This window comes from Halopseudomonas sp. MFKK-1 (assembly GCF_027474385.1).
Lineage (GTDB): Bacteria > Pseudomonadota > Gammaproteobacteria > Pseudomonadales > Pseudomonadaceae > Halopseudomonas > Halopseudomonas aestusnigri.
In genome coordinates, this window is the sequence record NZ_CP114836.1 from 1582501 (window position 1) to 1639273 (window position 56773).

Genomic DNA, 56773 nt, shown 5'->3' on the forward strand with positions numbered 1-56773 from the left:
TAACGGGGCTCAAACCATACACCGAAGCTACGGGTTCATCGTAAGATGAGCGGTAGAGGAGCGTTCTGTAAGCCTGTGAAGGTCAATTGAGAAGTTGGCTGGAGGTATCAGAAGTGCGAATGCTGACATGAGTAACGACAAAGGGAGTGAAAAACTCCCTCGCCGGAAGACCAAGGGTTCCTGCGCAACGTTAATCGACGCAGGGTGAGTCGACCCCTAAGGCGAGGCCGAAAGGCGTAGTCGATGGGAAACGGGTTAATATTCCCGTACTTCTAGTTACTGCGATGGAGGGACGGAGAAGGCTAGGCCAGCACGGCGTTGGTTGTCCGTGTTTAAGGTTGTAGGCTGGTGACTTAGGTAAATCCGGGTCGCTAAGGCCGAGAGCTGATGACGAGTGTTCTTTAGAACGCGAAGTGGTTGATGCCATGCTTCCAGGAAAAGCTTCTAAGCTTCAGGTAACTAGAAATCGTACCCCAAACCGACACAGGTGGTCAGGTAGAGAATACCAAGGCGCTTGAGAGAACTCGGGTGAAGGAACTAGGCAAAATGGCACCGTAACTTCGGGAGAAGGTGCGCCGATGAGGGTGAAGCATTTACTGCGTAAGCCCATGTCGGTCGAAGATACCAGGCCGCTGCAACTGTTTATTAAAAACATAGCACTCTGCAAACACGAAAGTGGACGTATAGGGTGTGACGCCTGCCCGGTGCCGGAAGGTTAATTGATGGGGTTAGCTTCGGCGAAGCTCTTGATCGAAGCCCCGGTAAACGGCGGCCGTAACTATAACGGTCCTAAGGTAGCGAAATTCCTTGTCGGGTAAGTTCCGACCTGCACGAATGGCGTAATGATGGCGGCGCTGTCTCCACCCGAGACTCAGTGAAATTGAAATCGCTGTGAAGATGCAGTGTATCCGCGGCTAGACGGAAAGACCCCGTGAACCTTTACTATAGCTTTGCACTGGACTTTGAATTTGCTTGTGTAGGATAGGTGGGAGGCTTTGAAGCGTGGACGCCAGTCTGCGTGGAGCCAACCTTGAAATACCACCCTGGCAACTTTGAGGTTCTAACTCTGGTCCGTTATCCGGATCGAGGACAGTGTATGGTGGGTAGTTTGACTGGGGCGGTCTCCTCCCAAAGAGTAACGGAGGAGTACGAAGGTGCGCTCAGCACGGTCGGAAATCGTGCGTAGAGTATAAAGGCAAAAGCGCGCTTGACTGCGAGACCAACACGTCGAGCAGGTACGAAAGTAGGTCTTAGTGATCCGGTGGTTCTGTATGGAAGGGCCATCGCTCAACGGATAAAAGGTACTCCGGGGATAACAGGCTGATACCGCCCAAGAGTTCATATCGACGGCGGTGTTTGGCACCTCGATGTCGGCTCATCACATCCTGGGGCTGAAGCCGGTCCCAAGGGTATGGCTGTTCGCCATTTAAAGTGGTACGCGAGCTGGGTTTAGAACGTCGTGAGACAGTTCGGTCCCTATCTGCCGTGGACGTTTGAGATTTGAGAGGGGCTGACCTTAGTACGAGAGGACCGGGTTGGACGAACCCCTGGTGTTCCGGTTGTGTCGCCAGACGCATTGCCGGGTAGCTACGTTCGGAAAAGATAACCGCTGAAAGCATCTAAGCGGGAAACTTGCCTCAAGATGAGATCTCACCGGGAGCTTGACTCCCCTAAAGGGCCGTCGAAGACTACGACGTTGATAGGTTGGGTGTGTAAGCGCTGTGAGGCGTTGAGCTAACCAATACTAATTGCCCGTGTGGCTTGACCATATAACACCCAAGCAATCTGGTGTTATCGAGCCAAACAGAATCAAACAACTTCGCGAACTTGCGAGATTGCAAACACCTTAGCTTCTGTCACGCATCCAAGCTTTTTAAGCTGCACGCCTAGCGGGCAGCAACAAATTGCTTGACGACTATAGAGCATTGGAACCACCTGATCCCATCCCGAACTCAGAAGTGAAACGATGCATCGCCGATGGTAGTGTGGGGCTTCCCCATGTGAGAGTAGGTCATCGTCAAGCACCTATACCGAACACCCCGATCAGTCATGGTCGGGGTGTTCTTCTTTGCGCGGGCGGAAAATTCGCCTAGGTCAGCGCTGCTGCGGGCGGCAGAGTCAGGTCGATATTCTGCATACATACGTACCTGAATTGGGACTATGTCATCGCGTCTTCTGAATATAGTTCCATCAGTAGCAAGTAAGGGGGGTGGCTTTCTGAGATCAATAACCCTTATGATCTGGGATCTCTTGGCAGGAATGCCGAGAGCAAGGACCGCTACCAAGAAGGTGGCATGTTGTCATATGGAGACTTAATAAGATGTTCAAAAAAACACTGTTTGCTGCAACTGTCGTTGCACTTTGCTCGGCCTCAGCCCTCTCTCAAGCGCAGGAGGCTCAGCCCTACCTGTTTGCTAGCCTCGGGCAATCTGATGCTGATCTCAGCACTGGTGATGTTGTTCCGTCAGGGCTAGGCCTTAACTCCTCTATGGACAACAAGGACACAGCCTGGAAAATTGGTGCAGGTCTGAAGCTAAACCAATACTTCGCATTTGAAGCCGAGTACGTTGACTTGGGGGAGGTTTCGTTTCGCGCGACTGACGGGAACAACAATCTGGGCTTTAATGCTGGCACTGAAGGATATGGTTTGAATGGCGTATTAACCATGCCGCTGGATAGCTTTAGCCTGTTTGCGAAATTGGGTTACCACCGCCTTGAAACAGACTTCGATCTGTCTGTGAATGGTTTTGATGTAATCAGCGACTCACAAACTGAATGGGTCACCTCGTTTGGCGTTGGCGGTGGTTACAACCTTGGCGAGCATGTGACGCTGGTAGCTGAGTTTGAGCGTTACCGCGATGTGGGCGACGAATATGATGTGGACCTGTTGTCTGCAGGCATCCGCTACAACTTCTGACCTTGGGTCACGCCTTAGGATATTGCAGGGGATGCATCGGCTCCCCTGTTTCCCCCTAATCTTCAGTCAGTAGTGTCTTTAGCACATCGAGAATACTTCTCGTATCTAGCGGATTGCGCCCAGGCGCTCCGGCGCAATGCCCCCAGTCAGATTCAAGTGGCCGAAAAAATGCGTTTGGTATTTGCTGTGCTTCGCTCAAGGCGTCCTCGCTGGTGAAGTAGAGATCAGTGCTGCCTGGCATTATCAGGCACCTGGCTTTAATCCCCTTCAGGGCGGCGCTGAAATCGTTGTTCCATACAGGGTTGGCGCTGATGTCTCCCTGTTGCCAGGTGTGCAACACTGCAAGCAGATTGTTGGCGTCCTGCTCGACGTGGTCCTCTTCCCAGTACCGTAGCAGCGACTCTATCGAGTCGAAGCCCAGTTCTTTGTATCGTTCTTGACGAAAGAACGCCTGGCTGTAGGCCCACCCGGCGTAAACTCGACCAAAGGCCTTCAGGCCGGCTTTGGGCGGGGATTGGTAGCGCCCTCCATCCCAGTCTTTGTCACACGTCAGTGCTGCCTTGACTCCTTCCAGAAACACCTGGTTGTGTGGCCAGCAACGAGCTGTCGCACAGATACTGGCTACGCGCTTTACCTGGTCCGGATACAGACAGCCCCACTGCAGGGCCTGCATGCCGCCCATTGACCAGCCGGCTACCAGTGCAACTTCAGCGCCTGCAAAGTGCTCCTCAACCAGTCTGTGCTGCAGAGCGACGTTGTCGTACAAGCTAACCATCGGAAAATCCGCGCCGCGTTGACTGTGATGTGCGTTGGACGGCGAGCTGGATTGGCCGTTGCCAAGCAGGTTCGGGATGAGAATGCAGTAGTGTTCCGGATCCAGTGGTCCGTCTGCACCAATCAGGGGCAGATTTCCTTCGTGTGTTCCGCCGTAGTACGTCGGCAGGATGATCAGGTTGTCGCGCGCAGCGTTGAGTTGGCCCAGTTGCAGATAGCAGACATGCGCATCGCGCAGTATGTTGCCGCTCTGAAGTGGCCAGTCTCCAACGCTGAATTGCTTCTTAACTGCTTGATATATCGACATATAGCAATCTCTTGGTTGGTGCCATCGAGGTGATGTTTGGGAGTTGATTGAATCTGCTTATGGATTAAATATGCATGCTGGCATGTATGTTGAATGAAAGATTCGTACCAAGCGCCGCAGCGGTTGCGGACAGAATCAGCGGAGTATCAACATGAGTCAGCATGTGAGCAGTGAACAATTGAAAGAGTCCCTTGCAGAGAAGGGCGTGAAGTACGCTCTGGGTGGCTACGTCGATCTGCACGGGGTGATCAAGGGCAAGTTTGTTCCGCTCAATCATCTGGGGCGGATGATGAAAGGGTCGGAGCTCTACACTGGCGCTGCGCTGGACGGTGTTCCACAGGACATCAGTGACAATGAAGTCGCGACCATGCCCGATCCCGCGACTGCCACCATCTGTCCGTGGAATCGCGAACTGGCCTGGTTCGCCAGTGACCTGTATCTGGACGGCGCACCATTCGAAGCCTGCTCACGTAATATTCTTAAACGCCAGGTAGCCAAGGCCGCTGATATGGGGCTGACCTTTAACCTGGGTATCGAGACCGAGTTCTTCCTGTTTCGTGACTCAGAGGATGGCGGGTTCGAGCCGATCAGTGCTCGCGATACCCTCGCCAAACCCTGTTATGACCCGCGCGGCCTGATGGACAACATGCCGATTGTGGGCGAGCTGGTCGAAGCCATGAATGCCATGGGCTGGGATGTGTACTCCTTCGACCACGAAGACGCCAACGGCCAGTTCGAAACCGACTTCACCTACACCGACGCCCTCGGCATGGCTGACCGCTTGGTTTTCTTCCGTTTGATGGCCAACGAGATTGCCCGCAAGCACGGTGGCTTTGCCAGCTTTATGCCCAAGCCGTCGGCCAACCGCACCGGCAGTGGCGCGCACTACAACATGTCGCTGGCTGATCGCGAGACCGGCCGAAATCTGTTTGATCCTGCCAATGGCGAAGATCCCTACGGCTGCGGGGTGACCCAGATGGCGTATCACTTCATCGCCGGCGTAATGAAGCACGCCAAGGCGATCAGCGCAGTCATCGCGCCGACGGTAAACAGCTATAAGCGTCTGGTGCGCAAGGGCAGCATGTCCGGCTCCACCTGGGCGCCAGTATTCGTTTGCTACGGCAACAACAACCGCACCAACATGCTGCGTATCCCGTCGCAAGGCGGTCGGGTCGAGTGCCGTGCGGCCGATATCGCCTGCAACCCCTATCTTGGTGCCGCGATGATGCTGGCTGCCGGTCTTGAAGGCATTCGCGAAGCCATGGACCCGGGTAATCCCCATCGCGAGAACATGTACAACTACACCGATCAGCAGGTGCGTGAAATGGACATTGAGCTGTTGCCGCAGAACCTTGGCGAAGCAATTGATGCCTTCGAAGCTGACCCGCTGTCGCGCGCGGTGTTTGGCGATGCGATGTTCGACAGCTTCGTCGGCTTCAAGCGCCAGGAATGGACCGAGTATCACACCCACGTCTCCGACTGGGAGCTGCAACGCTACCTGAAGTTCTTTTAAGTCGGTTCCGTGCCGAATACGGCGCGGTTCTTGCTGCTCAGTTACTGCCAAGACTTCACATCATTGCCAACGAGAACCATCTGGAGTTGAACCATGAAAAAGTCCGTTCCATTTGCACGACGTTTCAAACAGGTTGTTTCAGGCGCCATGATTGCACTGGCGGCATCGGTCGCCGTGATTCCCTCAGCTCAAGCCGAAGAGAAAGACAGCTTCAAACTGGCCTGGAGCATTTACGCCGGCTGGATTCCGTGGAAGTACATCGACGAGTCCGGGTTGATGAAAAAGTGGGCCGACAAGTACGGCATCAGCGTCGAGATAGTGCAGATAAACGATTACATCGAGTCGATCAACCAGTACAGTGCCGGTCAGTTTGATGGTGTGGTAGCGACCAGTATGGACGCGCTGTCGATCCCAGCCGCCGGCGGCGTAGATACTACGGCCTTGATCGTTGGGGACTACTCCAACGGTAACGACGGCATGGTGATGAAAGATAGCGCCAGTGTTGCTGATCTCAAGGGGCAGCAGGTCAATCTGGTCGAGCTGTCGGTATCCCACTATTTGCTGGCCCGCGCGCTGGACTCGGTCGGTCTGAGCGAGAGCGATGTTACCGTGGTCAATACCAGCGATGCCGATATGGTCGCCGCCTTCAATACCGACGACGTGCGCAATGTAGTGACCTGGAATCCGCTGCTTGACGAAATTCTCAGCCAGCCGGGCGTCAACCGGGTATTTGATTCCAGCCAGATTCCGGGCCATATCAAGGATCTGACCATCGTTAACACCGAGACACTGCGCGACAACCCGGCGTTGGGCAAGGCGCTGGTCGGTGCCTGGTTTGAGCTGATGGCCGAGATGGGGACCGACAGCGAGGAAGGTCAGAAGGCCAGAGCGTTCCTCGGCGAAGCTTCTGCGACCGATCAGGCCGGGTATGAAGCACAGCTGGCCGGCATGAAGATGTTCTGGCAACCGGCTGACGCCATCGCCTTTATTGGCAGTGATGAGGCCTACGAGGCGATGGACAGCGTTCGCCAGTTCTCGTTCGAGAAGGGGTTGCTCGGCGAAGGCGCAGACTCGCCTGACTTTGTCGGCATCGCGATGCCCGATGGCAAGACCTTGGGTGATACCGCTAACATCAAGCTGCGGTTCGATACCGAGTACATGCAGATGGCTGCCGACGGCGCCCTCTGAGGAGTCTGACTGCAGCGGGAGCAATCTCCCGCTGCACCTGCTGGAACACCCATGCGCAGAACCAAAGAAGACGCGGAAAAAACCCGTCTGAAAATCATAGAGGCGGCGCTGACGTTATTTAGCCGCAACGGCTATTCCAACACCACGCTGGCCATGATCGGCACCGAAGCCGGTTTCAGTCGTGGCCCCATCTACTGGCACTTCAAGAACAAGGACGACCTGTTCGAGGCGGTACTGGCCTATTCGCAGGAACCTCTCGAGCAGTTGGTAGCGCAGGCGCGCAGCGCCGGTCTGTCACCATTGGAGCGAATCGACGGTTTTGTCCGCAGCTGGTTTGCGCTGCTGGTCGAGGACGCCTGGTTTCGCCAGTCCTTCGAGATTCTGCTCAACAAGACCGAGCTGACCGAGGCGATGCTGACAACGCTTGAGCGTGAGCGGCGGCTGACCCAGAGCATGATAGAAACGCTGGAAGCGCTGGTTTGCGCCGCACAGGCACAGGGCCAGATTCCGCAAGGTCAGACGGCGGGGCAATTGGCGTTGATGATTTACACCCAGTTGATGGGCGTGACCCAGACCTGGTTGTTTGCACCGGGCTTGTTTGACCTGAATGAACAGCGGGGATTTTTTGCCGAGCGGTTGCTGCGTTCGCTGCAGCAGTCCTGAAGAAGAAGAGCCCCGTCCGCCAAGGTACGAACGGGGCTAAAAAGGTCAGTTACTGACCGGAGTCACGATCGGGAAGTCACCGGAGGGTACTTCCAGCATTTGCAGCAAGCCGAAGAACGCATTGGGTTCGCCGCTGATTTTGATCAGCCCAGCCTTGACCGCGTCCGGGAAGGTGGTGCGGCGCAGCAGGATCTGGTCCAGCGTGTCGCGGTTCATGCTGACCGTTGCCTGGGCGTTGTCATCCTGAGTATTGGCGCGATAGGTCAGCGTCGAGTGCTCCAGGTTCAGACGGTAGTTCTCATTGGTGTCTGTCAGCTGCCAGTTGATTACCAGATGCTTGCCCTCAGCCTTGGCGGCATCCAGTCGTACCCCCATCAGGTCGAAGAACATGCCGGTGTCCAGCGCCTGCAGTACGTCCGGTGACAGCGAGCCCACGGTTGGCGGTAGCGTGCCGTTACGCAGTTCCTGAGCGCCCATCAGGTAAGCTCCGCGCCAGGTGCCGGCTTCGGCCTGATAACCGAGTTGCTCCAGTGCATTGGCACCCAGCTCGCGGGCGGCCTGATTGCTCGGGTCGGCAAACACCACCTGATTCATTACGCTGGCGACCCAGCGATACTCGCCGTTGTCATAATCCTTGCGTGCCTGCTCGATCACCTTGTCGGCACCGCCCATGTATTCGATGGTTTTGGCTGCGTTCTGTACCGGTGGTAGCGGGTTCAGGTTGGCCGGGTTGGCGTCGTACCAGCCCATGTAGCGCTGGTAAATGGCCTTGGCGTTGTGGCGCAGGGTGCCGTAGTAGCCGCGGGCGTACCATTGCTGGTCAAGGCTGGCTGGCAGTTTCAGCTGCTCGGCGATATCGCCCGGCAGGTAGCCCTTGTTGATCATGCGTACGGACTGATCGTGCAGGTACTTGTACATGTCCCGCTGTACCGACAGGAAGCGCTTGGCATCCTCCTGGGTCCAGATTGGCCAATGGTGCTGTCCCACCACGATGTCGGCGCGATCACCGAAGCGCTCCAGCGCCAGGTCGATGTAGTGGGCCCATGCGCTGGCGTCACGCACGGCAGCGCCGCGAATGGTGTACACGTTGTGCATGTGCTGGCTGGTGATTTCCGCGGTGTTCAGGACCTTGAACGCAGGGAAGTACATCATCATTTCCGATTCTGCTTCGGTGCCGTGGGCCATCTGAAACTCGATCTCTACACCATCGATGGTCAGGTTACCGTTATCCGGCACGGTATCGGTTGGTGCAATCAGGGAGCGATCACCCTTCGACAGCGCCTTGCCCAGGCCCGTATCCACATGGCCGCGTTCACCCGGCGGCAGCATGGCGCCGAACTGGTAAATGGCACGGCGGCTCATGGCGGGACCGGCAATCACGTTCTCGGAGACCGCGTGCTCCATAAAGCCGACTGGCGCATAGATACGCGTCTTGCCGGAGGCCACATCCTCATTGCTGATGACGCCCTTTACGCCGCCCCAGTGGTCGACGTGGTTGTGGGTGTAGAGCACCGCAACAACCGGCTTTTGCGGACGGTTCTGGTAGTACAGCTCCAGGCCGGCCCTGGCGGTGGAGGGAGACAGTAGCGGATCAATGATGATCAGGCCGGTGTCACCTTCAATGATCGTCATGTTGGCCAGATCCATGCCGCGGATCTGGTACATGCCGTCGGTCACCTTGAACAGGCCGTGAATGGCGTTCAGTCGAGCCTGCCGCCAGAGACTGGGGTTAACGGTATCGGGTGCGCTCTCGTCGTTCAGGAACGCATACTCGCTCATGTCCCAGGCAACTGAACCGTCGGCGTTGAGGACTTTGCCATCAGGTAACTGGGCGATAAATCCGCGCTGAGCGTCGGCGAAGGCTTGCTGGTTGGCAAAGGGAAGTTGCTCCAGGATCGCATGGTTGCTGGCGGCGGTGAGTTCGGTCGCCGGGTTGGGGGCAGCGCTGACCGCCAGGCTTATACCGGCGGCAAGGGCTCCAAGACCGAGGATGACAGTGCGTGAGCGCATGGGGTGTCTCCGTGTGTCGTCGCCGTACATGCGGCGCAGTTGTTGTTGGTAACCGGCGACGCCGGCATGCAGACACTATAGGAGTTACTGCGAATATATGGCCAATGCATTTTTATTTTAAATTCGATGCTTTTTTTGCATGTTTTGTTGTGTTGAAGTGAAACTGCAGTAATCGGCGGCTAGGCTTGAGGGGGTGATTTTTCCTATCGACTGTTGGCGCGTTAATTTATAATTTTGCGCTTTTACTTGCCCGGTACCGGGTTCTGACAGCTGGAGGGTATGAACGAATTGATCAAGACGCCGTACTATCTCATCGACAAGAGCAAGCTCGAACGCAACATGGAGAAGATCGCCTATGTGCGTGAGCACTCCGGCGCCAAGGCGCTGCTCGCACTGAAATGCTTTGCTACCTGGTCCGTGTTCGACTTCATGAGTCAGTACATGGACGGCACTACCTCTTCCTCCCTGAATGAAGTGAAACTTGGCAAGCTCAAGTTCCCGGGGGAGACGCATGCCTACAGCGTGGCCTATGCCGATGACGAGATCGACGAAGTCCTGGCTCATTCGGACAAGATCATCTTCAACTCCATCAGTCAGCTGACTCGCTTCAGCGCGGCCTCGGCCGACAAGGTTCGCGGCCTGCGCCTGAACCCCGGCGTCAGCAGCTCGGACTTCCTGATTGCTGATCCGGCCCGCCCGTTCAGCCGTCTGGGCGAGTGGGACGCCGCCAAGATCGAGGCGGTGCTGCCGCTGATTTCCGGCTTCATGATTCACAACAACTGTGAGAACAGCGACTTTGACCTGTTCGACCAGATGCTCGGACAGATTGAAGAGCGTTTCGGCCACCTGCTTGAGCAGGTGAGCTGGGTCAGTCTGGGCGGCGGTATCCACTTTACCGGCGAGGGTTACCCGCTGGATCGTTTCTGTGCCCGCCTCAAGGCATTCTCCGAGCGCTACGGTGTTCAGGTTTACCTGGAGCCCGGCGAGGCCGCCATTACCCTGAGCACTTCCCTCGAAGTGACTGTGCTCGACACCCTCTATAACGGCAAGCAGCTGGCCGTGGTCGACAGCTCGATCGAAGCACACATGCTCGATCTGCTGATCTACCGTCAGGAGGCCAAGATGGAGCCCTGCGATGGCCCGCACCAGTACATGGTGTGTGGCAAGTCGTGTCTGGCTGGCGACATCTTCGGCGAATTCAATTTTGACAGCGAGCTGAAGATTGGCGATCGCCTGTCCTTTATTGATGCGGCCGGTTACACCATGGTCAAGAAGAACTGGTTCAACGGCGTCAACATGCCCGCCATTGCAATCAGGGAGCTTGATGGCTCGGTGAAACTGGTGCGCGAGTTCGGATTCCAGGATTACCTGGACAGCCTCTCCTGAGGCATAACCTACCCAGCCTTTCCAAGGAGGCGTTTCGAGGAAAAGAAATGAAGAAAAACGTTCTGATTATTGGTGCCGGTGGTGTGGCCCAGGTGGTCGCACACAAATGCGCCCAGCACAATGACGTGCTGGGTAACATCCATATCGCGTCGCGTACCGCCGAGAAGTGTCAGGCCATCGTCGACAGCGTGAAGGAAAAGGGCAGCCTCAAGGTTGCCGGTGAATTGCAAGCCCATGCCCTGAATGCCCTCGATATCGAGGCCACCAAGGCGTTGATTGACAAGACACAGTCGCAACTGGTGATCAATGTCGGATCGGCTTTCATCAATATGTCGGTATTGCAGGCCTGCATCGAGACCGGTGCTGCCTACCTGGATACCGCCATTCACGAAGAGCCGGACAAGATCTGTGAAACCCCGCCGTGGTACGCCAACTACGAGTGGAAGCGCAAGGAACTGTGCGCCGAGAAGGGCATCACCGCGATCCTGGGGGTCGGCTTCGACCCGGGCGTGGTTAACGCCTATGCTGCGGTTGCGGTGAACGAATACTTCGATAGCGTCGAGGAAATCGACATCATCGATATCAACGCCGGCAGCCACGGCAAGTACTTCGCGACCAACTTCGACCCGGAAATCAACTTCCGTGAGTTCACCGGGCAGGTGTGGTCCTGGCAGAACAGCCAGTGGACCAGCAACAAGATGTTCGAGGTCAAGCGTACCGACGATCTGCCGGTTGTCGGCTCGCAGACCAGCTACATGACCGGTCACGACGAAGTGCACTCACTGTCGCAGAACCTGGGCGTGCCGAACGTGCGGTTCTGGATGGGCTTTGGCGAGCACTACATCAACGTGTTCACCGTGCTGAAAAACCTCGGTCTGCTGTCCGAACAGCCGGTCACCACTGCCGAAGGCCTGGAAGTGATTCCGCTGAAAGTGGTCAAGGCCGTGCTGCCCGACCCGTCTTCGCTGGCCCCGGACTACGCCGGCAAGACCTGCATCGGTGATGTGGTCAAAGGCAAGAAGGACGGCAAGGACAAGGAAGTGTTCATCTACAACGTAGCGGACCACGCCGAAGCCTACGCCGAAGTCGGCAGCCAGGGTATTTCCTACACTGCCGGTGTGCCGCCGGTTGCCGCAGCCATCCTGATCGCCCAGGGCACCTGGGATGCGGGCAAGATGGTCAACGTCGAAGAGCTGGATCCCAAGCCGTTCATCAACCTGCTGAACGAAATGGGCCTGCCTACCCGGATCAAGGATGAGCAGGGCGATCGCGCTCTGAGCTTCTGATCCGCACCGGCAATACCAGGAAAGGCCAGCGCTTGCGCTGGCCTTTTTGCATTCAGGGCCGGCATGGCGCGCGCGGGCGCTTGAGTGGTGGCGGCTCGGATGGGGTATGATCCGGCATCGCCATGTTGGCTAGATCAAACACAGGTAGTGCTGCATGAACGTCCCCGTATCCCTTGGTTCCCTTGCCGAACGCCTTGCCGGCGTTGGCGACGTCGAGTGTGTCACCCCGGATCTGAACGGTATTCCCCGTGGCAAGGTCATGACCGGCGAGGGCTTTCTGGCGGATCGCCGTTTGCAGTTGGCGCGTGGCGTGCTGCTGCAGTGCGTGATGGGTGGCTACCCGGAGGCGCAGTATTACGGCAGCGACGATGGCGATCTGGTGTTGCGCCCGCTGCTGGATCAGGTGCATGTGCTGCCGTGGATCGAGCGTCCGCGCGCGCTGGCGATCTGCGAGGCGGTGGAGCTGGATGGTCAGCTCTCCGGCCTGTCGACCCGCGCTCTGCTGAGTCGGATTGTTGAGCGTTATGCCGAACGTGGCTGGGCGCCGGTGGTAGCGACCGAGCTGGAATTCTTCCTGTTCGAGCCCAACCGTGACGACACCCAGCCGTTCCAGCCGCCGGTGGGGCTTGATGGCCGCCGCGAAGCCGGTTACGGCGCGTTCAGTGTCAGCACCAGCAGCGGCCTCAAGCCGTTCTTCGACGAGCTGGCCGACACCATGGCCGCGCTGGGCATTCCTCGCGATACCTTTATGCACGAGATGGGCGTCAGCCAGTACGAGATCAATTTTGTCCATGGTGATCCGCTGCTGATTGCCGACCAGACCTTTCTGTTCAAGCATGCTCTGCATGAAGTCGCGCTCAAGCACGGGCTGATTGCCGTGTGCATGGCCAAGCCGCTGGCGCGGGTGCCCGGCTGCTCGATGCACATTCACCAGAGCGTGGTGGAGCAGGGGAGCGACAACAATATCTTTACCGATGCGGCGACCGGCGAGGCCACGGCGCATTTTGGGCACTTCATTGGTGGCCTGCAGCAGTGCATGGGCGAGCTGACGTTGCTGATGGCGCCCTACATCAACTCCTACCAGCGTTTCTGCCACGCGTACGCATCGCCAAACAACCTGTGCTGGTCTTACGACAACCGCTCCGCCGGCCTGCGCATTCCGGCCAGCGGCCCGGAAGCGCGCCGTGTCGAAAACCGGCTGCCCGGCGCCGACGCCAACCCCTATCTGAGCGTGGCCGCTTCGCTCGCGGCGGGACTGTATGGCATCGACAACCAGTGCGAGCCATCTGCTCCGGCACAAGGCGAGTTCGAGGCGCCGGACGAGCTGACCCTGCCCGGCACCTTGCACGACGCGATCCTGCGGCTGGATCGCAGCACGCTGGCGCGTGAGCTGTTCGGCGCCGAGTTTGTTGACGGCTTCCTGGCCAGCAAACGCATGGAGCTGCAGAGCTTTATGGATGAAATTACGCCGTGGGAGCGGCGGTTTCTGGGCAGCCAGGTCTAGCAAGTCGCCGAGAAGCTACCTGCGTTGCCATCGCTGCGTTAAAGATCGCCTCGGGCGCGAGTCCGATCGAAGTGCTCATTTACAATTTGTAAAGTCGAGCGCGACTCCGATCGCTTCTCGGCGATCTTTGCCTTGCGCTGCCTGCCTCGCCAACGCTTCTCAACCACTTGCGGTGTAAGCTGCGACCGCGCCTGTCGCTGCCCGGTGATAGACTGCGGTCTCTTCACCTATAAGGAGCTTCCATGCAGGACGCCAACAGCCTCGCCCCCGGTTTGATGATCATCCACGGCAACCGCCTGGAGACCCTTCGCGAGCTGGCGGTGGACTGGATGCGGGCGCACCCGCTGGCGCCGCTGGAAAACGAAGTCATCCTGGTGCAGAGCAACGGCATCGCCCAGTGGCTGCAGATGGCGCTGGCTGCCGACCCTGCTCAGGGCGGCTGCGGCATCGCCGCGGCCCTGGATGTGCAGCTGCCGGCGCGGTTTCTCTGGGACAGTTACCGCGGCGTTCTGGGACGCGACAGCGTGCCCGAGCAATCGCCGCTCGACAAGCAGCCGCTGACCTGGCGGCTGATGCGGCTGCTGCCCGCACTGCAGGATCAGCCCGATTTTGCGCCGCTCAAGCGTTTTCTCGCCGATGACCACGATTGCCGCAAGCGTTACCAACTGGCGGTGCGGCTGGCCGATCTGTTTGACCAGTATCAGGTTTACCGCGCCGACTGGCTGAACGACTGGGCCGCCGGGCGCGACCATATCGGCCTGGCGCGTACCGGCGCGCGGCCGCTGGATGACGAGGAACGCTGGCAGCCGGCGCTCTGGCGCGCGGTGCTGGCAGACGTGGGTGCCGAACGCCTGAGCGACAGCCGGGCGGGCATCCATCCGCGCTTTGTTCAGCACCTGCTCGACTGTGACAGCCGGCCAGCCAGCCTGCCGCGCCGGGTGATCGTGTTCGGTATCTCGTCGCTGCCGGCGCAGACGCTCGAGGCGCTGGCGGTGATCGGCCGCTTCTCGCAGGTGCTGCTCTGCGTGCTCAACCCCTGTGAGTACCACTGGGGCGATATCGTTGCCGATCAGGACCTGCTGCGCCACGAATACCGTCGTCAGCAAAGGCGGCCGGGCACGCCCCTGCAGCTGGACGAGAACACCCTGCACCAGCACGCCCATCCGCTGCTGGCCGCCTGGGGCAAGCAGGGCCGTGACTACATCAACCTGCTCGACCAGCACGACGAGCGGGCCAGTTACGAAGCTCGCTTCGCCAATATTGCCGGTGGCCGGGTTGACCTGTTTGAAGCACCCGCCGGCAACACGCTGCTGCAGCAACTGCAGCAGGACATCCTGCAACTGCGGCCGCTGGCCGAGTCGCGCGACTTGTGGCCGGCGGTCGACACCGCACGGGATCACTCCATCCGCTTTCACCTGGCGCACAGTCCGCAGCGCGAAGTCGAAGTGCTGCACGATCAGCTGCTGGCCGCCTTTGCTGCCGACCCGGACCTCAAACCGCGCGACATCATTGTCATGGTGCCGGACGTCAACCTCTACGCTCCGCATATTCAGGCGGTGTTTGGTCAGCACAGTGGCGACGACCCGCGGGCGATTCCCTTTACCCTGGCTGATCAGGGCCAGCGCGGTCAGGAACCGCTGCTGATTGCACTGGAACATCTGCTGCGTCTGCCTGACAGCCGGCTGCCGGTCAGTGAGGTGCTGGACCTGCTCGATGTGCCGGCGCTGCGCAGTCGCTTTGGTTTGAGTGAGGCCGACCTGCCGACCCTGCAACGCTGGATCGAGGGCGCAGGCATCCGCTGGGGGCTGGATCAGCAGCGCCGCGCCGCTCTGGGTTTGCCAGACGGGCTGGAAGCCAATAGCTGGCGTTTCGGCCTGCGCCGGATGCTGCTGGGTTACGCCAGCGGCGGTGCCGAGGCCTGGCAGCAGATCGAACCCTATGACGAGATTGGCGGGCTGGACGCGGCGCTGATCGGCCCGCTCAGCGGCCTGCTGGATGCACTGGACCGCCACGAAACGCGGCTGGCCAATGCGACCGTGCCGAGTGAATGGGGCGAACGCCTGCGCCAGCTGCTGGATGACTTCTTTATCGCCGAGAGTGATCGGGATCAACTGCTGCTGGCGCAGCTGCACGAGGGGCTGGCCGACTGGCTGGAGCTGTGTGACGGCGTCGCGCTGGACGTGGCACTGCCGCTCAACGTGGTGGCCGAGGCCTGGCTCGATGGTGTCGGCCAGAGCCAGCTCAGCCAGCGTTTTCTCGCCGGGGCGGTCAACGTCTGCACGCTGATGCCGATGCGCGCCATTCCGTTCAAGCGCATCTGCCTGCTGGGCATGAATGATGGCGACTACCCGCGCGCGCAGCCACCGCTGGACTTTGATCTGATGGGCAAGGACTACCGGCCGGGCGACCGCTCGCGCCGCGAGGACGACCGTTATCTGCTGCTGGAGGCGCTGCTGTCGGCGCGCGACGCCCTGCATATCAGCTGGGTCGGGCGCAGTATCCGCGACAACAGCGAACGGCCGCCGTCGGTGCTGATCGGGCAGCTGCGCGATCATCTGGCCGCCGGCTGGCACACGGCTGATGGCGCTGATCTGTTGCACGCGCTGACCGTCGAGCATCCGTTGCAGCCGTTCAGTCGCGCCTATTTCAGCGCCGATTCCGCGTTGTTCAGTTACGGCAGCGAGTGGCGTCAGCTGCACGACTCCCGTGCTGGCGATGATGCAGACCAGCCGCTGGCGCCGGTCACGCTGGAAGCGCCCATCGAGCTGCTGGCGCTGCAGCGCTTTCTGCGTAACCCGGTTGAGCACTTTTTTGCCGCTCGGCTGAAGGTCTGGCTGCAGGAGCAGCACAGCACCAGCGAAGACGACGAACCCTTTGCACTCGATGGCCTGCAACGGCACCAGCTCAGTCAGTGGCTGCTGGAACAGGTGCAGCAGGCCGATTTGCAGGATGACTGGCAGGCCCTGCTGCTTGAGCAGGCCAGCCGCCTGCAGCAGCGCGGCAGCTTGCCGCTGGCCGGGTTCGGTGAGCTGACCCTGGCGCAACTGGTTGCGCCCTTGGGCGCACAGCTTGAGCGCTTCCGTGAGCAACTGCTGTTGTGGGATCAGCCGCTGGAGAATCCGTTGCTGCTGCAGGCGGTGGCGAGCACACCGGACGCCACTATCGAAGTGGTCAGCTGGCTTGCCGGCGTGCGCCGCTGTGCTCCGTTGGACGGCCTGATGCGGGTCCAGCTGGTGACCGGCAGCCTGCTCGGTAAAAAGGGCGCGTTGCGCTGGCGCAAGTTGCTGGGCGAGTTGTGCCAGCACGTGCTGGCTGCGGCCTCTGGTCACCGGCTCACGACCTGTCTGATCGGTGCCGACGCCAGCATTCAGCTGCTGCCGCTGGAGCAGGAACGCGCCGCCAGTATCGTGCGCGATTGGTTGCTGGGGTATCTGCACGGCCTGAGCCGACCGTTGCCGGTCGCCGTGGAAACCGCCTTCGCCTGGCTGACCGAGGGCAAGGACGAAAAGCGCCTCGGTGCCGCGCGGCTCTGCTACGAGGGCAACGACTTCAGTCGCGGCGAGGTCGACGGCAGCCCGGCGCTGCAGCGCAGCTATCCCGACTTTGCCAGCCTGCAGGCGAACGACGAATTTATTGGCTGGGCAGAGTCACTGTATCAACCGCTGGCGCAGGCGATTGAGGATGAATGGCTGATGATTACGCAGGCATCGGAGGACCAGGCATGAGCAACCAACGACCTCTGGCCCTGCGCTGCCCGCTGCGCGGCAGCCGTCTGATTGAAGCCAGTGCCGGTACCGGCAAGACCTTCACCATCTCGGCGCTTTACCTGCGGCTGGTACTGGGGCATGGCGAGGGCGACAACGCCTTCAGCCGTGAACTGCTGCCGCCGGACGTGCTGGTGGTGACCTTTACCGAGGCCGCGACCCAGGAACTGCGCGACCGCATTCGCGCACGGCTGGTGGAGGGGGCGCAGGCGTTCCGCGGTGAACTGACTGAACCGGACCCGATTCTCTCCGGCCTGCTGGCGGATATCCCCGAAGCCGAGCACGCCAGCGCCGCGCGCAAGCTGGATATCGCCGCCCAGTGGATGGACCAGGCCGCGGTATCGACCATTCACAGCTGGTGTCAGCGCATGCTGCGCGAGCACGCCTTTGACAGCGGCAGCCTGTTTACCCAAACGCTGGAAACCGACCAGCGCGACCTGCTGGCCGAGGTCGCGCGTGATTACTGGCGGCTGCATTGCTACCACCTGCACGGCAGTGCGCTGGCCTGGGTGCAGTCCGGTTGGGGCCAGCCGGACGCGTTGCTGGCGCAGGCGCGCCGGTTGTTCGACCCGACAGCCGCAGCGCCTGCTACCGAACTGCAGGCGTTGCTGGAGCAGGTACTCAACCAGCGTGATGCCGAACTGGACGCGCTCAAGGTGCCCTGTGTGCAGTGGGCCGATGAGCTGGAAGCGTTGCTGGATCAGGCGGTCGAGCAGGGCGTGGTCGACAAGCGCAAGATTCAGAAGCGCTACTACGCGCCCTGGTTCGAGACCTTGCGCCAATGGGCGCTGACGCCGGAGCAGATAAAGCTCGAACTGCCACCGGCAGCCTGGGCCCGGCTCAGCGAAGACGGCCTCGGCGAGGCCTGGAAGAAGGGCGCCGTGCCCGATCACCCGGCGTTGCGCGGCTTGCCGCAACTGCGCGAGGCGCTGGCTGCGCTGCCGAGCCCGGACAGCGATGCGCTGCGCCATGCGGCGGACTGGATGTCGGTGCGCTTTGAGGCGGAAAAGCGCCGCCGTGCGCAGATGGGCTTCGACGACATGCTGACCCGGCTCGACGCTGCGCTGCAGGGCCCCAATGGCGACCGGCTGGCCGAGGTTATCCGTCAGCAGTTCCCGGTCGCGCTGATCGACGAGTTTCAGGATACCGACCCGCTGCAGTACCGCATCTTCGACCGCATCTATCGGGTAGCGGAAAACGATCAGGACTGCGCGCTGCTGCTGATCGGCGACCCCAAGCAGGCGATCTATGCCTTCCGTGGGGCGGACATTCATACCTACCTGCGCGCCCGTGGCGACACCGCCGGGCGGCACGAGAATCTGGATACCAACTTCCGCTCCAGTCAGGCGATGGTCACGGCGGTCAATCGGGTATTCGAGCAGGCCGAGCAGAACTTCGCCGCTGGCGCCTTTCTGTTTCGCAAGGCTGATGACAACCCCATGCCGTTTCTGCCGGTGGGGGCACGTGGACGCAAGGAAGTCTGGTGCTCCGACGGTGAGCCCGCGCCGGCCTTGACTGCCTGGTTGCTGGAATCGGAAGAGCCATTGAGCGGTGATGTCTACCGCCGGGAGATGGCCGAGCGCTGCGCCAGCGAGATGACGGCGCTGCTGCAGGCGGGCCAGCAGGGGCGTGCCGGCTTTGCCCGTGACGGAGAACCCTTCGCCGCTGTACGCCCGGCAGACATGGCGGTGCTGGTGCGCACCGGTCGCGAGGCGCAGCTGATTCGTGATGCGCTGGCCGCCCGCGGCGTGCGCAGTGTGTATCTGTCCGACAAGGACTCGGTGCTGGCAACCCAACAGGCGCAGGATGTGCTGCGCTGGTTGCGCGCCTGTGCCGAGCCCGGCAACGACCGCCTGCTGCGCGCGGCGCTGGCCAGCCACAGCCTGCACCTCAACTGGCAGGCGCTGGATCAGTTGAATCAGGACGAGCGCCTGTGGGAGCAACGGGTCGACCAGTTCCGTGATTACCGGCGCATCTGGCAGCGCCAGGGTGTGCTGCCGATGCTGCACCGTCTGCTGCACGACTTTGAACTGCCGGCACGGCTGCAACAGCAGGACGATGGCGAGCGCGCGCTGACCAATCTGCTGCATCTGGCCGAGCTGTTGCAGCGCGCCGCCCGCGAGCTGGATGGCGAGCAGGCGCTAATTCGCCACCTGGCAGAGCTGATTCGGCAGGCGGACGAGGGGGCTGCTGATGAGCAGGTACTGCGGCTGGAAAGCGACGCCGAACTGGTCAAGGTAGTAACCATCCACAAGTCCAAGGGTCTTGAGTACCCGCTGGTGTTCCTGCCCTTTATCTGCCTGAGCCGCCCGGTGCGGGCGGACCAGCCGCTGCGCCTGAGTGACGGCTGGGTATTGAAGCCAACCACCGATCAGGTGGCCGAGGCTGACCGCGAGCGGCTCGGTGAAGATCTGCGCTTGCTCTATGTGGCGCTGACCCGCGCGCAGCATGCCTGCTGGCTGGGCATGGCCGACCTCAAGAGCGGCAACAACAAGCAGTCGGTGCTGCACCGCAGTGCCATTGCCTGGCTGCTGGGCGGTGGCGCGGCGCTGGAATCATCTATTCAACTGAAAGACTGGCTGGCCCGCTGGCAGCCGGACGGCGAGGTGGTCGCGCTGCAGGGTGCGCCGGAGCCGCGTGATGATCGGCTGCCGCTGCTGGATGATGGCCCGGCATTGGTCGATGCCCGCCGCCCTGCGCACGGTCGCTTCGATGCATGGTGGATCGGCTCCTACAGTGCGCTGGCGCTCAGTGGCGAGAGTACCGACAGCGCGCTGGCCGAGTGGATTGCCGACGACGAGCGCCAGAGCCGCTTTGTGCCACTGCGTCGTGGCGAGCAGCCGAGTATTCACCGCTTCCCGCGTGGCCCGCAGCCCGGCACCTTTTTGCACGGTCTGCTGGAGCTGGCGGCGCAGGAAGGCTTCTCGGCGTTGCAGGATGCCGAGCGTTGCCGCCGCTGGCTGGCGCCGCGCTGCCAGCGCCGTGGCTGGGGTGAGTGGAGTGATTGCCTGAGCGAATGGCTGGGGCAATTGCTGCAGCGCCCGGGGCTGGTGCCGGGTACCGAGCTGGCGCTGGGTGAGCTGCCGCCGTCGCGTTACCAGAGCGAAATGGCCTTTATGTTTGCCGCCAGCAAGGTCGACGTGCAGCAGATCGATCGGCTGGTAACGGCGATGACGCTGGACGGGCAGCCGCGTCCGGCGCTGCAGCGTGACCGTCTGAACGGCCTGTTCAAGGGCTATATCGACCTGGTGCTGGAGCACGAGGGGCGCTATTACGTGCTCGACTACAAGTCCAACTGGCTGGGCGCAACGGCGGCCGATTATAGCGAGGCGGCCATGAGCCGTGCGCTGCTGGAGCACCGTTACGATCTGCAATATGTCTTCTACCTGCTGGCGCTGCACCGCCAGTTGCAGGCGCGGCTGCCGGACTACGACTACGACCGTCATATCGGCGGCGCGCTTTACTGGTTCATGCGGGGTGTGGACGCGGAAAACGGCGGCCTCTGCCATCAGCGCCCGCCGCGCGAGCTGATTGAAACGCTGGACCGCCTGTTCGCCGGCCAACCGGTTGAGGAGATTGACCATGCAGGGTGATCAACTGGACCTGCTGGGCGCGCTGCCCGCATCCGCAACGCAGCTGGACAGCAGCGACGCGCTGCTGCAGCTGCTGGACGACTGGCGGGCCAACGGCTGGCTGCGGGCGCTGGACCGGGCCTTCGCCGGGTTTCTGCTGGAGCAGGCGCCGGAAACCAGCCCGGCAGTGCTGCTGGCGGCGGCGCTGGTCAGCCATCAACTGGGCCATGGGCATGTTTGCCTGGATCTGGCCGCCACGCTGTCCGAACCGGATTTTGCCCTGTCGCTGCCGCCGGAAGGGGAGAGCCTGATCGATACGCCGCTGCCGTCGGCGATACTGGCGGGCGTTACGCTGGACAGCTGGCGTGGGGCGTTGCAGGCCAGCCGGGTGGTAGACAGCCAACTGCCGGAGCAGGGCAGTTGCCCGCTGGTGCTGGTTGGCCAGCGCTTGTATCTGCGTCGCTACTGGCAGCACGAGCGGCATGTTGTTTCGACCCTGCATCAGCGCCTGCAGCACCCACTGCAGGTTGCCGGGGATCTGCCTGAGCGGCTGGATGCCCTGTTTGCCGGCAGTCAGCAGAACCCGGACTGGCAGCGCATTGCCTGCGCACTGGCGGCGCGCGGGCGTCTCAGCATCATTACCGGCGGCCCCGGTACCGGCAAGACCACCACGGTGGTGCGGCTGCTGGCGCTGCTGCAGACGCCGGCAGTGGAAGCGGGCAAGCCGCTGCGTATCCGCCTGGCCGCACCGACCGGCAAGGCCGCTGCCCGACTGACCGAGTCGATTGGCCGTCAGGTCGGCGCGCTGCCGGTCGCTCCGGCGGTACAAGCTGCCATCCCGACCGAGGTCAGCACGCTGCACCGCCTGCTCGGCAGCCTGCCGGACAGCCGCCACTTCCGCCATCACGCCGGCAACCCGCTGGCGCTGGATGTGCTGGTGGTGGACGAGGCCTCGATGATCGATCTGGAAATGATGGCCAACGTGCTGGCCGCGTTGCCGCCGCAGGCGCGACTGGTATTGCTCGGTGACAAGGATCAGCTCGCCTCGGTGGAAGCCGGCGCGGTGCTGGGTGATCTGTGTCGACGCGCCGACGCGGGTTGCTACTCACCGGCCACGGTCGATTGGCTGCAGCAGGTCAGCGGTCAGTCGCTGGCAGGCAGCGGCCTGCAGCCCGGTGACGAGTCGACCCATCTGCTCGAGCAGCAGACCGCCATGTTGCGCCATTCCCACCGCTTTGGTTCTGACAGCGGCATCGGTGAGCTGGCCCGCGCGGTTAATCGCTGCGACGCGACTGCTGCGCGCGACCTGCTGCAGCGGGGGCTGTTTGCCGATATTCACAGCCGGCGCCTGACGGACCTGCGCGACCCCGGGTTTGCCGCGCTGGTGCTGGGCAGCGAGGGTGGCCTGCCGGGCTATGGCGCCTATCTGAGCACGCTGCAGGCGCAGCGCCCGGGCGCAGATGCGGCTGCCGATGATCCCCGCTGGCAAGCCTGGGCGGGCGATGTGCTGCGCGAGTTCGACCGTTTCCAGCTGCTGTGTGCGGTGCGCCGCGGCGACTGGGGCGTCGAAGGCATCAATCAGCGTGTGGCGGATCTGCTGAGCCGTCGTGGCCTGCTGCACGCCGACAAGCTCTGGTACGAGGGACGCCCGGTACTGGTCACCCGCAACGACTACAGTCTGGGCTTGATGAATGGCGACATCGGCATTGCGTTGCGCATCCGCGAACCGGCGCTGCACGCAGGGGAGCCGGAGACTGAGGCGCTGCGCGTCGCCTTCCCGCGCAACGACGGCAAGGGCGGCATTCGCTTCGTACTGCCCAGCCGTCTGCCGGAGGTGGAGACGGTGTTTGCCATGACCGTGCACAAGTCGCAGGGCTCGGAGTTCGAGCACGCCGTGCTGGTGCTGCCGGAGGCGCGCAACCCGGTGCTGACCAAGGAGCTGGTCTACACCGCCATTACCCGCGCCAGCAAACACTTCAGCCTGCTGGAAAGCCGCCCCGGGGTGTTTGAGGCGGCGGTGCAGACGCCGGTGCGGCGGATCAGTGGGCTGGATTTGGGCGCCTGAGCGTCTCAGCCCTGTGCGCGGGCGAAGTAGTGTGCCAGTGCCGCCAGGGTGAAGCCGTCGTCCAGCGTGCCGTCTTGCAGCAGCGCCGGCAGATCGTCCAAGGGCACGGCTTCGACAGCGAGTACCTCGCCGTCGGGGCTGCCAACCAGATCGGTGGAGGTCAGCTCGGCGAGATAAAGGTCGACGCAACTGGCCAGAATCGCCGAGTTGGGACGATAGCGACCAAGTCGTGTCAATTGCTCTGGTGTGGCGCGGTAACCGGTTTCTTCGTGCAGCTCTCGGCAGGCGCATTGCAGGCTGCTTTCGCCTGACTCGCCATAACCACGGGGTATTTCCAGCATGACCTGCTCGCCTTGGGCCGGGCGCTTCACGCGGACCAGCAGTGCCTTCCGTGCATCCACCACCGCGAGCACCGCCGCGCCGTTGTTTGCGCCACTTTCCTCAACCCAGTGAAAGCCCTCCTCCCGGACAACCTTGAACCAGGGGTTCTCGTAAACCGTGCTCATTTGATCTCCAGGCCCATGAAGCTGCGCATGCGCGGATACAACCCAAACCAGTTGCGGCGGGTCATATAGGACTCGCCGGTTTCCATCATCTTGTCCTCAAGATAGTCGAGTGCCTCGTCGGTGAGGAACTTGATTACCTCGCCTGCGCCCAGACTCGAGATGAAGTTGAACACCTTGATCGGGTACTGAACCAGTTCAATTTCCCTGCGCAGGGCCTTGAAGGCAATGCTGGAATCGAGCACCTGCTCGGGAACGCCCTGCAGAAACCGAATGTTGTCCTGCAAAAAGCCCTCGGACGCCTTGGCGAACAGTGAATTGTAGGCCGGGTCGATCAACTCGAAGCGCAGCGCCTCAAGCCCTGCCTGACCGCGCTCACGGAAAAACTGCTCGGCATACAGGTACCAGTCCGAGCGCGAATATTTGCTCAGCCCGCCGAGCCTGAACAGCTGGTAGTCGCCGTCATGCTCAAAGTAGCCGCCGGAGCCGGGCAGGGTGTCCAGGCGGCGCAAGACTTCCTGCTGCAGTGCCTCGCGGGGCACACTGACGTCGTCCAGCACCGGCTGCAGTTCGCTCAGCGCGGCCTGCAGTTTGCGCAGGCGCTCGGCCATGACCGTGCGCTGTTGCCGGTCCAGCTCCCCCTTGCGCGGGCGACCCGGCAGGCTGGACAGAATGAAGTTGTCGGGCAGGGCATCGTAGTACTCCTGCAACGTGGCGAAGCGCGACAGGCCGAAGCCGCGGATAACAAATTTGCCCTTGCCCTCTTCGTTGAGGTACTTGATCACGTTCATCTGGCCGAGGGCGTTGGCCAGCTCAAGGTTGTCGATCAGGGTGTTGGGTGGCAGTACCACTCCATCAGCAAAGGCCAGGCCGGTCAGAAAGCGTTTGCGCAACTCTTCGTGGCCGTGGGCGTGCACCGAGTCACAGTTGGCCAGCAGCAGTTTTTCCTTGAACAGCACGGTGTTCCATCTCCTCGGACAGTCGCGTGCCATCATAGCGACCTTTGTCTCCGGGAGCGATCTGGCTGCTGGCGCTTTTCAACTGTTTTTCAAACGCTTACATGCCGTTCATCCACTCTGTTGGCGGGTTGCGATGACGCGCATGCAGCGGCGCCAGCGCCTCGGCGTAATCGAGCAGCAGGTCCATGGCCCAGTCGGCGCGGGCGCGGATGCGCAGGTCGTCTTCGCTGGTCGGTTCGCCCGGATTCATGACCTGCTCCACGTTGCGCACGATCAGGTGCTCCGGCAGGTAGCAGATGCGACAGTTCTTGTAACTGGAGGCGCGCAGCTCGGCCAGTGGGTAGCTGCCGCCCTGGCCGCCGGAGACGCCGACCAGCAGCGCCGGTTTGTGCGCCAGTTCGGCGCGACCGGCGTACATGAACAGGTTTTTCAGTGCCGGGCTGGCCATGCCGTGCCATTCCGGGCTGATGACAGCCAGCGCGTCGGCGCTGCGCAGGGTCGCAGAAATCGCCGGCCAGACGCCGTTGCTGTCAGCTTCGGGCCACAGCGGCAGTGGCTGCTGGCCGAGTTCGATGACACTGGTTTCGCAGTCCCTGGCTTGCAGGCTGGCGGCCAGCCAGTACGCCACCTTGGCGCTCTGGCTGTTTTGCTGGCTGGAACCGGCGATCAGGGCAATATGACGACTCATTGGCTTACCTCAGGATTGAGTTCGGGTGTGGCTTTGGCTTTGGGCTTGCGTACCAGCGGCCAGAACAGCTCCTGCGTCCAGCTGACCGGGCCGAGGTTCTCGATGCCGTACTTGGGCGGCCGGCGACGGGTGATCTTGGCGGTGCCGAACAGAATGTCCCAGAAGAACAGCAGGTTGCCGAAGTTGCCCTTGTAGTTGGTTACGCCATCCTCGGCACTCAGTCCGTGGTGAGCAGAGTGGGTGGAGGGGGTGGAGATGGTGCGCTCGACGACCCACATGACCGGCGTCAGCCACTTGAACTGATACAGCTTGGCGTCCCACGGCACGCTGCTGTGGGCGCCGTAGATAACGCACATCTTGAGAATCAGATACACAAAGTAGACGTGTGCCAGGCCCAGATAGATGAGGATGCCCGAGAACCAGATACCGGGCATCAGCAGGTAGTAGAAGCTGTTGTTGCGGTAGACGATGCGGATGCTCATGTACCTGGCCGAGTGGTGCGCTCGGTGCAGGTCATAGAGGAACGGCACCTTGTGTGCGAGGCGATGCCACCAGTACTGGGTCATGTCATCGAACAGCAGAAACAGGGCGAAGCCGGCCAGCCACGGAATCCCGCTCAGGGCACCTTTCCACTCGGGGGCCAGTGTGCCCATGATCGCGCCGCTGGCGAACGTAATGAACGGAACGGTTACGCCGAGCAGCAGCGTTGAACCGATGATCTCGATCAGCGCGTCACGGCGCTGACCGGCCGGCTGGAAAAAGCGGCCGAGGATGAGCTCAAGCAGGATGAAGGAGAAAAAGATCCCGGCGACGATGACGGCGGGGTTCAGGCTTGTTGTTATTGTTTCCATGCTAACCTCTGCGGGCGGTTTGATTGACTCGACTTCCAGCCAATAAGAATCCAAATCGGATCGGTCCAACATGCGTGCAGAGGACAAAAACAGGGTTGAATCGGCCAAGGTGTCGATTCAGCGCTTTCATCACGGCCCACTTGGCAAGGTCTTGCAGCGTTTCCTGCACGAGCGTGGCGACCGTGACGATTTCGATCTGGTGGCGCTTGAGCAGCTCTGGCACAGGGCGGCAGAGCATGATCCGGCCATTGGCCTGCATCTGTTCTCGCTGTTTACTCCGCAGGACTGGCATGTGCTGGCCTGCCTTGGCTTCTACGCAGCCAACCCGCAGCAGTCGCTGGACTGCTGGGTGCGCTACCAGTCATTGGCCTCGTCCATGGACTCGATCCGGTCGGTGAAGGCCGACGGCATGACCGGGGTCAGCATTCGGGTGCATGCAGCAGCCGGGCTGGAGCGCTATCTGGTCGAGCACTACATGAATATGGCGGTAACCCAGATGCGGGCAGCGGCTCAGATCGCGCTGACGCCGGTACGGGTGTGTCTGCGTCACCGGAAACCGGACTATCACGAGGCCTATCGGCCGGCGCTGGGCGAGTGCGTGGAGTTTGCCGCTGCCGAGAATCAGTTGTGGTTTAGCGACGCGGACATGCAGCACGCCCATCCCGGTGCCAACCGGGCGATGTTTGAGCTGGTGTGTTGCGAGCTGGACCGACGCCTGGCGCAGCAGCAACAATTTGGCGGTACGGCCGGGCAGGTGGCGGCGCTGGTTCGTCGTGGTCTGCTGGACGGGGTGCAGGTGTCGCTGGAATAGGTCGCGCCGGCTTTGCATCTGAGCACTCGAACATTGCGCCGACGTCTTCAGGATCAGGGCCTGAATTTTCGTCAGTTGCTGGACCTGGTGCGCGCCGAACTGGATCAGTACCTGGCCCTGCAGGGGCTGACCCGGGCGCAGATTGCGGACCGGCTGGGTTATGGTGACACCGCCGCCTACCTGCACGCGCGCAAGCGCTGGCAGCCTCAGGTCAGCTCCTTGGCGGCTGACACCAGCGCCTGAAACAGGCGTCTCTGACGCTGCAGGAACAGCAGAAACTCCGGGTGCCACTGCACGCCGATAACAAAGCTGCGCCCCGGCGCCTCGATGGCCTGGGGAATCTGGTCCAGATCCCGGGCGCTGATGACCAGGCCATCACCCACCCGATTGATCGCCTGGTTGTGCAGGCTGTTGATCCGAGCCCGCTGGCGGCCCAGCAGGCGTGCCAGATGGCTGTCCGGCTCCACGCAGAGCGTTTTCAGCGGCAGCACGGTACGTCGATGCGAGGTCAGCTTGCGTCGTGAGCGCAGGTCCTGAAACAGGTTGCCGCCGCAGCGCACGTTGAGCAGCTGTGCGCCGCGGCAGATGCCCAGCAGCGGCAGCCCGTGGCTGAGGGCATGGTCGATGACGGCGGACTCGAGGCGGTCCCGGGCGCCGTCGTAGCGTGGCTTGACCTCGGGCTCGGCGGCGTAGAGTACCGGGTCAATGTCGTGCCCGCCGGTAATGACCACGCCCTGATAGCGTTGTGCGCGCTCTTCGTCGCCAGGCCTGAGCTGCAGCGGGATGCCGCCATAGCGGCGTATCGCCCAGGCCACCAGAAAGCGTGGCCCTGTGGCGCCGCGGTCTGGGCCGGTGATGGCGATCACGGGCTTCTTCATGCCGTATCCTTTTGCAGCCAGTCACGTTCCAGCTGCCGTGGCCAGCTGTCCAGCAGTCGGCCCAGCCCCTGTTGCTGCCACTGCTGATAGGCCTTGCAGCAGCCTTGCAGGCGCTCATGATCGGCCGCCAGTTTCTCGACCTCGAGCCAGTCGTTCCAGGCCTCGGTCATATCCCAGTCGGGCTCATCAATGCGGCAGTCCGGCAGCCGGTAGTGAAAGGTCGGCCTGGCCTTGATCAGCGGGTCCTGGGTGCAGGCGAGCACCCGTTCCTCGTCCAGATGACGAAACAGTGGCAGCATATCCAGCGCACGGTTGCGGGTCGGGTTGTGCTTCAGGTAGTCGTCTATCAACTGGGCATGGTCGGGCCAGTAGTCGGGGTCGGTAACCAGGCTGACGTAATCGGCCGGGAACGGATCAACGTAGGTCGTGATACGGCGCGTCAGGTTTACTTGCGCCCGCTCGTTCATCCAGTCGTAGAGACACAGAAAGGCCTTCAGATAGGCACACAGGGTGCGGCTGTCGGCGTCCGGAATTTCCGGATTGAACTGCATGCCGAAGGCGTTGGTAAGGCGGTCGCTGGTGCCCTTGGCTCCTGCCTCGCGCAGCTGGTGGATCAGCTCGTTGATCTCGTCCAGGCGGTCCAGCGGCAACGGCGGGCTAACCAGCTCGACCGGCACCAGCGATTCAGCCATCCAGATCAGGGCATCCTCGGCCGAACCGAGAAGTTCTGCCGACTCGTCACCCTGCGGTCGCGGCTCACGGCCGATTTTCTTGATCCACTGCGAGTCCAGCTCAACCACCCAGTCGCCAGCCGGGTCACCGGTCAGGCGTCGCTCGCAGCGGCCTGGCTGTTCGATTCGATAGCCGCCTCTGGCAGCGACCAGCGTGCTCAACCGGTCCAGATCGATGCCGTTCATCTCCAGCTCAACGCCGACGCGACGCTGCGCTCCCTCTGCGGTCTGCTGTCTTGGGGGCATGACCAGTGCGAGGGGACTGTCATCCATGGCGTACTCCTTTGCGTTGCTCAGCGGTGGCGACAGGGCGTTTGCGCTGAACTGGTGTAGTATTCTCGTCGTTGGTTCTCTTGTATCCACTCACACAGGTATGACATGAGCAAGCTTTCCGAGTTTCGCGCCGCCGAGCGTCAATTGGCCGCCCAGCTGGCCCAGCTGGAAAAGATGAAGCAGGACTCCGGGTTGCAGCAGGAGCTGGCCTTTAACGATGCCCTGCGGGCACTCATGGATGAGTATGGCCTGTCCAACCGTCAGGTGCTGGCGATTCTGAGGTCCGCACCGGGCAACTGAGGTGGTGGCCAGCACAGAACCGAAGAAACATGCCGAGCCGCCCGGCAAGCGGGCGCTGCTTGATGCCGCCGAGCGCCTGGCCGCCAGCAGCCGGTGTGTGACCAGTCTGGGGTTGCGCGAACTTGCCCGTGAGGCGGGTCTCAATCCCAATACCTTCTACCGTCACTTCCGTGATATGGAAGACCTCGGCCTGCAGTTGCTGAGACAGTCCAAAAGCGAGTTGCGCTCGGCGCTGCAAGCCCTGCGTCGTCAGGCAGCGACCGAGGTCGAGCAGGGTACCGGCGAGCCGGGTGTAAGCAAGGGGCGCGCTGTGTGTCGGCAGACGCTGCGACTGTATTTCGATTACGTGCACACCCATCGCGATCGGGTGCTGATCGCCCTGCGCGAGCTGCATGGGCCCTCGGCGTTGCTGCGCGAGGAGTTGCGTCGGCAGATGGACGAGTTTGCCGACGATATGGCCGAGGATATTCGCGAGCTGCGGCTGATTCCTGAGCGGGTCAGTCCGGCGCAGCTGCGCCGGGTTGCTGGCATGGTCAACCGCAACATGCTCTATCAGTCGCTTGATTATCTGGGTGACCCTGCGCGCCGTAGCGACATTCTTGCGCTGGCAGAGGAGCAGGTACTGATGCTGTTCCGTGGTGCCGTCAGCCTGCTTGACCAGGGTGAATTGCGCCCCTGAACAGGCTGTTGATTGTCCCGCCGATTTCACTAATTCCTGTCAACTGGCTATCATTGTGCTGCTTTTGTTGGGAAAGCGCTTCGCATTGACACGGCCGCCTGGCGGATTGGATGTTTTTGCTGCACACCCTTTGTGGTGTCTTTGTGGTGTGCACCTCACTGCCTTTAGGGGCTGTCAATTGGTGTCGCTGCGCCGTTATTGCGGTGCCGTCGACACGTCATCGGGCATAGCCCGCACTGAAGTATCGGAGCATCTTTAGATGGCAAGAGAACCATTGAACGAGCACGACTCTAACGCCGATCCAATCGGCCATGACGGTATCCCGGCGCCGACCGGTGATGCCAACCTGATCGATACCGACTACGTAATTGGTCAGGACAACATTTCCGGCAGCTTTGTGCTGAACCTGGATATCCACGGCAAGGTCTTCATCATTTCAGCGCTCTCGGTCGTGCTGTTTGTGGTGCTGACCCTGGCACTGCAGACCGAAGTGGCGCCGCTGTTTACCGCCCTGCGCAACTGGCTGACTGGCAATCTGGCGTGGTTTTTCATCGGTGCCGCCAACATATTCGTCATCCTCTGCCTCGGCTTGATCGTCTCGCCGCTGGGCAAGGTGCGTCTTGGCGGTATGGAGGCCAAACCCGATTACGGCTACCTCGGCTGGTTTTCCATGCTGTTCGCTGCCGGCATGGGGATTGGTTTGATGTTTTACGGCGTATCCGAGCCGATGTCGCACTTCTCTTCATCGCTGGGCGGGGTCTCAGTTGGCGAGGACGGCCTGCGTACCGACTGGGCGCCGCTGGGTGCCGCCGCAGGCGATACCGAGGCAGCAGCGCGCCTGGGGATGGCGGCGACCATTTTCCACTGGGGGCTGCACCCCTGGGCGATCTATGCGGTGGTGGCGCTGGCGCTGGCGCTGTTCTCTTTCAACAAGGGGCTGCCGTTGACCATTCGCTCGATCTTCTACCCGATTCTCGGGGAGCGGGTCTGGGGCTGGCCGGGGCACGTCATTGACACCCTGGCGGTCTTCGCGACGCTGTTTGGTCTGGCGACATCACTAGGCTTCGGTGCCGAGCAGGCAACTGCCGGTCTGCATTACCTGTTTGACGTTGGCTCCGGCAATGTCACCAAGGTGCTGCTGATTACCGGGATCACCGGTCTGGCCCTGCTTTCGGTTGTCGCCGGTCTGGACAAGGGGGTCAAGCGCCTGTCGGAGATCAACATGGTACTGGCCATCGTGCTGATGGGCTTTGTCATCATTGTCGGCCCGACGCTGGCCATTGCCACCGGCTTTTTCGACAATCTGCTGGCGTATCTTGCCAACCTGCCGGCACTGTCAAACCCGGTTGGCCGTGAGGATGCCAACTTTACCCAGGGCTGGACTGCCTTTTACTGGGCCTGGTGGATCAGTTGGTCGCCCTTTGTCGGCATGTTTATCGCTCGGGTCAGCCGCGGTCGCACCGTGCGTGAGTTCCTGATTGCGGTGTTGCTGGTACCTTCACTGGTGTCGGTACTGTGGATGACGGCCTTTGGCGGTACCGCAATCGGTCAGTTCGTGGCCGATGGGTTCACCGGCGTACAGGACGCCGCGCTTGAGCTGAAGCTGTTCGCCATGCTTGGAGAGTTGCCTCTGACCGCGATTACCTCCTTTGTCGGCATCGTACTGGTCATTGTGTTCTTCGTTACCTCGTCCGACTCCGGATCGCTGGTGATCGACACCATCACCGCCGGTGGCAAGGTCAATGCGCCGGTGCCGCAGCGGGTGTTCTGGGTCATCAGTGAAGGCGTGGTTGCGATCGCGCTGCTGCTGGGTGGTGGCCTGGCGGCGCTGCAGGCGATGTCGGTGTCGACCGGGCTGCCGTTTACCATCGTGCTGCTGGTTGGCTGTATCGCGATCATCAAGGGGCTGATGAGCGAACCGCGCTGATCGCCGTCTGCCGGATAAGGCCGCTCCCCTGGCAGGGAGCGGCTTTTTTTGTTTGCCTATTCAATACCAGAGTTCGCGTAGCGGGGTGTCTGGCCGATAGTGGGTCAGTACTTGCGCCTGCAGCAGCTCAGCGGTCGCCAGCGCATCGGTCAGCGCGTGGTGGGCGTGGTAGTGCGGCAGACCGTAGCGCTGGCGGCTGTCCGCCAGGCGGATGGATTCGATCTCGCGTCCGAACAGGCGGGCCAGCCATCCGGGCTGGGCGCTGCCGCGGTGCATTCGGGCTTCGAGCTGCATGGTATCAATAACCGGGAAAAACAGCGGCTCACCCAGATACTGACGGGCAGCTCGATCAAGAAAGGCGCGTTCCAGTGCCCGGTAGTGAACCACCATGATGCGCCCGGCCATGGCCTCCAGCAGGCGGTTCAGGGTGCTGGCAGGGTCTGACGCCTGGCGAATATCAGAGTGGGTGATGCGGTGGTAGGTGATTGACTCCTCGCTCAGCGGAATGTCGGGTTTTACCACCTCGTAGAAGGCCTCGCGACAGCGGATACGCTGCAGGTTGAAGGGCATCAGTCCGATGCTGACGATGGCATCACGGCGTGCATCCAGGCCAGTGGTTTCGATATCCAGTGCCGCCAGCGGCACCTCTTCCAGCGGCGTGTCACCAGCAGGGCAGCCGGCGCGGTAGTACGCCTGCAAGCCGGGCTGGCTGCTGCGTTCGGCCAGTCTGGCCAGCTCGGTCGGCCACTCAGGCGTGCGCGTGTCGACGGCGTTGGCGGCGGGGTTGAAGCGGATCATAGGGTGCGGGTGACCGGCAGGTGCGGGTAGCGAAAGCGCAGGAACTTCTGGGCGTTACTCAGCACCTGAAAGGCTTCCTTGAGGTTGTGCCGCTCGACGGTGGGTACCTTTTCCGGCTCAATTTCGTTGTCCGGTTCGATGCCGTCCTCGATATCCATGGCCTGGTGGCGGATGCGTACCAGCGACAGGAACTCCAGCGCATAGCGCAGCCGCTCCAGTGATTCCGGCGGCATCAACTTGGTGGCGGCGATGGCATCCAGTCGCTCGAACGAGTTCTGCGCCCGTGAGCCACAGGCCAGTGCATGCACTCGGATCAGATCGGTCAGTGGCGCGGTGCCGCGGCGCTTGAGGTTGATTACATCGCGTTGACGGCCGTCCTTCTCCATCACGAAGGTACGAAAGATGCCCAATGGTGGCGTGCGGTTCAGCGCATTGCGGGCAAGGGCTGCGAGAAAGGGCTCGTTGCTGCTGGCGCGCTCTGCCAGCAATTCCTGCAGCTCTTCCACCAGTGCTGACTCGCCATAGACCGCATCCAGATCGAAGAAAATGCAACTGTTGAGCAGGGCCTCTGCCTTGGGGCGCTCGATCCAGTCGATAAAGTATTTGCGCCAGACCGACAGCGGCTGGCGCCATTTCGGGTTGGTCGCCATGATGCCGCCCTTGCAATAGGTGTAGCCGCAGGCGGCCAGGCCATCGCTGACGAAGGTGGCCAGTTTGAAAAAGTAATCGTCATGCAGGGCCGGGTCGAAGCTGTCGTCCAGTACCAGCGCGTTGTCCTGATCGGATACGACCAGCTGCTCGTCCCGCGCCATGGAGCCGAGCGCCATAAAGGCGTATGGGACCGGCGGCGGGCCGAGTTCGTCTTCGGCCAGCTCCAGCAGACGCTGGCTGAAGCTGCGACCAATGCCCGACATGGCACTGCCGATCATGTGTGCGCTGGCTTCATCGCGGGCCATGCGCACGAAGGTGGCGCGCACATCGGGCAGCAGGGCCTGCAACTCGGCTACCGATTTCTTGTTGTAAATCGCACTGACAAGATAAAGGCTGCTCTGGGATTCGTACTTGATGATGTCGCTCAGGTTGATCAGTCCGATCGGGCGACGACGCTTGACCACCGGCAGATGGTGGATATTGTTGCGCAGCATGCTGAGCATGGCTTCAAACACGGTGTCGTCACCCTGAACGGTAATCGGGTTGGGTGACATGACCGCGCTGACCGGCGTGTCCAGTGGCAAGCCTTCGGCCAGTACCCGGGTGCGGAAGTCGCGGTCGGTAATGATGCCGACCATCACCCCGTGCTGGGCATCGGCTACCGGAACGCGATCCGGATTGGGCCACTGGCTGTGCGGGTCCACGACTACCAGCGATGACACGCTTTGCGCCGTCATGACCTGCGCAGCCTCCTGCACGCTGGTGTTCAGCGGTACGGTGACCGGCAGGCGGGATATCAGCTTGCGCACCTTGATCTTCATCAGCTCGCTGGCGCGGCCGTTTTCGACTGCGGCTTTCAGACGTGACTGGCCCTCGGCTTCGACAAAGTCGGCAAAGTGCTCATGCTGTTCACAAAGTTGGTCGAACAGCGTGCCGGGGATGTAGTAAATCAGCGTGTCTTCGATAGCGCGGGCTGGAAAGCGCACACGGTTGCGTCGCAGCAGGCCGAAATGGCCGAAAATATCGCCTTCGCCCAGGCGGTTGTAGAGATCGCCACCGCGGCGAAAGATATCGACCGCGCCGCTGCGGATGTAGTGCAGCTCGTGAATTTCCTGATTAAAGGCAAGAATATCTGTTCCCGCCTTGAAGTAGCCGATCTCGACCTGCCGGGCAATCTCGTCCAGCAGCTCCTCGGGCAGCTCGTCGAACGGCGGGAAGCGGCTCAGGTGGTCGCGAATCTCGATCAGTTCAATCTGCATGTGGCATCCGGTTCGGGTGTGGGGAGTGCAGCTGTTGCCAGTGTAATGGCTATGGCGCCAGCGGTCAGGTCGGTTGCTGCAGGGTTGTCAGCTCTTTGCGCAGAAACTCGCGGAACAACCGCACCCTGGCGGGGGCCTGAGCGCCGCTGAGAGTGATTGCGTAAAGGGTTCCGGTTGCTACCTGCCAGTCGGCAAGAATCGGTACCAGCTCGCCGCGGGCCAGACTCTGGCGGGCAATCAGGTCCGGCAGGGGGCCGATACCAGCGCCGTTGCACAGCAGTTGGTGGGCACTGGCGTAGTCGCTGGTGCGCATGACCGGCTTCAGGGTCAGGCTGGTCCCATGCCCGCGACTGTCGTTCAGCAGCAGGGTTGTTGCGCCGACCCGCTCACGACAGGCCAGCAATTGATGCCCGGCCAGGTGGGCAGGCTGGCTCGGCGGCTCGCGTTCAGCGAGATAGCCTGGTGAGCAATACAGCCCGATGCGGAAGTTCACCAGCGCAGAGGCGCGATAGCTCATGTCCGGCAGGTTGCCCGGCGTAGCGCGCAGGGCCAGATCGATACGATGGGCGCTGAGGTCCAGTGGGGTGTCGGTCAGCAGCAGCTCGATGTCGATTTGCGGATACTGCGCGCGGAACCGTGTAAGCAGCAACGGCAACACGCCAACTCCCAGGTCCAGCGGTGCGGTCAGGCGCAGATGACCGGCTGGCACGTCCTGCGCGGCGCGGGCGCTGGCGCTGGCGTCGGCCAGCAAGGTCAGGGCGTCGCGGGCCTTCAGATAGAACGTGGTGCCTTCCTCGGTTGCCGATACCGACCGAGGGGTGCGCGCCAGCAGGGCGACGCCGAGGCGTTGCTCCAGGCGCGACAGGCGGCGGCTGATACTGCCTTTGGTTTCTCCCCGTTCACGGGCGGCGGCGGAAAGAGTGCCAAACTCGATGACAGCGCAAAAGGCGTACAGGTCTTCGAGTGATCCGCCCAAGGTTTCCGATTTGTTAACCATGGGTTCCCTTTTTGCAGTCTTCTTTCGTTTTGGAAACCAACATACTCTGCTCTCCATCAACTCAACGCAACCTTTGGAGACACATCATGAGCAACCAACACACAGCTACCCCCGGCCTGGCCATTTTTGAACGTCTGGCCCCGCTGGGCTATCCGCTGATTCGTATTACCGCCGGTCTGATGCTGATGCCGCACGGCGCGCAGAAGCTGTTTGGCTGGTTTGGCGGCTACGGTCTGGAAGCAACCGGCCAGTTCTTTGAAGGTTCGCTGGGCATGTCACCCGGGATTCTGTTTGCGCTGCTGGCGGGCCTGGTCGAGTTCTTTGGTGGTTTGGCACTGGTTCTTGGCCTGCTGACCCGTCCGGCAGCGCTGGCGGTCACCTTCATGCTCGGCGTAGCGCTGACTGTGCACACGGCCAATGGCTTCTTCTGGACCAATGGCGGAATCGAATACCCGCTGCTGTGGGCACTGACTGCCTTCGGTATCTTCCTGCGCGGTGGTGACCGTTTCTCCCTGGATGCCCGCCTGGGTCTGCGTATCTGATCATTGACCGGATGGAGGACGAATGATGTCTGCCAATCGACTGCCGACGGTCTTTCTTCCCCATGGCGCCGGTCCCTGCTTCTTCATGGAGTGGGAACCGGCCGACACCTGGCAGGGCATGGAAGCCTGGTTGCGCAATCTGCTGCCGAGCCTGAATGTGGCTCCCCGCGCCCTGCTGGTGATCTCGGCCCACTGGGAAGAACCGGTCTTTACCCTGAATACCCAGGCCGCCCCCGGCCTGTTGTTTGACTACTACGGCTTTCCGCCGCACACCTACCAGCTGACCTGGCCCGCGCCGGGCGCGCCGGAGCTGGCAGCTGAGGTCGCCGAGCTGCTGGGCAAAGCGGGTTTCGATACTGCGTTCAACCACCGTCGAGGGTTTGATCACGGGGTCTTTATCCCGCTCAAGCTGGTGCGGCCCGAGGCCGATATGCCGGTGCTGCAGTTGTCGCTGCGGGCCGATATGGACCCGCAGGCCCATCTGGAGTTGGGCCGCGTGCTGGCGCCGCTGCGCGAGCAGGGTGTGCTGATCGTCGGCAGTGGCATGAGCTTTCACAATATCCCGCTGATGCGCGCCAATCTGGCGACGCCGGCGCCGGCGGTCGAGGCCTTTGATCGCTGGCTGCAGAACATGATCGTGCTGCCGCAGGCCGAGCGCGATGCTGCGCTGGCAGGCTGGCAGCAGGCGCCGGGCGCACGGCTGGCGCACCCTGATGCCGAGCATCTGCTGCCGCTGCATGTGGTGGCAGGCGCTGCTGCTGACAGCCCCGGTCGCACTGACTTTCATCAGGTTGCGATGGGCGTACCGCTGGCCGGCTTTGTATTTGCCGACTGACTCCGCCCTGGTGCACGATGACGGCTACGGGTTATGGAGGCGCGGTGATGACGTTTGATCAGGGCTTGCTGGCGCGGCTGCGTGATGCGCAGCATGTGGTGGTGTTCACCGGTGCCGGGGTGTCGGCGGAGAGCGGTATTGCCACCTTCCGCGATGCGCTGAGCGGGCTCTGGTCGCGGTTTGATCCCATGCGCCTGGCAACGCCCGAGGCTTTCGAGGATGACCCGGAGCTGGTCTGGGGCTGGTACGAGTGGCGGCGCATGCAGGTGCTGAGCACCCAGCCCAACCCGGGCCATCTGGCGATTGCCGAGCTGGCAAAGCGGGTGCCGAAGCTGACGCTGGTCACCCAGAATGTGGACGACCTGCACGAGCGCGCCGGCAGTGCCGATGCGTTGCACCTGCATGGCAGCCTGCATCAGCCGCGGTGCAGTCGGTGTGCTTCGCCATTCAGCATGCCGTCCGAACCACCGTTAGAACCTGCCGAAGGTCGGCGTCTTGCGCCGCCACGTTGCAAGCAGTGCGGCGGTCTGGTCCGGCCCGGCGTGGTCTGGTTTGGCGAGAGCCTGCCGGTCGATGCGCTCGAAGCGGCCTTTGCGGCGGCTGCTGATTGTGATCTGCTGCTCTCGGTTGGCACCTCCGGCGTGGTCTATCCAGCTGCGCAGGTGCCGGAAATTGCGCTGCAGGCCGGGGCGGCCGTGGTTCACGTCAACCCGCAGCCGCAGGCGTTGGGTGGTCAGCATGAATGGCTGTTGGCTGGCGCGGCCGGCGAAGTGCTGCCATCGTTGTTGCAAGCGGCTTTCGACGAGTAAAGCGGGAGGCATCATGGCCAGTGGCTGGGCACAGGACGGAGCGGTACAGGAGCAGATCGACGCGACACTCGATTCCGCTGTCGAGCGCGCCCGGCAGGATTTGCCCAAGGGCGAAAGTCTGAGTCACTGTGAGCACTGTGGGGAGCCGATTGCCGAGCGTCGTCGTCAGGCGTTGCCGGGTGTGCGCCTGTGTCTGGCCTGTCAGGCAGAGCAGGAGAAAGACGCCCGGTTTGACTCCGGCTATAACCGCAGCGCCAGCAAGGACAGTCAGCTGCGCTAGCTGCAAGCAGGCTGATGGCGGGCGCCACCAGCCTGTCAGGCTTACTCGGTTACCGGCTCCTGGTAGTAACCCACCGCAACCAGATAGTTGCCGACCTTGCGGATCAGGGTCTTCTTCTCTTCCGGCCGCTCGGTTACCGGGTTGGGCCAGGTGTAGGTGACGCTGTCTTCACCGGCCTCTACAGCATCCAGAATCTGTTGGCCGACGCGCAGGCCGTCGCGGTTTTTCAGATCCGGGAAGTGAATGTTGAGCAAACGCCGGCTATAGCCGTGCGCCACCATGCTCATGCTGTCCATATCCACCACGAATACATACAGGTCGTCCCGGTTGAACTCGGGGTCCAGTCGATTGATTCGGGCGATGGTAGCCTCTGCATCGTCTGCGATCGCGGCAGCCGCGTCATCCAGCAGTGCCTTGGCAGCAGCTTCGCTGGAACGTGGCAGGTAATAGCCAACGGCGAAGGTCTTTCCGTCGACCTTCTGATAGAACACCTGCTTGCGTTCCACCTTGCCGTCGTTCCAGTTCATCCAGCGGTATTCGGCGCTCGACACCGTGTCTGATTCCGGTGCCTGCAGAGCCGAGTTGAAGGCTTCCTTCAGTTCCGGGTCCAGCAGCGGCGTGATATCACGACCGATCAGGGCCGCCGACGGGCCGCCACTGGCCAGCATGTAGCCGTTCTCGTCGACCACGTAAACGTACTGGTCGCCATCGATAAATTCGCCCTGGCGGCTGAAACGGGCAAAAGCCGCGTTGCCTTCCTCGCGATAGGCAGCAATCGCCTTTTGCAGCAGTTGGGCAGCGCTGGCTGCCTGCTGTTCGTAACCTGGTTCGGCCGACGGTGGGGGCGGAGTGGGCGAAGTGGCGAAGGCCGGCGGGCACAGTGCTGCCAGGGTCAGAGCAGCAATCATGACCGGATTCTTGAAGTTCATAAGCATTCCTCTGCGGGATGTTGTTGTCGCTTGGACGCAATTGTCCTTCCTCAGCTTAGGTGGATACTGGGGGCTGTCGAGCGGGCTGATATTGTCCGGGGTCAACATCAGATCAGTTGGCCGCTCCAGTTTACTGGCTGACCCAAGTCCGAGCCCTCTGAGACGCGGCATGACGCCGCTGCGAGCGCTCGGTGAGGCTGCTATTTCGGTGCTGACGATTATTGGTCTGATGTTTTGCCTGGCGGAACACTTCTTGCTTTCATTGCTAGCAATGTTGTTTCTGATGGCTAGACAAGAGGACCCTGCAATGTTGGCTGAATCCCGCCGCGGTGTGATCTGTACCCCCCACAATGATGCCAGCGCCGCCGGAATGCGCATGCTGGAGGCCGGTGGCACTGCCATCGACGCGATGCTTGCTGCAAGCGCGACCCTGGCGGCGGTATACCCGCACATGACCGGGCTGGGCGGCGATGCACTCTGGATGCTGCACGATGGGCAGGTGCGCACCATTGTGGGGATCGGCCAGGCCGGGCAGCAGTTGCCTGAGGGTGGCCGGATTACCCTGCGTGGCCCGGCGTCGGTGGCCACCACCGCTGGCGCCATGGCGAGCTGGGAGCTGGCAGGCAAGATCAGCCGCGAGCAGTGGGGCTCACGGCTGGGCTGGCGCGATCTGCTGGAAGACGCTGTGGTGCTGGCGCGTGCCGGTGTCGAGGTGTCGGCCTCGCAGCTGTTCTGGCAGCAGCAGCGTCACGACCTGATCGAGTCGCTGCCGGATCTCAAGGCGTTGTGCCAGCAGCAGGGGCGCTGGCTGCAGACGGGAGACCGGCTGCGTCAGCCGGCGTTGGCTGACACGCTGGAACAGCTGGCGCGCCATGGCGTGCAGGACTTTTATCAGGGTGAACTGGGTGTGGCCTTTGCCGAGTCCTTTGCCCGGCTGGGCTGCGGCTTGAGTCGTGACGATCTGCTGGCGACCCGGGCCGCACTGGTCGAGCCGATCTCCATTCGTTATCGGGACGGCACCTTGTTCAACGTTGCGCCGCCCTGTCAGGGGCTGTACACCCTGCAGGCCATGGCCGCGCTGCAGAACAAGTCACTGCGCGCCTGTGGCGATGGCAGTGCGCGCTATTACCACTATCTGGTCGAGGCGATTAAACAGGGGCTGCTGCGGCGTAACGCTGAACTCTGTGATCCGGTCTTTGCGGACTGGGATTTTCGTTCCAGCCTGTCGGAAGGCTGCGGGCGCGATTACGCCGCGATCATCGACGACCACAAGGCGGCGGCCTGGAACGAGCCGGGCCGTCCGGCCGATACCGTGTGGATGGCGGCAACCGATGCTGAAGGGCGTACGGCCTGTCTGATTCAGAGTCTGTTCCATGATTTCGGCTCAGGCTGTGTGCTGGGCGACACCGGTGTGCTCTGGCAGAACCGCGCTGCCGGATTCAATGCCGACCCAACGCACCCCAATGCCTGGGCGCCGTGCAAGCGGCCCGCGCATACGCTCAACCCCTCCTGCTATCTGGCTGATGACGGCCGCCAGCTGTTTTTTGGTACCCAAGGCGGCGACGGTCAACCGCAAACGCAGATGGTGTTGGCGACTCAGCTTGTCGATTTTGCCAAGCCGATTGATGAGGCGCTGCGCACACCGCGCTTTTTGTTGGGCCGTAGTTTTTTCGACAGTACCGACAATCTCAAGCTGGAATCCGATATTGACCCGCAGGTGGCGCAGAAGCTGGCCGCGATGGGGCATGATATCGAGATGATTCCGGCGGCCAGCCCTTTTACCGGCCAGGCCGGGGCGATTGCGCTGTATCCGGACGGGCGGCGGCAGGCGATGCATGATCCGCGCGGGCAGGGCGTGGCACTGGGACAGGCGTGACCCGGTCGGTTGTATATGGCCAGCGGGCAGAGCGATAATGCGGCTGCTCCGCACCTCATGCCGGAGTGGGCACACCAGACGACGAAGCAGAGGGCACCTTGGTCGGTAAACCGCAAACCAGCAAGCAGGCAGAAGTGCAGCGCATCATCGACGCGCTGTCCAGGGCCATTGCCCAGCATCGCCTGCGTCCCGGTACCCGTCTTGTCGAAGCCCAGATCGTTGATGCCCTGAAAGCCAACCGCAACCACGTTCAGGCGGCGCTGCAGCGCCTGGCTTTGCAACGTATCGTCACCATCGAGCCGAACCGCGGCGCGCTGGTGGCTCAGCCCAGTGCGGCTGAGGCGCGCGATGTGTTTGCGGCGCGTCGGGCGATTGAGCGCGGGATTGTCGAGAGCATCACTCCTGAGGCCATGCGTCGTCACCGTCAGCGCGTGAGCACCCATGTGCGTAATGAGCGCAAGGCGACCAACGCCACGGATCGACGCGAGATCGTCCGCGAGCTGAGCGAGTTTCACCTGATGCTTGGTGATATCTGCGGCAACCGGGTGCTCAGCGAGATCCTCGCCAACCTGATGGTGCGCAGTTCGCTCATCGTCGCGCTGTACCAGCGTAATGATGTGCCCTCCTGCGCTTCGGACGAGCACGAAGAGATTCTCGATGCCCTCAGCGAAGGGGACCGTGACCGTGCGGTGCGGGTGATGATCGAGCACCTGGACGAGCTGGAAAGCCAGCTCGACCTGGAGGACGACAGCGCGCCGGAAGTTGACCTACGCGAGGCGTTGAGCGGCCTCTGACGGCGCCACCCGCAGCAGCCTTGCAGGGCTGCGCTCAAATGTCTGCTGGCCTGCCTTAAAGCCCATCAAGGGTGCGCTCAGTTGTGCCACCACCGCCGCCGCCGACGGCGCATCAAACACCACAAAGTCCGCCCGGCAGCCGGGCGTCAGGCCGTAGTCGGGCAGGCACAGCAGGCGCGCCGAGGTGGCCGATACCCAGCCCAGACAATCCAGCAGCTCCTGTTCGGTCGCCAGCTGACTGACGTTGGCAAACAGGTTGGCCTGCCGAATCAGCGACGCATCGCCGTAGGGCGTGAAGGGGTTATCGATATTGTTGGTCGACAGCGAGCAGGTCACGCCCAGCGCGTGCAGTGAGGCCAAGGGCGCCAGCCCTCGCGGTTTGTTGTGAAACTGCTCGCGGCCGGTCAGGAACAGGTCGGTCGAGGGCAGGCAGGTGACCGCCACCCCGGCCTCGGCCAGCGTCGTTGCCATAGCCTCCAGCTCCTCGCGGGGCAGGGCCGACAGCTTGGTGGCGTGACCGACCGCAACGCGCCCCTGCCAGCCGTGCAGGTGAGTCTGCTCGATCACGCAGCCGAGGGTCATACCCTCTGGGTTGAGGTCAAAGTCGAGATGAAAGTCCAGATCGCAGTCGTAGCGCACCGCCAGCTCGAACAGGCGCTGAATCTGCCCTTGCGGGTCACTGTCGGTGTACGGGCAGCCGCCGAGCAGGTCGGCGCCGGACTCCAGCGCTTCGCAGAGCAGTGCCTCGGTGCCCGGATTGTTGAGCATGCCCTCCTGCGGGAATACGCAGATCTCCAGAGTGATCGCCCAGGCGTAGTCCGCTTGCAGGCGCTGCACCGCGCGCAGCCCGGTCAGTCCGATCTGCGGGTCGATCTCGACATGGGTGCGCATGTGCGTGGTGCCCTGCACGATGGCCTGTTCCAGCACCCTGGCGCCGCGTCGATAAACGTCGTCCTCGGTAAAGCCTGCCTTGGCCTGACGAGTCTGCTCGACGGCCTCGGCCAGGGTACCGTGCTGCAGACAGCAGCGGCCCATGATGCAGGCCTTGTCCAGATGGATGTGGGTTTCGATCAGCCCCGGCAGCACCAGCAAGCCGCCCAGATCGTGTTGGCTGACGGGCTGCTGGCCGCCGAACCGGCTGACAAAATAACCGTCTTCAATCCGCAGTTCGTGCAGGCCGTGCTGACCCGGCAGGCGCAGGTTGCGCAGGTGCAGACAGCTCATGCGACCGCTCCTTCACCCAGGTAGGCGGCTTCCAGCTCGCGGTCTCCACGCAGCGCCTCGGCACTGCCGGATTTGACGATGCGGCCGGTCTCCAGCACGTAGGCGCGGTCGGCGACCTGCAGGGCGAGGTTGGCCATCTGGTCGACCAGCAGCAGGGTCACGCCTTCATCGCGCAGCGCTGCAAGGGCGTCGTACAACTCGCCGATCATCGCCGGCGACAGGCCCAGCGACGGCTCGTCGAGCAGCAGAATGCGGGGCTTGGCCATCAGGCCACGGCCAACGGCAACCATTTGCTGCTCGCCGCCGGAGAGCAGGCCGGTCGGGCTGTCGATACGGTCGCGCAGACGCGGGAAGCGCTGCAGGATGGCTTCGATTTCGGCCTCGACATCGACCTTGTCGGTGCGCGCAAAGGCGCCCAGCATCAGGTTGTCGCGTACCGTCAGCTGCGGAAACATCTGTCGCCCTTCCGGCACCAGTGCCAGCCCGCGGGCGGCGATGCTGGCAGCGTCGCTGTGATGAATGCTTTCGTTGTCCAGCAGGATGCTGCCGGAGGTCGCCGGGTGCAGCCCGGCCAGGCACTGCAGAATGCTCGACTTGCCTGCGCCGTTGGCGCCGAGAATCGCAATCAGCTCGCCGGGGTTGACCACCAGGTTGACCTTGTCGACCACCGGAGCGGCGCCGTAATCGAGTACCAGATCCTTGATGAACAGGCGGGCATCGCGTGAGCCGTTCCACGGCTCGGCGCGCGGTGGCGCCTGGTATTCGGTGCCACCGAGATAGGCGGCGATCACGTGGGGCAACTGGCGAACGTCGTCGGGCTCGCCCCAGGCAATCGGTTTGCCGGCGTCCAGCACCAGCAACTGATCGGATACGCCCATGACCAGGGTCATGTCGTGTTCCACCAGCATCACCGCGATATTGAACCCCGCCAGCTCGCGGAACAGCGCAGCGAGCTGGTCGGTGTCGCTGCGGCTGAGACCGGCAGCCGGTTCATCCAGCAGCAGTACCGCCGGGCGTGAGGCCAGCGCCCTGGCAATCTCGACCAGACGGCGGTCGACGTGGGGCAGTTCATCGGCGGCGGTGTTGACCGAGCCCTGATAGCCGACCAGTGCCAGCAGTTGCAGAGCCATTCCCCGCTGCTCCGTGCTGGCGGCGGAGAGGATGCGACCAAGGCGGCCCTGCTGCATACCGGCCAGTACGTTCTCCAGCACCGACAGTTCGCCGAACAACTGGGTCGTCTGATAGGTGCGGGCAATGCCGGCTCGGGCAACTTTCCAGGCGGGCAGGCCGGCCAGGTCGCTGTTTAGCGTAATGCTGCCGCTGTCGGGCGCGTAAAAGCCGCTGATCATGTTCAGCGCGGTGGTCTTGCCGGCGCCGTTGGGGCCGATGATGCTGGTAATGCTGCCGGGGCGGGCGCTCAGGCTGACATTGGCCGCGGCCTGCACGCCGCCGAAGTTGATGCCGATGTCGTTGACCTCCAGCGCGGCGCTGTTGGCCGGGCGGGCGATAAATTCGCGGATGCGTGCCATGTCCGGTTCTGCTGGCGCCTGCAGGTTTTGCGGTCGCACCCACAGCCGGGCTGCTGTGCCGAGCAGCCCGCGCGGGGCAATCCACAGCACGCCCAGCAACAGGCCGGAGAACATCAGCAGGCGGTATTCGGCCATGTCCGAGAGCAGCTCCGGCAGCAGCACGATCAGCAGCGCGCCAAGCACCGGACCGAGCACCGAGCCGGCGCCGCCAACGATCACCGCCAGCACGAACAGAATCGACTGGGAGAAGGGGAACGAGGCCGGATTGATGAACATCATCAGTGGCGCAACCAGCGAACCGGCCAGACCGGTCAGCAGTGCCGACAGGCCAAAGGCCAGGGTTTTGGTCTGCACCGGGTTGAAGCCCAGTGAGCGGGCGGCGATGTCCGAGGCCTTGACCGCGCGCATGGCGGTGCCCCAGCCGCTGCTGCGCAGGCGCTGGTAGAACAGCAGCGAGCCGCCCATCAGCAGGCTGGCGAGCAACGCCATCAGCACCGCCGGGTCCATGTCACCCAGTTGCGGCATGGGGATGCCCATCAGACCGTTGGCGCCGCCGGTCAGGCCGCGCCACTCCACCAGTCCGTGATGCACCACCAGCGCAAAGGCGATGGTAATCATGGCCAGATAGGGCCCTTCGACCCGCAGCGCCGGGATCGCCAGCAGCGCACCGAGCGCACCGCTGACCAGCGCGGCGGCGATCATCGCCAGACCCAGCGGGCAACCGGCCATGGTCAGCAGGGCGCAGACGTAGGCGCCGATCGCATAGAACGCGATGTGACCGAAGGAAATCTGGCCACTCAGGCCGATCAGGATGTTCAGCCCGGCGCCGACCACCACGGTCAGGGCGAAGAAGCTGAACACCAGCAGGGAATAGCTGTCGAGGGTAAACGACAGCGCCACGCCGCCCAGGGTCAGTGCGGCGGTAGCCAGCAGGTTCGCCAGCGACATCTTGTTGATCATACTTTCACCAGTGTCTTGCTGCCGAACAGGCCGTCCGGACGTAGTGCCAGCGCCAGGATGACCAGCGCGAAGGTAAATATCTGGGTGAAGGCCGAGCCGAAGTAGATGGTGACAATGGCCTCAACCAGACCGAACAGCAGGCCGGCTGCGAACACGCCGCCAGCACTGGCGATACCGCCGAGGATGGCGACCGCAAAGGCCTTGAGGCCGAACAGCGTGCCCATCTCGGCGCTGACATTGAACAGCGGCGCGATCAGCATGCCGGCGATGGCGGCAAACACCGCCGAGACCGCGAAGGCAATGGCGACCACCCAATTGACGCGAATGCCCATCAGCATGGCTGCCCGCGGGTTTTGTACGCAGGCTTCCAGTACCTTTCCGAGGCGGGTGTAGCGGCGTATCAGCATCAGCGCCAGCGCGATGGCTGCGCCGATCAGTGGAATCATCAATTGCAGCGGGGACACTTGCGTACCGAGCAGGCTGAAAGCACTCTCGGTCAGCGAACTGGTGAACTGGCGCGGCTCCTTGCCGAAGGTAAACATCACCAGGTTGTCGACCAAGATCCCGGCGGCCACGGTCGCCATCAGCCAGGCGTCCGAGCCGCGCGAGCTGAAGGGCCGCACCAGAAAGCGTTCTACCGCCAGCCCATAGATGGCAGACAGCGTCAGCGTCGCCGGGATCGCCAGCCAGATCGGCCAGCCCCAGGTAATGCAGAAGCTGTAACCCAGCACGGCGCCGAGCATCATGGCGCTGCCCTGGGCAAAGTTGACCGTGCGCGACACCACGTAGGTAATGTGGAAACCGAGCGCCAGCAGGGCGTACATGCTGCCTAGGCCAATGCCGGTCAGCAGGGCGGCGGTAATCATGCGTTAACTCCTTATCGGCGACCCGCAGACGCGGATCGCCTTACTGCCAGATCAGGGTTTGACCGGAACGATGCTGCCGTCCACGAAGTGGGTGAACACATAGTCCTGCGGGCCCAGCGCGTCGTGCTGCTCCGGGGTGAAGGGCGTGCTGTAGTTCTTGATCAGGCCGGCGTAGCTGTCGATGGCATAGAAGCCGTCACGCACCGCGGTGCCGTCGGTGCTGCCGGCCTTCTCGATGGCGAGCGCGCTCAGGTGCATGGCGTCGTAGGCGTTGGCGATACCCACGGCCGGGGTAATGTCGGCCAGGCTCTGAATCTCCGGGTAGCGGGCTTTCAGGGCGCTCAGCACCTCATCGCCCTTGGCGCTGTTGTTTTCGGTGAACACATAGGTCTGGATAAAGTGCACACGGTCAGCGTTGGGGCCGGCCAGCTCGCTGAAACGGCCACCCGCCGGGCCCCAGTGGGAGACCACCGGCACGTCCCAACCCATGCGGTCGAGGGATTTCACTACCTGTGCGGAGGGACCGACGTTGCCCACCATCAGCAGGGTGTCGGCACCGGCATTCTTCAGACGGGTCAGCTGCGGGATGACGTCCAGGTCGCTGCCTTCGATGCGTTCAATACCGGCCCACGTCATGTCGCGCTGTTCCAGTGCGTGGCGGAAGCCCTTTTCGTTGGATTCACCCCAGGGGTTGTTGATCAGCAGCATGCCCGGCTTTTGCATGCCGTATTCATCGATGCCGTACTGCACCAGAGCTTCGTCGACGATTTCATCCATGGCGGAGACGCGGAACACATAATTGTCGCTGGCACCGTTCTGAGTGATTGATGTGCCCGCGGCCCAGGCACCCATAAAGGGCACTTTCATCTGATTGGCCAGCGGCACAATTGCCAGTGAGACAGGCGTGTCGAGGCCGCCAAACAGCACGGTCACCTTCTCGCGCTGGATCAGCTCGCGGGCGGCCAGCATGCCCTTGGCCGGGTTGCTTTCATCGTCGCGGCGGATCAGTTCGACCGGGCGACCAAGGATGCCGCCATCGGCGTTGATCTCGTCGATGGCAATGGTCAGGCCGCGGGTCAGCGCCTCACCGGATTTGGCCGACTGACCGGACAGCGCGGCCACCAGACCGATCTTGATCGGTTCAACCGCAAGTGCCGGGCTGCTCATCAGCAGGCCGAGGGTGGTGACAGCGACGGCCTGGGGCCAGAGTCGTCGGAAGGGTTTCAGTGCCTTGAACATGGTCTTCTCCTAGGATAGCTAGCATTCGCATGATATTTGCTAGCAAAATAGAGACCATGTTTCCAGGGCGCTGAAATAGCGGCTTTTTCTGGTTGATGCTCGTGAGTTTTGCACTTTATGGGTGCGCCTTGCACTGATTGCAGGCACCCGGTCATACCTTCTGTTGGAGAAAGAGAAATGGGTTTTGAGAATAAGGCAGTACAGATTGTTAGCGATTTTCTGGCGGCATCCATGGCGCCGGACCCGGTCTTGGCGGCAACCTTTATGGCCGATGATGTGCGCATCACCTTTACCGGCGGCCGGGCGATGCCCAGTGCCCATGAGATCACCGCGTTCAATGCCGGTCGCTACAACTGGGTCAAGAAGCAGCTGGGCCAGTTTGACTGGACCGAGCACGCCGACCACACCGTGGTTTATTCCAACGGCACCCTGTACGGCGAATGGCCGGATGGACGCACCTTCAGTGGCAACCGTTATCTCGACCGTTTCGAGGTGCGCGACGGCAAGATCACCCGCATGGACGTCTGGAATGACAGCGCCGAGTGGATTCTCAGCCCGGAAATTGCCCAGCCCTGAATGTTACTGGCGGCTGGCAAACTGGCTGGGCGTCATGCCGATCTGCGTGCGAAACGCAGCGATAAAAGCCGATGTCGAGTCGTAGCCGCAGGCCAGCGCAATGTCGGTGACCCGCTCGCCGCGTTCCAGCATGGGCAAGGCGCTGAGCAGACGCAAACGCTGGCGCCAGGCCCGGAAGCTCAGGCCGGTGTCGCGCTGGAACAGGCGGGTCAGGGTTTTCTCGGAACAGCCCAGTTGCCGACTCCAGTCGCCCAGCGTCAGGCCCTGCTCCGGGTTGTCGAACAGCGCCTGACACACCTGCTGCAAACGTGAGTCATCCGGCCAGGGCAGATACAGGCCGGTATTGCGGGCGGCGGTTAGCTGGTCGAGCAATACCGCGACCAGTCGCCCGTCGGTACCGCTCTCGTCGTACTCGACCGGAATGCGACCGAACTGGTTGATCAGTTCGCGGGTCAGCGGGTTGATCTCCAGCACCGCGCACTGCCCGGCCTGCCACGGCATGGCGTCGCGCTCGATGTAGAGGCTGCGCATCTCCGTGTCGGGCGAGCTGATGACCGCGTGGGGCAGATCGGGCGGCACCAGAATCGCCCGCTGCGGCGGGGCCAGAAAACGCCCGCTGTGGGTATGCACCGACAGCACGCCGGAAATGGCGTAGGACAGCTGTGCCCACGGGTGGCTATGCCAGAGCGTGGTGGTGCCGCGTTGCAGTGATTCGCTGCGAGCATACAGCGGCCGCGGCAGGGCGGGCAGATCGGGTACGGCACGGTGATTCAGGCGCTTTTGTCCGTTTGTCGACATTGTGCTATCCAATCGCGTTAGTCGGTCGTTGGTCCAGACAGTAAACTCCTCCCCTGCACGTCGCAACATTGATAACGAAAAACGAGACATTGCCATGGCACGCCCACGCTTTTTACCTGACAACATGACCCTCTGCCTGATTGCTGTCGTCATTGCCGCCAGCCTGTTTCCCGTGCACGGGCAGGCTGCTGTCGCCTTTGATGGCTTGACCAATGCCGCCATCGCACTGCTGTTCTTTATGCACGGTGCCAAGCTGTCGCGCGAGGCGATCATTGCCGGCATGACCCACTGGCGCCTGCATTTGCTGGTATTTGCCTGCACTTTCATCATGTTTCCGCTGCTAGGCGTATTGCTCAAACCGGCGCTGGTGCCGCTGGTAGGGGATGAGCTCTATCTGGGTATCCTGTTCCTCTGCGCCCTGCCGGCCACCGTGCAGTCGGCGATTGCCTTTACCTCGATTGCCCGCGGCAACGTCGCTGCGGCGGTCTGCAGCGCAGCGACTTCCAGTCTGCTGGGTATCTTTGTGACCCCGTTGCTGGTGCTGCTGCTGATGGGCGCGCAGGCCGGTGAGTCCAACACCCTGGATGCGATCGGCAAGATTGTGGTGCAACTGCTGCTGCCGTTTATTGCCGGCCAGATTGCCCGTCGCTGGATCGGCGACTGGGTTGCACGCAACAAGGGCTGGCTCAAGAGCGTGGATCAGGGCTCGATTCTGCTTGTGGTTTTCGGCGCGTTCAGCCATGCGGTGGTCGAGGGTATCTGGCAAACCGTGCCGCTTACGGAGCTGCTGGGGCTGGTGGTTGCCTGCTGTCTGTTGCTGGCGCTGGTACTGGGCCTGACCGCCTGGCTGGGTCGCCGTCTGGGCTTTAACGTCGAAGACCGCATCACCATTATCTTCGCCGGCTCCAAGAAGAGCCTCGCGACCGGTGTGCCGATGGCGCAGGTGCTGTTTGCCGGCGGCGCGCTGGGGACGCTGATCCTGCCGCTGATGCTGTTCCACCAGATTCAGCTGATGGTCTGCGCGGTGCTGGCCGAGCGTTACGGCCGGCGCGAAGAGACTGGCATCGAAGAGGTCGCCTGAGTACGAGGGTCAGCTCAGGCTGCCCTGCGGCAGATGATCGAGCGGCAGCGCCGTCTGCGACTTGACGGTCGAGATGGCGAAGTTGCTGCGGATGTCGCTGACCCCGGGCAGCTTGAGCAGGGTGCTGAACAGAAAGTCCTCGTAGGATGCCAGGTCCGGCAGTACCACCTGCAGCAGAAAGTCGGACTCGCCTGACACCACGTGGCAGGAAATCACCTCCGGCAGATCAATCACCGCGGGGCGAAAGGCATTGGCCGACGCGTCGTGGTGCCGCTCGACCTTGACCCCGACAAACACGGTCAGCCCCAGACCGCTTTTGCTTCGATCCAGCTCGGCGTGGTAACCGCGAATCACGCCAGCCTCTTCCAGCAGACGCACGCGGCGTAAACACGGCGAAGGAGACAGGCCGACTTCTTCGGCCAGTTGCACGTTGCTCAGTTTGGCATTGCGCTGCAGGGCGTCGAGGATGCGTCTGTCCAGGTTATCCAATTGCATTGGCATATTCTCAATTTATCGGGTTTTTCACTGGCAGTTTATGCCAATAAATCAAACTTTGGCGCACTAACTCGCAATGACCTGTATCGCCATTCGGCCCTACGATAGTTGTTGAGAGATGACACGGCCGGAGCGCGCCTGAGATGACGGAATTGTGGATGTTTGTGGGTGCCCTGGCGGTGGCCTATCTGGTGCCGGGGCCAGACATGCTGCTGTTGCTGCAGACGGCAGCGAGCCATTCGCGGCTGCAGAGCGCCGCAACCATTGCCGGCCTGGCGCTGGCTCGTGCGGCCCACGTCGCATTGGCCGGGCTGGGACTGGCGGCTCTGTTGCAGGCGGCACCCTGGGCCTTCAACACGGTACGGCTGTTTGGCGCCGGGTATCTGATCTGGCTAGGCATCTCGATCTGGAGGGCGTCATCGCTGGTGCCGGAGGACGCTTGCGCCAAGCGGTCGCGGACCGCGCTCGCGGCGTTCCGGCGCGGGCTGCTGACCAACATCAGCAACCCCAAGGCGCTGCTGTTCTGTTCGGTGTTGCTGCCACAGTTCATTCACCCGCAGACCGGTAGCGTCGCGCTGCAGTTCACGCTGCTGGGGCTGATCGTGCTGCTGGTCGGCGTGTGCTTTGACCTGCTTTATGTCTCCGGGGGCAGGCTGATGGGCGGCATGTTGCGCGAGCGGCCGCGCCTGCAACAGCTGCAGCGCTGGACATTTGGTGCGCTGCTGGTGGGTTTTGGTGCCCGGCTGATGTTCTAGGTGGTGGAATGCGGCGGCAGTTCCGGGCATCGCTGCGCGAGAATTCGGCATTGACCTGGTGTGCCTGGCTCGACATGCTCTGTCGACTACCCTTTGCTGTCTGGTTTCAGAACACAGGAAGACATCGCATGAGTGACAACAGCTATACACCACCCAAGGTCTGGACCTGGGATAGCGAGAACGGCGGCAAGTTCGCCAGCATCAACCGCCCGATTGCCGGACCGACCCACGAGAAGACGCTGCCGGTCGGCAAGCACCCGTTCCAGCTGTATTCGCTGGCCACGCCCAACGGCGTCAAGGCGACCATCATGTTCGAAGAGCTGCTGGCGCTGGGCCATGCGGATGCCGAATACGATGCCTGGCTGATTCGCATCAACGAAGGCGATCAGTTCGGCAGTGATTTTGTTGCCATCAACCCAAACTCGAAGATTCCGGCCTTGCTGGATCACGGCACCAACCCGCCGACCCGGGTATTCGAGTCCGGCTCCATCCTGCTGTATCTGGCCGAAAAGTTTGGCGCGCTGCTGCCAACGGATCACGGCAAGCGCACCGAAGCGATGAACTGGCTGTTCTGGCAGATGGGCTCGGCGCCATATCTGGGCGGCGGCTTCGGCCATTTCTACGCCTACGCGCCCGAGAAGTTCGAATACCCGATCAATCGCTTCGCCATGGAAGTGAAACGCCAGCTGGACGTGCTCAATCGCCATCTGGCCGACAACCGTTACATGGCGGGCGACGAATACAGCATCGCCGACATCGCGATTTATCCCTGGTACGGCGTGCTGGTTGAAGGCGCTCTGTACGACGCTGCCGAATTCCTCTCGGTGCACGAGTACGAACATGTGCGCCGCTGGGCGGCCGAGATCGCCGCGCGGCCTGCCGTGCAGCGTGGTCGACGGGTCAACCGCGTGTGGGGCGACGAAGCCCTGCAGGTGGCCGAACGGCACGACGCCAGCGATATCAGCGACGTCTGATCCCGCGCCCGGTGGGGCACACACCCGCGTTGGCATCCCAAGCCCGGCATCAGCCGGGCTTCTTTTTGCCCGCGCGGGGGCTGTGCACGGATTGTTAGGTGTATTCATTTGTTATAACGTAACAGTAATGCATTCTTAACATTCTTTTATGTGCCTGCTGATGGAACTCGCCGATGACCGCTGCCCTGCCCGATGTTTCTCTGAGTGACCTGTCTTCTGACCCTGCCGCGCTGGACTGGGTTGGTATGCAGGGGATTGATCTGCCGATTACCCTGAATGAGACCGGCCAGCGGCAGACGGTTCATGCCCGTGCCGATCTGCAGGTGGACTTGCCGCGGCCCGAGGTCAAGGGTATCCACATGTCGCGCCTTTACACCTTGCTGGACCGGTTGGGTCAGGATCGGGCGCTGGCGCAGACCGTGCTGCAGGCGCTGTTGCAGGCAATGGTCGAGAGCCATGCCGATTGCGGCAGTCGCAATGCACGGCTGGTACTGCAGTTCAGTCTGCTGTGTCGGCGACCGGCGCTGGTTACGCCGCAGCTGTCGGGCTGGAAAGCCTACCCGGTAAAGCTGGAGGCGACGCTGGTTGAGGGCCGTTTCAGGGCGCGTGCCGAGCTGACGGTCAGCTATTCCTCGACCTGTCCGTGCTCGGCTGCCCTCAGCCGGCAGTTGCTGGTCAGCGCTTTTGATAAAGCTTTTGCCGGTCGGCAGCAGCTCGATCCGGTGGCGGTAAGCCAATGGCTTGGGCGCAGCGGGAGCCTGGCAACGCCGCACAGCCAGCGCAGCGAGGCCAAGGTTGCCGTCGACCTGCAGGCAGCAGAGGAGTGCCTGGGCCTGCTGGCGCTGATCGATCGGATTGAGCAGGCGCTGGCGACCCCGGTACAGACTGCGGTCAAGCGCGCCGACGAGCAGGCCTTTGCCGCGCTCAATGGGGCCAATCTGATGTTCGTCGAAGACGCCGCCCGGCGGTTGGGAGCGGCTTTGAGTGCTGCCGGTGCACAGCATGCCGCGGTCCATGTTCGGCATATCGAAAGTCTGCATCCGCATGATGCGGTCGCGTCGGCAGGGGCGCACCCATGAATGCCGCGCTGATGACAGAGCCCGCGCACTGGGCGATGGGAAGTGATCTCGGAGCATTGGCAGCGATCTTTGAGAAAGCGGTAAGTCTTGCGGTCATGCAGCGACGCCTCGGGCCGGCGCTGCGCAGCAGTGTGCTGGCGCAAGGCGCTAGTGGTGGATGGCAGGCGGCCTGGCTAGGTATTCCCGGCGAGACGCTGGCCAGTGAGCTGGCGGCGCAGTTGCCGGCGCCAGGCCAGGCAGGGCCACTGGTTGCGGATGTGCAGCTGCTGGCAGAAGCGACGGCCTGCCTGTTTGGTGTCGAACGGGTGGCGGTGCGTTTGCGCATGCTGGAGAAGGCGATGTGTCCGCGCTTTCACTGCGACAACCTGCCGGTGCGACTGGTGACCACCTACCTCGGCCCCGGCAGCGAGTGGTTGCCGGATTCGGCGGTTGAGCGTGGTGGTCTCGGGGTGCCGGATCTGGGCAAACCTGATCCTGTGCGCGAGCCTGGCGCTATCCGCCAGTTGGGCTGTGGGGATGTGGCGCTGCTCAAGGGCAGCGGTTGGGTGGGCAACGAAGAGCGCGGTATTGTGCACCGCAGTCCGGCCCTGAAGGACGGTCAGCAACGTCTGCTGCTGACCCTTGATCCCTGCTTTTGAGCGACTGAGGACGCCGTTCTGCGCGCGGTTTGGGCCGAGCGCAGAACGGGCGCGGGTCAGAAGTCGAAATCGACCTTGGCCCAGAGCGAGCGGCCTGGCTCGTTGATGGCAACCGGGTCGGCGGGGAAGCCGAATGCCGAGTTGCCGGCCAGGTTCAGGTGCTCGGCGTAGGCCTTGTCGAACAGGTTGTCGACACCCACGCTCAGCTTCACCTGCTCGGTCATGCGCCAGGCGCCGTTGAGCGAGAACACGCCAAAGCCGGCGCTGCTGCCGATGTCCTGGCCGACCACGTTGCCGGCGCCTTCATCCACCCGATTCTGCGCGCGGACCAGTCGCCAGAGTGCGCCGGCACTCCAGTCGTTCTGCTCGTAGCTCAGACCCAGGCGGGCTTCCAGCGGCGGCATCTGGGGCAGCGGCTGGCCGTCGCTGCGGTTCTCACCCCAGGCGTAGGCCAGCGTGGCGTCGGTCTTCCAGTTGCTGGTCAGATCGTATGCCACGCCCAGCTCGCCACCGGCAATGCGGGCGTCGACGTTGTAGGCCTGGCTGCGGCGCATGCCCATCATGGTCGAGTAGCGGAACAGGATGAAGTCGTCGACCTGGCCGGCGTAGGCCGATGCCCATGCCTGCAGGCGTGCGTCCTGATACTGGATGCCGACGTCCAGCTGGGTGGTTTTTTCCGGCTCGATGCCGTCAAAGGCGTTCAGCTCGCCGGTTGGCGCCAGGCTGGCCGAGAACAGCTCCCAGTAGTCGGGGAAGCGTTCGGCGTGGCCGAGGCCGGCGTAGACCGTTGCCGGCATGGCGGTCAGATCCTGTTCGTAACGGACGAAGCCGCTGGGCAGGGTGTCGCTGCGGCTCTGGCCGGCGGTCGGGTTGGGCGTGGTTATGCCCATCATGTTGCGAATACCCACCCGGTAGTCCTTGACCGAGGCGCGGTCCAGCCGTGCGCCGCCGATCCAGCGGGTCAGGTCGCTCTGGTGCCAGGTGGCTTCGCTGAACAGTCCGTAGTTGTGCATGACTGCGTCTTTTTCCCAGGCGAACTCGTCCGCATCGGTATAGCCGGTCATCATGCTGTAACTGGACCTGCGGGCACGGTGCTCGCTTCGCTGGGCGTCAATACCGGATACCAGTTCCACCGCGTCCCAATCGAAGCTCAGCGCCAGGCGTCCGCCGAGGGTACGGCGATCCACCTGCGAGGCCATCGGCATCGGCATCATGCTGGTTGGATCGGGGCTGCGCAGGCGGAAGTTGTCCATGATGTGATCGGCGTAGTTGTAGTAGACCTGCGCCTCCAGTTTGCTGACCTGACCGAGGTTGAGTTTCTCGAAGCGCAGGCCAAGGCTTTCGCGGGCGAACTGGGTGCCGTCCATGCCGCGCCCGGCGTAGCGCGCTTCACCGTCACCCTTGCCGGCGCTGAACTCCAGCAGGGTATCGGCATCGGGCGTCCAGCCGGCGGCGATATCACCGTTCCACTTGCTCCAGCGCGACGGCACGGTATCGCCGTTGCCATCTTCGTAATCGTCGGACTGGGCGTCGTTGCCGGCGAAGCGCAGGTAGCCGTTCTGGTTGCCGATGGCGGCATCGAGCAGCTTGTCGAAGCGGCCATTGCTGCCACCGAGTACGCTGGCATGCACGCGGCTGTCCGGCTCCTCGAAACGCTCCGGCTCACGTTCGAACAGCACGGTACCAGCCGAAGCCCCAGGCCCCCAGCGTACGCTCTGCGGGCCCTTGATGACGGTCAGGCGGTCGTAGGTTTGCGGTGCGATGTAGGAGCTGGGCGCGTCCATCCGGTTGGGACAGGCGCCGATCATCTGGCCGCCGTTGGCCAGCAGGTTGATGCGCGAACCGAACATGCCGCGCAGCACCGGGTCGCCGTTGCTGCCGCCGCTGCGAATCGCCGAGAAGCCCGGAATGGTCTTCAGATAGTCGGTGGCATCGCTGGCGGGCACCGGCTGGCGGGCGTCCTTGGGGTCGGCAACGATGGTCAGTGGCGAGCTTTGCTGAACGGCGGTCACCACAACGGGCGCCAGTTGCAGCGCAGCGTTGCTGCTTTCATGGTCATGGCCTTCGTGGCTTTGGGCGGTAGCGCCGAGGCTGGTAAACAGCAGGGCGAAGGCGGCTTGCCAGCGCAGGCTGACAGTGGCTCGGGTAAAGCGGTTGGCGTGTTGCATTGTTGTCATCCACACAGTGGCCACAGCGGCGCAGTCGGCGCCGGGCCGAAATCAGGTCAGGGTGTTGTGGGGTGTGACGCAACGCACGGCCGGTGGCCGCAGGCAGGCTCAGACGGCGCGGGGCGCAGCGTCGAGCGGGGAGGGTGAGGCGCGGGGATTGATTGAGGGCCAGATATGGCGCGGCGGCGGGCGAGCCCATTGGCCGCTTGGTGGTGCACTGGTTGGGCTGGCGGGCAGGTAGTCGAGCGACCAGCCATGCATGGCCACCGCGCTGCCGTGGCCGATGGAAGAGCACAGCGGGCAGCCGGCCTGCAGGTCACTCATCTGGTGCTGCTTCTGATCGTCGAGATCCACACCCAGGCTGTCGCTGCCGAGGTTGCAGAACACCACCCCGGCGCCGCTCAGATGCTGCCCGCTCATCTGACCCTGGTGGAAGCCGCAGGTCAGCAGACTCACCAGGGTGCACAGGTAGAGCACCAGGGTGAGTGAAAGGCGGTTGTCTTGGGTCAGATTCATGCGCGCAATTTTAGCACCGGTGCCCCGGCGCAGAGCTGCGGCGGCTGTGGCTTATTGCCGCATCAGGCGTCAAGGCGGTCAGGCTCCTCGGCAAACGGCAGTTGCGCGGCCTGTTCCAGCTCGTTGTCACGGTAGTTGGCCAGACACAGATGGATCGCCACATAGGTACCCACGACGATCAGCAGCGTTCCCAGTTCGATCAGCAACATGACTCAGGTCCACTCATCGATAATGACAAACGTCAGCTTAGATCATCTGCCATTCAGTTGCCTGCGGTCAGGTGTCGCGCAATGCCGCGCTTGAGCGGTGCCAGTTGTTGGGCAGCGCGTAGCGCCGCACCTCGCAGCAGGCGCATCGGCAGATGGTCATTGGTGTAGCACTCGACCAGCAGGTTGGTCGCCTGGTACAGCGGCCAGGTAGCCAGTCGCTGCTGGCGCTCGTAACGTGCCAGCAGGGCGATCGAGCCGATATCGCGGTTCAGTTGGTGAGCTTCGAGTAGCAGGCGACTGAGTCGTTGCACGCTGCCCAGGCCGAAGTTGAAGCCGTGGGCGGTAAC

General features: G+C 62.4%; 49 protein-coding genes and 2 rRNA genes (2 of these 51 running past the window's edge). 29 read left to right on the top strand and 22 right to left on the bottom strand.

Going from position 1 to position 56773, the window contains the following annotated elements; all coding sequences use genetic code 11:
* From O5O48_RS07380 to O5O48_RS07390, 3 genes are all read left to right on the top strand, one after another.
* Positions 1-1769, top strand: a 23S ribosomal RNA gene (locus tag O5O48_RS07380) (it extends 1120 nt beyond the left edge of the window).
* A 138-nt stretch (positions 1770-1907) separates the two neighbouring features.
* Positions 1908-2023: ribosomal RNA gene (gene rrf, locus O5O48_RS07385) — 5S ribosomal RNA — on the top strand.
* 297 nt (positions 2024-2320) lie between these two features.
* Positions 2321-2917 (top strand): porin family protein, encoded by a 597-nt coding sequence (locus tag O5O48_RS07390; RefSeq protein WP_269688523.1) that lies wholly within the window; start codon positions 2321-2323, stop codon positions 2915-2917.
* 55 nt (positions 2918-2972) lie between these two features.
* On the opposite strand, the gene O5O48_RS07395 is transcribed toward O5O48_RS07390, so the two are convergent.
* A complete protein-coding gene (locus tag O5O48_RS07395; RefSeq protein WP_269688524.1) occupies positions 2973-3998 on the bottom strand; it encodes an alpha/beta fold hydrolase in 1026 nt (341 codons plus the stop codon).
* Positions 3999-4149: 151 nt separating this feature from the next.
* On the opposite strand from O5O48_RS07395, the gene glnT reads away from it, so the two are divergent.
* The 3 genes from glnT (at position 4150) to O5O48_RS07410 (ending at position 7362) form a co-directional block, all read left to right on the top strand.
* Complete coding sequence (gene glnT, locus O5O48_RS07400; protein ID WP_269688525.1) at positions 4150-5511, top strand: type III glutamate--ammonia ligase; 1362 nt, start codon at positions 4150-4152, stop codon at positions 5509-5511.
* Between the two features lie 93 nt (positions 5512-5604).
* On the top strand, positions 5605-6699 hold the full coding sequence (locus tag O5O48_RS07405) for a putative urea ABC transporter substrate-binding protein (RefSeq protein ID WP_434006955.1): 1095 nt from the start codon (positions 5605-5607) through the stop codon (positions 6697-6699).
* Between the two features lie 51 nt (positions 6700-6750).
* Positions 6751-7362, top strand: coding sequence for a TetR family transcriptional regulator (locus tag O5O48_RS07410; protein ID WP_088277314.1), 612 nt, complete (start codon positions 6751-6753; stop codon positions 7360-7362).
* A 45-nt stretch (positions 7363-7407) separates the two neighbouring features.
* On the opposite strand, the gene O5O48_RS07415 is transcribed toward O5O48_RS07410, so the two are convergent.
* Positions 7408-9372 carry an alkyl/aryl-sulfatase gene (locus tag O5O48_RS07415; RefSeq protein WP_269688526.1) on the bottom strand — a complete coding sequence of 655 codons (1965 nt, stop codon included), beginning with the start codon at positions 9370-9372 and terminating at the stop codon, positions 7408-7410.
* Between the two features lie 288 nt (positions 9373-9660).
* Between O5O48_RS07415 and O5O48_RS07420 the strand changes: the two genes are divergently transcribed.
* The 6 genes from O5O48_RS07420 (at position 9661) to recD (ending at position 22949) form a co-directional block, all read left to right on the top strand.
* Positions 9661-10758, top strand: a complete 1098-nt coding sequence (locus O5O48_RS07420; RefSeq protein WP_269688680.1) for a carboxynorspermidine decarboxylase — start codon at positions 9661-9663, stop codon at positions 10756-10758.
* A gap of 47 nt (positions 10759-10805) precedes the next feature.
* On the top strand, positions 10806-12044 hold the full coding sequence (locus tag O5O48_RS07425) for a saccharopine dehydrogenase family protein (protein WP_269688527.1): 1239 nt from the start codon (positions 10806-10808) through the stop codon (positions 12042-12044).
* A 154-nt stretch (positions 12045-12198) separates the two neighbouring features.
* A complete protein-coding gene (locus O5O48_RS07430; protein WP_269688528.1) occupies positions 12199-13548 on the top strand; it encodes a glutamine synthetase family protein in 1350 nt (449 codons plus the stop codon).
* Positions 13549-13790: 242 nt separating this feature from the next.
* Positions 13791-17273 carry an exodeoxyribonuclease V subunit gamma gene (gene recC / locus O5O48_RS07435; protein WP_269688529.1) on the top strand — a complete coding sequence of 1161 codons (3483 nt, stop codon included), beginning with the start codon at positions 13791-13793 and terminating at the stop codon, positions 17271-17273.
* The gene (gene recB, locus O5O48_RS07440) at positions 17270-20905 is read left to right on the top strand and encodes an exodeoxyribonuclease V subunit beta (RefSeq protein WP_269688530.1); all 3636 of its coding nucleotides are present in this window, start codon (positions 17270-17272) and stop codon (positions 20903-20905) included. The genes recC and recB overlap by 4 nt, the downstream gene beginning before the upstream one ends.
* A complete protein-coding gene (gene recD, locus O5O48_RS07445; protein WP_269688531.1) occupies positions 20895-22949 on the top strand; it encodes an exodeoxyribonuclease V subunit alpha in 2055 nt (684 codons plus the stop codon). Before recB ends, recD begins: the two co-directional genes overlap by 11 nt.
* Before the next feature lie 5 nt (positions 22950-22954).
* On the opposite strand, the gene O5O48_RS07450 is transcribed toward recD, so the two are convergent.
* From O5O48_RS07450 to O5O48_RS07465, 4 genes are all read right to left on the bottom strand, one after another.
* Positions 22955-23455 (bottom strand): NUDIX hydrolase, encoded by a 501-nt coding sequence (locus O5O48_RS07450; protein WP_228246964.1) that lies wholly within the window; start codon positions 23453-23455, stop codon positions 22955-22957.
* Positions 23452-24411 (bottom strand): hypothetical protein, encoded by a 960-nt coding sequence (locus O5O48_RS07455; RefSeq protein WP_269688532.1) that lies wholly within the window; start codon positions 24409-24411, stop codon positions 23452-23454. The genes O5O48_RS07450 and O5O48_RS07455 overlap by 4 nt, the downstream gene beginning before the upstream one ends.
* A 97-nt stretch (positions 24412-24508) precedes the next feature.
* A complete protein-coding gene (locus O5O48_RS07460) occupies positions 24509-25099 on the bottom strand; it encodes an NADPH-dependent FMN reductase (protein ID WP_269688533.1) in 591 nt (196 codons plus the stop codon).
* A complete protein-coding gene (locus O5O48_RS07465) occupies positions 25096-25950 on the bottom strand; it encodes a sterol desaturase family protein (protein ID WP_269688534.1) in 855 nt (284 codons plus the stop codon). Before O5O48_RS07465 ends, O5O48_RS07460 begins: the two co-directional genes overlap by 4 nt.
* A 70-nt stretch (positions 25951-26020) precedes the next feature.
* Between O5O48_RS07465 and O5O48_RS07470 the strand changes: the two genes are divergently transcribed.
* Both O5O48_RS07470 and O5O48_RS07475 read left to right on the top strand, forming a co-directional pair.
* The gene (locus tag O5O48_RS07470; protein ID WP_269688535.1) at positions 26021-26761 is read left to right on the top strand and encodes an AraC family transcriptional regulator ligand-binding domain-containing protein; all 741 of its coding nucleotides are present in this window, start codon (positions 26021-26023) and stop codon (positions 26759-26761) included.
* 33 nt (positions 26762-26794) lie between these two features.
* Positions 26795-27004 carry a hypothetical protein gene (locus O5O48_RS07475; RefSeq protein WP_269688536.1) on the top strand — a complete coding sequence of 70 codons (210 nt, stop codon included), beginning with the start codon at positions 26795-26797 and terminating at the stop codon, positions 27002-27004.
* Here the strand turns inward: O5O48_RS07475 and O5O48_RS07480 are convergent.
* Both O5O48_RS07480 and O5O48_RS07485 read right to left on the bottom strand, forming a co-directional pair.
* A complete protein-coding gene (locus O5O48_RS07480) occupies positions 26968-27639 on the bottom strand; it encodes a gamma-glutamyl-gamma-aminobutyrate hydrolase family protein (protein WP_269688537.1) in 672 nt (223 codons plus the stop codon). The genes O5O48_RS07475 and O5O48_RS07480 overlap by 37 nt on opposite strands.
* A complete protein-coding gene (locus O5O48_RS07485) occupies positions 27636-28643 on the bottom strand; it encodes an amidoligase family protein (protein ID WP_269688538.1) in 1008 nt (335 codons plus the stop codon). The genes O5O48_RS07480 and O5O48_RS07485 overlap by 4 nt, the downstream gene beginning before the upstream one ends.
* A gap of 105 nt (positions 28644-28748) precedes the next feature.
* On the opposite strand from O5O48_RS07485, the gene O5O48_RS07490 reads away from it, so the two are divergent.
* The 3 genes from O5O48_RS07490 to O5O48_RS07500 all read left to right on the top strand — a co-directional run bounded on the left by O5O48_RS07490 (position 28749) and on the right by O5O48_RS07500 (position 31549).
* Positions 28749-28943: a hypothetical protein gene (locus tag O5O48_RS07490; protein ID WP_088277286.1), complete on the top strand. Its 195-nt coding sequence runs from the start codon at positions 28749-28751 to the stop codon at positions 28941-28943.
* Positions 28944-28947: 4 nt separating this feature from the next.
* On the top strand, positions 28948-29622 hold the full coding sequence (locus tag O5O48_RS07495; RefSeq protein ID WP_269688539.1) for a TetR family transcriptional regulator: 675 nt from the start codon (positions 28948-28950) through the stop codon (positions 29620-29622).
* A gap of 259 nt (positions 29623-29881) precedes the next feature.
* Complete coding sequence (locus O5O48_RS07500; protein ID WP_233048440.1) at positions 29882-31549, top strand: BCCT family transporter; 1668 nt, start codon at positions 29882-29884, stop codon at positions 31547-31549.
* 60 nt (positions 31550-31609) lie between these two features.
* Here O5O48_RS07500 and O5O48_RS07505 read toward each other — a convergent pair whose 3' ends face one another.
* The 3 genes from O5O48_RS07505 to O5O48_RS07515 form a co-directional block, all read right to left on the bottom strand.
* Positions 31610-32347 carry a 3'-5' exonuclease gene (locus tag O5O48_RS07505; protein WP_228246982.1) on the bottom strand — a complete coding sequence of 246 codons (738 nt, stop codon included), beginning with the start codon at positions 32345-32347 and terminating at the stop codon, positions 31610-31612.
* Positions 32344-34257, bottom strand: coding sequence for a DUF294 nucleotidyltransferase-like domain-containing protein (locus O5O48_RS07510; RefSeq protein WP_269688540.1), 1914 nt, complete (start codon positions 34255-34257; stop codon positions 32344-32346). The genes O5O48_RS07505 and O5O48_RS07510 overlap by 4 nt, the downstream gene beginning before the upstream one ends.
* Before the next feature lie 64 nt (positions 34258-34321).
* The gene (locus tag O5O48_RS07515; RefSeq protein ID WP_269688541.1) at positions 34322-35254 is read right to left on the bottom strand and encodes a LysR family transcriptional regulator; all 933 of its coding nucleotides are present in this window, start codon (positions 35252-35254) and stop codon (positions 34322-34324) included.
* 86 nt (positions 35255-35340) lie between these two features.
* Here O5O48_RS07515 and O5O48_RS07520 point away from each other — a divergent pair, with 86 nt between their 5' ends.
* The 4 genes from O5O48_RS07520 to O5O48_RS07535 are packed head-to-tail and all read left to right on the top strand — an operon-like array spanning position 35341 to position 37720.
* Positions 35341-35796: a DoxX family protein gene (locus O5O48_RS07520; protein WP_233048436.1), complete on the top strand. Its 456-nt coding sequence runs from the start codon at positions 35341-35343 to the stop codon at positions 35794-35796.
* 25 nt (positions 35797-35821) lie between these two features.
* Positions 35822-36631, top strand: coding sequence for a DODA-type extradiol aromatic ring-opening family dioxygenase (locus O5O48_RS07525; RefSeq protein ID WP_269688542.1), 810 nt, complete (start codon positions 35822-35824; stop codon positions 36629-36631).
* 47 nt (positions 36632-36678) lie between these two features.
* Positions 36679-37440, top strand: a complete 762-nt coding sequence (locus O5O48_RS07530) for an SIR2 family NAD-dependent protein deacylase (RefSeq protein ID WP_269688543.1) — start codon at positions 36679-36681, stop codon at positions 37438-37440.
* Positions 37441-37453: 13 nt separating this feature from the next.
* Positions 37454-37720: a DksA/TraR family C4-type zinc finger protein gene (locus tag O5O48_RS07535; RefSeq protein ID WP_104739396.1), complete on the top strand. Its 267-nt coding sequence runs from the start codon at positions 37454-37456 to the stop codon at positions 37718-37720.
* 41 nt (positions 37721-37761) lie between these two features.
* Here O5O48_RS07535 and O5O48_RS07540 read toward each other — a convergent pair whose 3' ends face one another.
* Positions 37762-38649 (bottom strand): cache domain-containing protein, encoded by an 888-nt coding sequence (locus O5O48_RS07540; protein WP_269688544.1) that lies wholly within the window; start codon positions 38647-38649, stop codon positions 37762-37764.
* Between the two features lie 307 nt (positions 38650-38956).
* On the opposite strand from O5O48_RS07540, the gene O5O48_RS07545 reads away from it, so the two are divergent.
* On the top strand, positions 38957-40525 hold the full coding sequence (locus O5O48_RS07545; protein ID WP_233048432.1) for a gamma-glutamyltransferase family protein: 1569 nt from the start codon (positions 38957-38959) through the stop codon (positions 40523-40525).
* Positions 40526-40623: 98 nt separating this feature from the next.
* Complete coding sequence (locus O5O48_RS07550; RefSeq protein WP_233048431.1) at positions 40624-41319, top strand: GntR family transcriptional regulator; 696 nt, start codon at positions 40624-40626, stop codon at positions 41317-41319.
* Here O5O48_RS07550 and O5O48_RS07555 read toward each other — a convergent pair.
* From O5O48_RS07555 to O5O48_RS07575, 4 genes are read right to left on the bottom strand one after another with little or no spacing between them, the layout of a single operon-like run.
* The gene (locus O5O48_RS07555) at positions 41293-42543 is read right to left on the bottom strand and encodes an amidohydrolase family protein (RefSeq protein WP_269688545.1); all 1251 of its coding nucleotides are present in this window, start codon (positions 42541-42543) and stop codon (positions 41293-41295) included. The genes O5O48_RS07550 and O5O48_RS07555 overlap by 27 nt on opposite strands.
* Positions 42540-45032 carry a branched-chain amino acid ABC transporter ATP-binding protein/permease gene (locus tag O5O48_RS17750; protein WP_434006956.1) on the bottom strand — a complete coding sequence of 831 codons (2493 nt, stop codon included), beginning with the start codon at positions 45030-45032 and terminating at the stop codon, positions 42540-42542. Before O5O48_RS17750 ends, O5O48_RS07555 begins: the two co-directional genes overlap by 4 nt.
* A complete protein-coding gene (locus tag O5O48_RS07570) occupies positions 45029-45898 on the bottom strand; it encodes a branched-chain amino acid ABC transporter permease (protein ID WP_269688546.1) in 870 nt (289 codons plus the stop codon). The genes O5O48_RS17750 and O5O48_RS07570 overlap by 4 nt, the downstream gene beginning before the upstream one ends.
* A gap of 51 nt (positions 45899-45949) precedes the next feature.
* Positions 45950-47137, bottom strand: a complete 1188-nt coding sequence (locus O5O48_RS07575) for an ABC transporter substrate-binding protein (RefSeq protein WP_233048428.1) — start codon at positions 47135-47137, stop codon at positions 45950-45952.
* A gap of 177 nt (positions 47138-47314) precedes the next feature.
* Here O5O48_RS07575 and O5O48_RS07580 point away from each other — a divergent pair, with 177 nt between their 5' ends.
* Positions 47315-47713 carry a nuclear transport factor 2 family protein gene (locus O5O48_RS07580; protein WP_065335883.1) on the top strand — a complete coding sequence of 133 codons (399 nt, stop codon included), beginning with the start codon at positions 47315-47317 and terminating at the stop codon, positions 47711-47713.
* 3 nt (positions 47714-47716) lie between these two features.
* On the opposite strand, the gene O5O48_RS07585 is transcribed toward O5O48_RS07580, so the two are convergent.
* Complete coding sequence (locus tag O5O48_RS07585) at positions 47717-48511, bottom strand: AraC family transcriptional regulator (RefSeq protein WP_233048427.1); 795 nt, start codon at positions 48509-48511, stop codon at positions 47717-47719.
* A 94-nt stretch (positions 48512-48605) separates the two neighbouring features.
* On the opposite strand from O5O48_RS07585, the gene O5O48_RS07590 reads away from it, so the two are divergent.
* Positions 48606-49592 (top strand): bile acid:sodium symporter family protein, encoded by a 987-nt coding sequence (locus tag O5O48_RS07590; RefSeq protein WP_233048426.1) that lies wholly within the window; start codon positions 48606-48608, stop codon positions 49590-49592.
* 9 nt (positions 49593-49601) lie between these two features.
* Here O5O48_RS07590 and O5O48_RS07595 read toward each other — a convergent pair whose 3' ends face one another.
* Positions 49602-50087, bottom strand: coding sequence for an Lrp/AsnC family transcriptional regulator (locus O5O48_RS07595; protein WP_269688547.1), 486 nt, complete (start codon positions 50085-50087; stop codon positions 49602-49604).
* A 143-nt stretch (positions 50088-50230) separates the two neighbouring features.
* Here O5O48_RS07595 and O5O48_RS07600 point away from each other — a divergent pair, with 143 nt between their 5' ends.
* The 4 genes from O5O48_RS07600 (at position 50231) to O5O48_RS07615 (ending at position 53533) form a co-directional block, all read left to right on the top strand.
* Positions 50231-50842 (top strand): LysE family translocator, encoded by a 612-nt coding sequence (locus tag O5O48_RS07600; protein ID WP_269688548.1) that lies wholly within the window; start codon positions 50231-50233, stop codon positions 50840-50842.
* Between the two features lie 128 nt (positions 50843-50970).
* Positions 50971-51816 carry a glutathione-dependent disulfide-bond oxidoreductase gene (gene yghU / locus O5O48_RS07605; protein WP_269688549.1) on the top strand — a complete coding sequence of 282 codons (846 nt, stop codon included), beginning with the start codon at positions 50971-50973 and terminating at the stop codon, positions 51814-51816.
* A 173-nt stretch (positions 51817-51989) separates the two neighbouring features.
* The gene (gene folE2 / locus O5O48_RS07610; protein WP_269688550.1) at positions 51990-52895 is read left to right on the top strand and encodes a GTP cyclohydrolase FolE2; all 906 of its coding nucleotides are present in this window, start codon (positions 51990-51992) and stop codon (positions 52893-52895) included.
* Positions 52892-53533 carry a DUF1826 domain-containing protein gene (locus tag O5O48_RS07615; RefSeq protein WP_233048421.1) on the top strand — a complete coding sequence of 214 codons (642 nt, stop codon included), beginning with the start codon at positions 52892-52894 and terminating at the stop codon, positions 53531-53533. The genes folE2 and O5O48_RS07615 overlap by 4 nt, the downstream gene beginning before the upstream one ends.
* A 56-nt stretch (positions 53534-53589) precedes the next feature.
* Here O5O48_RS07615 and O5O48_RS07620 read toward each other — a convergent pair whose 3' ends face one another.
* The 4 genes from O5O48_RS07620 to ubiM form a co-directional block, all read right to left on the bottom strand.
* Positions 53590-55710: a TonB-dependent copper receptor gene (locus O5O48_RS07620; RefSeq protein WP_434006957.1), complete on the bottom strand. Its 2121-nt coding sequence runs from the start codon at positions 55708-55710 to the stop codon at positions 53590-53592.
* Positions 55711-55809: 99 nt separating this feature from the next.
* Positions 55810-56217 carry a DUF2946 domain-containing protein gene (locus O5O48_RS07625; RefSeq protein WP_233048419.1) on the bottom strand — a complete coding sequence of 136 codons (408 nt, stop codon included), beginning with the start codon at positions 56215-56217 and terminating at the stop codon, positions 55810-55812.
* A gap of 62 nt (positions 56218-56279) precedes the next feature.
* Positions 56280-56426, bottom strand: a complete 147-nt coding sequence (locus O5O48_RS07630; protein ID WP_160003199.1) for a hypothetical protein — start codon at positions 56424-56426, stop codon at positions 56280-56282.
* Between the two features lie 53 nt (positions 56427-56479).
* Positions 56480-56773, bottom strand: the 3' portion of a protein-coding gene (gene ubiM, locus O5O48_RS07635) for a 5-demethoxyubiquinol-8 5-hydroxylase UbiM (RefSeq protein ID WP_233048418.1). The gene runs 879 nt beyond the window's last position; only the last 294 of its 1173 coding nucleotides appear in the window; its start codon lies off the right edge, out of view; the stop codon is at positions 56480-56482.

Coding starts and splice junctions, on each gene's coding strand:
- O5O48_RS07600 (WP_269688548.1), top strand. CDS start 50,231: ATGACGGAATTGTGGATGTTTGTGGGTGCCCTGGCGGTGGCCTATCTG.
- O5O48_RS07485 (WP_269688538.1), bottom strand. CDS start 28,643: ATGGATGACAGTCCCCTCGCACTGGTCATGCCCCCAAGACAGCAGACC.
- O5O48_RS07555 (WP_269688545.1), bottom strand. CDS start 42,543: ATGAGCTGTCTGCACCTGCGCAACCTGCGCCTGCCGGGTCAGCACGGC.
- O5O48_RS07520 (WP_233048436.1), top strand. CDS start 35,341: ATGAGCAACCAACACACAGCTACCCCCGGCCTGGCCATTTTTGAACGT.
- recB (WP_269688530.1), top strand. CDS start 17,270: ATGAGCAACCAACGACCTCTGGCCCTGCGCTGCCCGCTGCGCGGCAGC.
- O5O48_RS07405 (WP_434006955.1), top strand. CDS start 5,605: ATGAAAAAGTCCGTTCCATTTGCACGACGTTTCAAACAGGTTGTTTCA.
- O5O48_RS07460 (WP_269688533.1), bottom strand. CDS start 25,099: ATGAGTCGTCATATTGCCCTGATCGCCGGTTCCAGCCAGCAAAACAGC.
- O5O48_RS07410 (WP_088277314.1), top strand. CDS start 6,751: ATGCGCAGAACCAAAGAAGACGCGGAAAAAACCCGTCTGAAAATCATA.
- O5O48_RS07575 (WP_233048428.1), bottom strand. CDS start 47,137: ATGTTCAAGGCACTGAAACCCTTCCGACGACTCTGGCCCCAGGCCGTC.
- O5O48_RS07595 (WP_269688547.1), bottom strand. CDS start 50,087: ATGCAATTGGATAACCTGGACAGACGCATCCTCGACGCCCTGCAGCGC.
- folE2 (WP_269688550.1), top strand. CDS start 51,990: ATGACCGCTGCCCTGCCCGATGTTTCTCTGAGTGACCTGTCTTCTGAC.
- O5O48_RS07570 (WP_269688546.1), bottom strand. CDS start 45,898: ATGATTACCGCCGCCCTGCTGACCGGCATTGGCCTAGGCAGCATGTAC.
- recC (WP_269688529.1), top strand. CDS start 13,791: ATGCAGGACGCCAACAGCCTCGCCCCCGGTTTGATGATCATCCACGGC.
- O5O48_RS07510 (WP_269688540.1), bottom strand. CDS start 34,257: ATGCAGATTGAACTGATCGAGATTCGCGACCACCTGAGCCGCTTCCCG.
- O5O48_RS07515 (WP_269688541.1), bottom strand. CDS start 35,254: ATGGTTAACAAATCGGAAACCTTGGGCGGATCACTCGAAGACCTGTAC.
- O5O48_RS07625 (WP_233048419.1), bottom strand. CDS start 56,217: ATGAATCTGACCCAAGACAACCGCCTTTCACTCACCCTGGTGCTCTAC.
- O5O48_RS07535 (WP_104739396.1), top strand. CDS start 37,454: ATGGCCAGTGGCTGGGCACAGGACGGAGCGGTACAGGAGCAGATCGAC.
- O5O48_RS07450 (WP_228246964.1), bottom strand. CDS start 23,455: ATGAGCACGGTTTACGAGAACCCCTGGTTCAAGGTTGTCCGGGAGGAG.
- O5O48_RS07465 (WP_269688534.1), bottom strand. CDS start 25,950: ATGGAAACAATAACAACAAGCCTGAACCCCGCCGTCATCGTCGCCGGG.
- O5O48_RS07615 (WP_233048421.1), top strand. CDS start 52,892: ATGAATGCCGCGCTGATGACAGAGCCCGCGCACTGGGCGATGGGAAGT.
- yghU (WP_269688549.1), top strand. CDS start 50,971: ATGAGTGACAACAGCTATACACCACCCAAGGTCTGGACCTGGGATAGC.
- O5O48_RS07630 (WP_160003199.1), bottom strand. CDS start 56,426: ATGTTGCTGATCGAACTGGGAACGCTGCTGATCGTCGTGGGTACCTAT.
- O5O48_RS07545 (WP_233048432.1), top strand. CDS start 38,957: ATGTTGGCTGAATCCCGCCGCGGTGTGATCTGTACCCCCCACAATGAT.
- O5O48_RS07470 (WP_269688535.1), top strand. CDS start 26,021: ATGCGTGCAGAGGACAAAAACAGGGTTGAATCGGCCAAGGTGTCGATT.
- recD (WP_269688531.1), top strand. CDS start 20,895: ATGCAGGGTGATCAACTGGACCTGCTGGGCGCGCTGCCCGCATCCGCA.
- O5O48_RS07480 (WP_269688537.1), bottom strand. CDS start 27,639: ATGAAGAAGCCCGTGATCGCCATCACCGGCCCAGACCGCGGCGCCACA.
- O5O48_RS07585 (WP_233048427.1), bottom strand. CDS start 48,511: ATGTCGACAAACGGACAAAAGCGCCTGAATCACCGTGCCGTACCCGAT.
- O5O48_RS07395 (WP_269688524.1), bottom strand. CDS start 3,998: ATGTCGATATATCAAGCAGTTAAGAAGCAATTCAGCGTTGGAGACTGG.
- O5O48_RS07430 (WP_269688528.1), top strand. CDS start 12,199: ATGAACGTCCCCGTATCCCTTGGTTCCCTTGCCGAACGCCTTGCCGGC.
- O5O48_RS07620 (WP_434006957.1), bottom strand. CDS start 55,710: ATGACAACAATGCAACACGCCAACCGCTTTACCCGAGCCACTGTCAGC.
- O5O48_RS07500 (WP_233048440.1), top strand. CDS start 29,882: ATGGCAAGAGAACCATTGAACGAGCACGACTCTAACGCCGATCCAATC.
- O5O48_RS07425 (WP_269688527.1), top strand. CDS start 10,806: ATGAAGAAAAACGTTCTGATTATTGGTGCCGGTGGTGTGGCCCAGGTG.
- glnT (WP_269688525.1), top strand. CDS start 4,150: ATGAGTCAGCATGTGAGCAGTGAACAATTGAAAGAGTCCCTTGCAGAG.
- O5O48_RS07590 (WP_233048426.1), top strand. CDS start 48,606: ATGGCACGCCCACGCTTTTTACCTGACAACATGACCCTCTGCCTGATT.
- O5O48_RS07505 (WP_228246982.1), bottom strand. CDS start 32,347: ATGATCCGCTTCAACCCCGCCGCCAACGCCGTCGACACGCGCACGCCT.
- O5O48_RS17750 (WP_434006956.1), bottom strand. CDS start 45,032: ATGATCAACAAGATGTCGCTGGCGAACCTGCTGGCTACCGCCGCACTG.
- O5O48_RS07580 (WP_065335883.1), top strand. CDS start 47,315: ATGGGTTTTGAGAATAAGGCAGTACAGATTGTTAGCGATTTTCTGGCG.
- O5O48_RS07415 (WP_269688526.1), bottom strand. CDS start 9,372: ATGCGCTCACGCACTGTCATCCTCGGTCTTGGAGCCCTTGCCGCCGGT.
- O5O48_RS07540 (WP_269688544.1), bottom strand. CDS start 38,649: ATGAACTTCAAGAATCCGGTCATGATTGCTGCTCTGACCCTGGCAGCA.
- O5O48_RS07530 (WP_269688543.1), top strand. CDS start 36,679: ATGACGTTTGATCAGGGCTTGCTGGCGCGGCTGCGTGATGCGCAGCAT.
- O5O48_RS07390 (WP_269688523.1), top strand. CDS start 2,321: ATGTTCAAAAAAACACTGTTTGCTGCAACTGTCGTTGCACTTTGCTCG.
- O5O48_RS07490 (WP_088277286.1), top strand. CDS start 28,749: ATGAGCAAGCTTTCCGAGTTTCGCGCCGCCGAGCGTCAATTGGCCGCC.
- O5O48_RS07525 (WP_269688542.1), top strand. CDS start 35,822: ATGTCTGCCAATCGACTGCCGACGGTCTTTCTTCCCCATGGCGCCGGT.